Source organism: Tropicibacter sp. Alg240-R139 (assembly GCF_900537075.1).
GTDB lineage: Bacteria > Pseudomonadota > Alphaproteobacteria > Rhodobacterales > Rhodobacteraceae > Falsiruegeria.
Window position 1 is genome coordinate 226,677 of record NZ_UNRA01000005.1, and the last position, 54,490, is coordinate 281,166.

Below are 54,490 nucleotides of genomic sequence, written 5' to 3' on the forward strand. Positions count from 1 at the left end.
AACATCTCCATCGTTAAGACGGACCCGATGGAATGCGCAACGATAAAGATGTTGTCGACACCGGTCGACTTGAGCTTTTGAATAACGCTTTCCAACCCATCGCGTGCGAACAGAACACTGTCATAGTCATAGGCATACCCAAAGGGTTTGCCGCGGCTGGGCCAGGAATAGATGACCATGGCGCCTGGTAGTTGAATGTCATGGGACAATTGTGCCGCGCGAAAGGCGGTTTCAGTCTGGGTCGAATTATACCCATGCACAAAGATGGTGACATCGCGTGAGGGCACGCCTTCTTGCCGGATTTTCTGGTTCAGGCGTTTGGAAAAAGCATCCAGGTTGTTGAATTCCTCTCTCGCGGCCAGGGTGAATTGTTTGTTTGGGTTTGGGTTAGCATAGGCAAAATCCAATGATCCCGGAGTGCGCGACAGAGGGATGGAAACGGTCAGTTCCAGCAAGCTAAGAGTTTCAGAGCGGCGATGGGCAAAGCTGCCATCAGCTTCTCTAGTACGCGAGGTTGCGGCGAACACAGTCTTGGGTGTGCCCACGTCCAACGCGCTGGGCACAACCGGGGAATAGCTGCGATCGGTGCAGGTTGCGAGAAACAGCCCGAAAAACAAAAACAAAAAAATCCGCACGCCGGATGCTCCTTAAACGAACGGTACAACGCTAACGGTTTTTTGACTGGCGTCTAGAGAACGTAGCGGCTGACATCCGTGGATTGCGCCAGTGCGCCCACGTTTTCCTGAACAAACCCCGCGTCCACCGTCACCGCGTCGCCCGAGCGGTCGGGGGCAGTGAACGACAGCTCTTCGAACACGCGTTCCATAATGGTGTACAGCCGCCGTGCACCGATGTTTTCAACAGACTGATTTACGTCAGCAGCAATCTTGGCCAGTGCCGCGATGCCATCGTCGGTGAAGGTGACCGTGACTTCTTCGGTTCCCATCAAGGCGGTGTACTGGCGGGTCAGTGCGTTGTCCGTCTCGGTCAGGATGCGCACGAAATCTTCTTCGGTCAGGGCACGCAGTTCCACGCGGATCGGCAAGCGACCCTGAAGTTCCGGCAACAGGTCCGAGGGCTTGGCGATGTGGAACGCACCAGATGCGATGAACAGGATGTGGTCAGTTTTGACGGGACCATGCTTGGTCGACACGGTGGTGCCTTCGATCAGGGGCAGCAGATCGCGTTGTACACCTTCGCGGCTGACGTCGCCGCCGCGCGCTTCCGTGCGGGCGCAGACTTTGTCGATTTCGTCCAGAAAGACGATGCCGTTCTGTTCAACCGATTCCAAAGCGATACGGGTCACGGTTTCATCATCCAACAGCTTGTCGGCCTCTTCGCCGATCAGCACCTCATAGCTTTCGGAAACCGTCATCTTCTTTCGGGTCGTGCGACCGCCAAGGGCTTTACCGAACATGTCGCCCAGGTTCATCATGCCCATGTTGCCACCAGGCTGACCCGGAATTTCAAACATCGACATCGGATTCGAGGAATCAGACAGTTCCAGCTCGATCTCGGTGTCGTCTAGCTCACCTGATTTCAGCTTCTTGCGGAACATTTCGCGCGTGCCTTCGCGCGCGTCAGTGCCGGCGATGGCCTCGATCACGCGATCTTCTGCGGCCTTGTAGGCGCGCGCTTTGACGTCTTCACGCATGTACTCACGGGTCTGTGCGATCGCAGAATCTACCAGATCACGAACGATTTGCTCGACATCCCGACCGACATAGCCGACTTCGGTGAACTTTGTCGCCTCGATCTTGATGAAAGGTGCACGGGCCAGTTTGGCCAGACGGCGGCTGATCTCGGTCTTGCCGACGCCGGTGGGGCCAATCATCAGAATGTTCTTGGGATAAACCTCGTCGCGCAGATCATCGGACAGCTGTTTGCGCCGCCAACGGTTGCGCAGGGCCACGGCGACCGCCCGTTTGGCGTCCTTCTGGCCGATGATGAAACGGTCCAGTTCAGAAACAATCTCGCGCGGGGTCAGGTCGGTCATGGTCACTCTATCCATTAGGTCATCGGGGAACCTAAGCATGGGCGCGGAAAACACAAGCCGATCATGCGCCGTTCACGCCAAAACACGCGCGAAACACGTGTGATCAGGGGCGCGTGAGTTCCTCTTACAAACGCCGCCCGATTGCTCAAATGTCAGCCCAAGGCAATGACGCCTATGAATTCCAAAAGAGGTCCCCACTCATGATGAACCGTCGTTCTTTGTTCCTGGCCGCAGCCGCATCCGGTATGGCACTGACAATCGCAAGCACCGGTGCCGCACTGGCTGGTGGTGCCAAGGGCACGTTTACCGGTCTCAGCAATCACGTGACATCGGGTGCGGTCAAAGTGGTCAAGGATGGCGATCGCTACATCGTCGAACTGGGTGATGACTTTTCGCTGGATGGTGGCCCCGACCCGCGCGTCGCGTTCGGCAAAGATGGCAAGTACGACCCGGACACCAAGCTGGGCGCGCTGCTGAACCTGACGGGCAAACAACAATACGCTGTGCCGCCCACAATGGACGTGTCCAAGTTTAACGAAGTCTACATCTGGTGCGAGGTTGCAGGCGTGCCGCTGGGTGTCGCCAAGATCAATTAAGTTAGAAAACAAACTACCGCAGAGGCCGATTTTTCGGCCTCTGTCATGCTGTTAGGTGACAATGCGCCTGTCTGTTACACTCGCCCGAGCAAATTGGATTCAGGGTGGATTTCATGACGAAGATTGCCAAGATAACTTTGTTGTTTGTGGTTTTTGTCGACCTGATTGGGCAAGGGCTGGTCTTTCCAATCATCAACTCGTTGATAATGGAAAAAAATTCTGGATTCTTGCCGCAAAACACCCCCATTGGGCAGCGCCACGTGTACTATGGGCTGGTGATCGGATGCTTCTTTTTATCCTGGTTTCTGGGCGTTGTGTATGTGTCCAAGGTTTCGGACTCCATTGGGCGTAAGAATGCATTGCTGGTCTGTCTGGGTGGGGCGTTGGCCGGATACGCCATCACAATCATCGCACTGTATCTCAACAGTCTTGTTTTGCTGATCCTGGGTCGGTCGATCACCGGGTTCACAGCGGGTAACCAGCCGATTGCCCAGGCGGCGATGATTGATGGCAGCACCGACGCAGCAGATCGTGATCGTAATATGGGCTACATCATCACAGGAGTCAGCTTTGGTCTTGTTGGTGGCCCAATCATTGGTGCGGTTCTGTCTGACTCTGCCTTGCTAGGCAGTGCTGCAACGCTACGAACCCCGTTTTATGGGGCGTTTGTTCTGGTCATGATCGCCATTTTTCTTGTGTCCTTTTATTTCAAGGACACCCGCACCGAACGCACGCCCTTCGTGTTTCGCCCTCGCGACATCACTGACAGTTTGATCGCCGTTCGCGCGTATCCGATGGTTTTGAAAATCCTGCCCGTCTATGCGCTATTCATGATTGCCAACGTTACATTCTATGTATTTGTCGACAACTTCCTGACCAGTGCCTGGGGCTACGGAGTGATTGGCGGCAGTATGGCGATGGTGGTTATTGGGGTCGCACTGGCGTTTTCCAGCACGTTCCTCGTGAAACCGGCACAAGAGCGGTTCAGCAAACACTCCATCATCCGAGCTTCGCTTGTGTTGATGGTGATTTGCGGAATTGCTTTCGCCTTTAGCCCCAATGGAGTCTTAAGTTACGTCCCGGTGTTCTTTTTCTATTTTTTCTTCGGTGTCTCGTACCCGACCATATTGGGTGTGTTCTCTTCCAGCGTAAGCGAGGCAGATCAGGGGTGGGTCATGGGCGTTACCACGGCGGTGTTTTGCCTTGCGGGTGGAGTGATGTCCCTGATCGGCGGCGGATTGATGAGCGTGGACATTCGCCTACCCTACTACATCGTTGTCCTCTCAGCCCTTTTGGGGCTGATCGGAATGTATCGAAGCTGGAAAGGAAAAGAGATCGCGGCCCTGCTGGCCTAGATCTTTTCGATCGTCAGTCTACCGTTGGTGTAGACGCAGATGTCTGCCGCGATCGCCATGGCATCACGGGCCACCGCTTCGGCGTCCTTGTCGCTGTCCATCATCGCGCGCGCGGCTGCGAGTGCGAAATTGCCGCCCGACCCGATGGCCGCGACGTTGTGTTCAGGTTCCAGAACGTCCCCGGCCCCAGTGATCACGAACATGTCTTTGCCGTCAGTCACGATCAGCATCGCTTCGAGTTTTTGCAGGTATTTGTCGGTGCGCCAGTCCTTGGCCAGTTCAACGCTTGCGCGCGCTAGCTGTCCGGGGGTTGCTTCCAGTTTGGTTTCCAAGCGCTCCAACAAGGTGAATGCATCCGCAGTGGAACCGGCGAAACCGCAGACCACATCAAACCCGCCCGGAGATAGACGGCGCACCTTGCGTGCCGTGCCTTTGATGACGGTCTGACCCAGGCTCACCTGCCCGTCACCCGCGATCACGACCTCATCGCCTTTTTTCACGCCGATGATGGTTGTTCCGTGCCAACCGGGGAATTGATCGTCTGCCATGGGTGCCTCCAGCATCTGAGTTGCGATCTATATGGGCTGCGCGGGCAGCAGAGGCAACGGGGCATCGTGCCTACTGCAATTCCCGTTCCGCTTAAAAATGCAGTTTTCACCCCGATTTTGTGCCGTTTCGCTATGCATTGGACGCAAATCGGGGCTGTTGACTCAACAATTGTAGGACTCAGCTGACGGTACTACATGAGGCTTACAACCGACACAGGGTCGGCTGGTTTCAAAAAAAGGAAGTGCATCATGGCAACCGTCGCTAACACAAATGTGCCTTTCGGAGCAGTCGCAACTCTCCGTGTGGTCAACGCATTCGTATCCGTCAAAGAGTCCGTCACCGAATGGAACGAGGCCCGCATCACTCGCAAAGCACTGTCCAACCTGTCGGACGACATGCTGAGCGATATTGGCCTGAACCGCTCCGAGATCGCCAACTTCTGATCTCGCGTCGCGTTTGACGGAAAAAGCCGCCCCATCCCTCGGGGGCGGCTTTTTCATTTCTAGAGTTTGCTCTGAACCGACCCTGTTGCATGGATCATGACTAAGGCGAATTTTCCCCTCCATCGTCACTCCAGACGATGCTTTCATACGCCGCACGACCGATAGCCTATTTTCATTGGCCAATCTGGGCATCGACCGGTGCCCATGTCGCAGAAAACGTTGGGAAAACTATGAGGTTCCGATCCGTGCCGCACTGCCGTCGAGGGTGTAAAACAGACACCACTTTTGAAACCTGAAAACTTCAGGGAAGAGACCAAAGCCTTCTTAAAACATCGAAAGCCAGAGTTTACAGGAAGACAATCACTACTGAGAGAGTTGGGCCGTTTGCCTGGTTTTCATCAACTAGCCTCTTTCGATATACCGCGCATAAGGATGTCGGCTACCTGTTCAGAATTCATTTTGTGAAGGCGATCAGAAATAGATGCTTGATCGAAGGCGGCGTTGAGCACGAACCGATTGGCATAAAACCCTTCGGCCGCATGTACGGCTGTAAAATAGAACGACATCGGGTCGACTTTTCTAAAAAGACCCGATTGATAACCCTCTTTCAGTATCTGTTCCTGTGCTCGGGCTAAGGGGGCAATGAGTTCGGTTGAGATTTTGATAACGCGTTCTTCGGTTGCGTCACGTGTGAGAGCCTGCGTCAGCCGATTGAGATAGGGAATCTCGTGGTACATATTCAAAAGGCCGATCAGATGCCCGCGCATCTTTTCTCTCGGGTCTAGGCCCGGTCTCTCTAAGAAATTGAAAAATAAATCTTTTCCGGCACTCAAATCTCTTTCCAACACGGCATAGAGCAGCCCCTCTTTGCTGCCGAAATAGTACTTGATCAAAGCGGCGTTCATTCCGGCCTCTCGCGAGACCTCACTGAAAGTGAAGTCGATGGAATCCTTGTCACACATCAGCCGGGACACGGCTGCAATCAGCTCGTTTTTGGCAGTCTTGCCTTTGTTTCCAACCGGTCTGGAGCCTGTTTCGGTATTCGTCATTTCGCTTTCTCGTTGAATTTCCGGCTCTGCCACAGTCGGGTGGGAATCCTTGGCAATCAGTCATAAGCGAACGACTTATCGGGGTTCAACCCTTTAACTAACGAATTAAGTAAGGTGTCTGACGGAGCTCCCTCAATTGCCTCAGTCCACGTTCCGGCCCTGGCAATTGAGCCTTTTACTTACTCCAGGTCAGGACATTCCCGGCGCGGAGTGCGTTGATCTGAGGTTGGGAATACCCGAGCGTTGTCAGAATGGAGTCGGTTGTGGAACCTTGACCAACCGGAGCGGTTGGTGATCGGGAACCCGAGCGCGAAAACCGGGGGGCCGGCCGTGCTTGCATGACACCGTCGATCTCGGATAACACGCCGCGTGCGGCATTTTGCGGGTGATCCATGACTTCATCAAATGTGAGAACCGGTGCGACGCACGCGTCGGTTCCATCAAAGATTTCCTGCCGCTCGTCCCGCGTCTCCGAGGCAAAAATGCCCTCGTAAACCTTGTGCTTGGCCGGCCAGGTTTCTGCATCGTTCTGGCTCGCAAGTTCAGAGGTATCGAGACCCATCCCTTTGATGAGCTGGGCAAAGAATTGCGGTTCCAATGGGCCAACCGAGACGTATTTGTCGTCTTTCGTTCGATAGGCCCGATAAGACGGTGCTCCACCGTCAAGCAAATTTGAAGATCGCCTGTTTTGCCACGTTCCATTCGCAAGAAACCCATGGAACATGCTCATCATGGCGGAAACACCATCGACCATGCTGACATCGACGACCTGCCCTTTTCCAGAGGTTAGACGTTCGATGTAAGCTGACAAAAGGCCAAAAACCATAAACATCGTGCCACCGCCATAGTCTGCCACGAGGTTCAAAGGGGGCACGGCAGGTTGATTGGCTTGGCCCATTGCGCCTAGGGCACCGGTCAGGGACAAATAATTGATGTCGTGGCCTGCGGTATGCGCCAAGGGCCCGGTTTGTCCCCAGCCTGTCATCCTGCAATAGATTACATGCTCGTCCAGATCTTTGGGGCCAAGCGAAAGTTTTTCCGTTACGCCGGGCCGAAATCTTTCAATCACAATGCTTGCGTCATTGATAAGATTTCGAGTGATTTTCACGCCTTCGGGTGATTTCAGGTTAACAGCGATGGATTGTTTGCCGCGGCGGTTCAGTTCTGTCTTGTCGGCAGGATATGAAGCACGAACAACGACGATTACCTGTGCCCCGAGGTCCGCCAGTAACTGGCCTGCCAGCGGCCCGGGACCAATTCCGGCCATTTAAATTTTCGTCAGTCCTGCAAGTGGGCCTAACATGTCCTAATCCTCAGCTGTTCGTCCATCGAGGCGCCCGTTTTTCAACAAACGCGGCGACGCCTTCCTTGGCGTCATTTGTTTCGAGCAGCTTGTGAAAAAGAGGCAAATTTGCGGGAAAAGCTGCAACCAACCCCCCTTCTTCCTCCAGACGGTTCAGGATGCGCAAACTTGCGCTGACGGCCTGAGGCGAAGCCAAAGTGATTTCGGTTGCCAGGTCGCGGGCGGCATCCATAGCGGTCTGACCTTCGGCCGCGATCGAGTTGATAACGCCAAGTTCCAAAGCGCGCGCGACATCGAAGTGTAGTCTGGTCAGAATAAGTTCCATCGCGGCCTTTCGCCCAATCTGGCCGGCCAATCGCATGACACCGCCACCTGCGGCAAACAACCCAACCCGAACTTCGGGAAGTGCGAACTTTGCGTGGGGCGCGGCGACGTTCAGATCGCAGGCCAGGGCAATTTCAAGGCCGCCTCCCATGGCAATACCGTTTACTGCAGCGATAATGGGTTTGGCCCTATCAAACCGATTGCAAAGCGCTCCGAAACCATTTGGTCCGGGGAGAATATCACCGCCTTCATTGGTAGCTTTCAAGTCGTTTCCGGAACAAAAGGTCTTGTCGCCAGCGCCTGTAATGATGGCCACCCAGAGCGAAGGGTCATTTTCGTAAGCATCGAACACCGTTTCCAGTTCGCGGTGGGCAGGGCCGAAAAGAGCGTTGTACGAACCCGGACGGTTAATCGTCACCTCAAATATTGGTCCATTTCTGTCGACTAGAATGTGGTCAAAGGCGTGTGCGAACACGTCAATCTGAGCATCCGCTTTTGGGGCCTGAGGTGCATTCATTGGATTGCCCTTGTCGATGATGTTTAGGTCAAAACGTTCGCTTAATAGGCACTTGGCGTATCGGTGCAGTGCTTTGGTGACGTCGAATTCAAATTCACATGACGTGAAGAGTTGTGGTGGTGGGCTCTGGTGAATTTGACCGTGCCTGCCACCAACGTTGTCTTAGCGAGGTGCCATGCGGATCGCGCCATCCAAACGCACGTCTTCACCGTTGAAATACCCGTTGCGGCACATCTCAAGAGCCAAAGAAGCGTATTCCGGCGGCGCACCCAAACGAGCGGGGTGGGGCACCTGCGCACCAAGCGCTTGGCGCACGTTTTCGGGAGCGCTGGCCAACAACGGTGTGTCGAAAATGCCCGGAAGGATCGTGTTTAACCGGATCAATTCCGACGAAAGGTCGCGGGCGATCGGTAAGGTCATACCCACAACTGCGGCTTTGGTTGCGGAATATGCGACTTGACCAACCTGCCCGTCTTCAGCGGCCACGGAGGCGGTATTAACGATAACACCACGTTCGCCTTCCACGGGGTTAAGCATCAGCATTCCGGCGGCGGATTTCACCGTGCAGAGGAATGTCCCAATTTGGTTGACGTTGACGATGCGGATGTATTCGCTAAACGGAAACTCTCGGACTTCACTGGTTTTGCGGTCCCGACCCACGGTCTTCATCGCGTTGCCGATGCCCGCACAATTGAACAGAATGCGCTCTTGTCCATTAGCTTTACGGGCCTTGGCGAAACCGGCCACTACGCTGGCTTCATCTGACACGTTCACTTTGCAAAATACGCCACCAAGTTCGGCAGCTAATGCTTCACCAAGGTCTTCGTTAAGGTCAAACAGGGCGACTTTGACTCCTTGATCTGCCAATGCTCGGGCTGTCGCTGCCCCGAGACCGGATGCACCCCCGGTGATGACTGCCGAAACGGAACTGTTCAATTGCATGGTTTTACCTTGTCCTTTGGATTTTCGTCTGCGAACCGGAAAAGCTCGCATCTTCAACTAGATGCCCCTGACCGAAAGCAACGGGAGTAACCGCGCCTGTCTCGCCAGCACAGCGGGAGGATTACATGTGTCAGGCTCGGCTCTCGATCAGGGTGCAACACTAGATGCGTTCAATGATGATGGCCGGTGCCATTCCTCCGGCGGCGCACATGGTGATGAGACCATAGCGACCTCCAGAACGCTCCAGTTCGTCCAGTGCGGTCCCGATAAGAATTGAACCAGTTGCCCCAATCGGGTGGCTAAGGGCAATCGAACCGCCGTTGATGTTAACTTTTGCTCGGTCGAGCTGGAGGTGGCGGACGAAGCGTTCGGCGACAACCGCAAACGCTTTGTTGATCTCATAGACGTCGATATCGCCTGGCGTCAGGTTTGCTTTGTCCAGAACCTTGCGCGCCGCAGCGACAGGGGCATTCAGTATCAACGTCGGGCAGTCTCCAACATTAGCGGTTGCCACGACACGACCGCGAGGTTTCAAACCGGACTTTTTCACATAGGCTTCAGACGCCATCAGAACGGCGGCGGACCCGTCAACGATGCCAGAGGAATTGCCGGCATGGTGAATATGGTCGATTTTACCTTCTAGAGCAGGATACTTACGATAAATTAGGTCACCCCAGGTGGGTTGATCCTCGGCAAAGGGAAAAGACGCCACTTTGGAAAACACGGTATCAAGGGTCCCAAGCTTTTCTAGTGTAGTTCCTGGGCGCAGATATTCGTCCCGACCTAAAGCCACCGAACCGTCGTCGGGGTTCAGGACGGGAATAACCGACTTTTCAAACCGACCATCGGCTTGCGCAGCTGCTGCGCGGGCTTGGCTGGTTGCAGCGAGTTCGTCGGCGGCCCGGCGGTCAATGCCCTCGAGGGTGGCGATGGCGTCTGCGCAAACCCCTTGCTGACTTTGTGGGCGCAAGGCTCGCAGCTGTTTATTGCCCGCATCGAGCATGCTGGGTGTTCAAATGTCGAAAAGCGTGGCAGTGGAGCTCATTACTTCGGTGCCGCCGCCGCCGACCAGGTCTTCGAGGCCCGACATAACCTGCGCCGCAGCTATCGAAACAGAGGTGATGCCCGAGCCGCAGAACCGGTCAAGCGTGATGCCCGAGGCCTTCACATCGTATCCTGCTGCTAGCGCCGACATCCGGCCTATGTCCGCACCCTGCTTGCCTTCTTGTCTACTTGTTCCCCAGATGACGTCATCAATGTCCGAAGTGTTCAGGTCGTTCCGCTCGGCAATTGCCTTCAGAACGGTGGCCCCAAGGTGATGCGGGTGCAAGTGGGCCAAAGACCCCTTGCCCGCACGGCCAATGCCACGAGGCATCCGGCACGCATCGATAATGAAAGCTTCTGACATTTGTCGATCTTTTTTCTTTTGTTTACGGTTGCAAAGCGCCGTAGCGCCGCGCGATGTTGTTACGACCAGTAGCTGTCCCGAAGTTTCTTTTTCAGAAGTTTCCCGGTTTCGGTGCGGGGCAAGGCTTTGGAATAATTGAAAACCTTGGGTACTTTCACGCCGCTTAACGTCTCACGCGCGAACTTGATCAGCTCATTTGTCAGCGTGTCGCCGGCCTTTGCGTGGTCTCGAAGTTGCACAACGGCTGTCACGTGTTCGCCAAAGTCGGTGTGCGGTGTACCTATGACAGCCACGTCGAAGACTTCTGGATGCCGTGAAAGCCGATCCTCGATTTCTTGCGGATAAATATTCACGCCGCCCGAGATGATCATGAAGCTCTTGCGGTCGGTCAGGTAGAGGAAGCCATCTTCATCCATTCGACCAACATCGCCTAGTGTCGCCCAGCCGCCGTCGATCCGGGACTCCTCTGTCTTGACTGGGTCGTTGTGGTAGGAAAACTCACGGAGGCCTCGAAAATAAATCAGACCTTCTTGTCCTGCTTTAGCAGGATTTCCGTCTTCGTCGCACACCTGCATCTCGCAGCCAACGGGACGTCCGACAGAACCGGGGCGCGTCAGCCAATCGTTACTGTCGATATACGTGAACCCGTTTCCTTCCGACCCTGCGTAGTATTCCTTCAGGATTGGGCCCCACCATTCGATCACCTGTTTCTTGACGTGCACTGGGCAAGGGGCCGCAGCATGAACGACAACTTCGAGCGAACTGTGATCGTATTGCTGCCGAACGGAATCCGGGAGATCCAGGATTCTGTTGAAATGTGTGGGGACAAACTGTACGTGGCTGACCTTTTTGTCCTGGATCAGCCGGAGTTTGTTTTCCGCATCGAATTTTTCTATCACGACCACGGAACCACCCCAGTATTGCAAAGCTGCGCATCAGCGCAGCGGCGCTGCATGATAAAGCGGGGCAGGGCAAAGATAGGTCGAATCCGGGCCAATCCCGTAAAGTCCGCCGAAAATATCGTACAGCGGATCCGGATCTTCTGCTTGGCTGCTCGGCTCGATCGTCACAGACACGCCTTTGGGCTTTCCGGTGGTGCCTGACGAATAGAGCATGTCAGTTCCGAATGCCTCATCCGCGATGGGTTCGTCGCTCTGTTCAGCGAAGCTTGATTCCCAATCAAGCCAACCCGAAGGCATGTTCCCAATTCCAAGGAAGACAGTACCATCGGGCATTTCGTCAACGAGACTTGAGGTAATAGACGGATCAATTGCTTCGCACGACAGGACAAGCTTTGCGCCACAGTCATTGGCGATGTAAGATAATTCGCTGAGCGTCAGTTTGTTGGGCGCTGCAACATAGGCCAGCCCGGCCCGCTGAGCGCCCCACAGGAACGGAAACACTTCGAGACGATTATCTAGTGGGAACAAGACCTTGTCGCCAATGGCGATACCATTATTTCGCGCCTGGTGCGCAAATTGTTGGACTTCGACTCCAGTTCAGCAAACGTTATGAATTCACCAGACCCTGCCATTGTCGCGGCGGGTTTGCCCGGGGTCCGCTTCGCGATGACTCTCGGGTAAAATTCCTGTGTCATAGTTTTCCTCCAATACTAGCCGGGATGGACAGTGTTCCGTCTCTTTGATGCGCCCTGCTGATCCCCACTTTCCGGGTCTGTTCGTCGTCGTTTCTTTGCGCCCACTTCGCGCTGGTGGTTACTGCGATCACCAGTCACAGGTCTGTTGACGCAGAGGAACCATAGATGAATTAATTAAGTGGAAAATTAAATTTCACAGCCCTGTCAAACCTAGAGAGGTTTAGCCTTGCGCTGTTTTTGAATTCGCTGCGGTTGGTACAGGAAAATGGAGCACCGCGGCAGTGCTACGGTGATGTAATTAATTGGCCAATTAATTACAGGAGCCTAGTCTGTGCTAACGATTGATGCCGATTGAGGCTTGAGGGTGCTGGAAGGACCTTCGAGGCCGATTGCCGGGAAAACTGCCAAAAAGCTTCTAGGAAAAGGGACGCCATGAGAAACTTCACCGAAGAACAAATTATGTTCAGAGACAGCTATCGAAAATTTCTTGAAACCGAAGTGAAACCCCATATGCATCAATGGCGTGAAGACGGAATCGTACCACGAGAGGTGTTCCGTAAGGCCGGCGAGCAAGGAATGCTCATGATCTGGCCCGACGAGAAATATGGTGGGCTGGGAGAACCTGATTTCCGTTACGAGCAGATCATCATCGAAGAAACGGCAAAAGCGGATTGTGTCGAGCGGTACAACACCCTCCACAGCCGTCTCGTCGGCCCCTATATCTACAACCACGGCACCGAAGAACAGCGCGAAAGGTTTCTGCCAAAATGCGTGACCGGCGAGCATATTCTGGCTGTGGCGATGACCGAACCCGGAGCGGGAAGCGACCTGTCCAGATTGAAATCGCGCGTAAAGGACATGGGGGATCACTTTGTTCTGAACGGCTCAAAAACGTTCATCTCGAATGGTATCAATGCTGATCTGTTCGTCACTGCCGCCAAGCTAGAAGGCGCGGACAGCAAACACGCCATGGTACTTTTGGTTCTCGAACGCGATATGGAAGGCGTGTCGCGCGGCAGAAACCTTAAGAAAATGGGTTTACGCGCCCAAGACACCGCCGAGCTGTTCTTTGACAATGTCAAAGTGCCCAAAGAGAACGTTTTGGGGGAGCCCGGAAAAGGCTTCTTCATGCTGATGGAGGGGCTCGCGGAAGAACGGCTGATTGGCGCTTGCGGACACCTTGCTGTTGGGCGTCATGCCTTTGATATCACGCGGGACTACGTAATGGAGCGACAGGTCTTTGGCAAAGCTCTATCGGAACAACAGAACACCCAGTTCAAGATGGCCGAAATGGACGCCAAGCTGGATATGTTGCAAGTGTATGTCGATCACTTGGTGTCGGAGCACAATCAAGGGCGCCTGACAACCAACATGTCAGCAAAGGCAAAAATGCTTGGTAGCGAGATAGAATGGGAAATGTCGGATTTAGGTGTGCAGTTGCACGGCGGGCACGGGTATATGGAAGAGTACGAAATCTCGACCATTTTCACCAACGCCCGCATCAGCCGTATTTATGCCGGCAGTTCCGAGATCATGCGATACATCATCGGGCGCGACATCTTTTCCCAAAAATACAAGAGCTTCCTCGAATAGGCGGGCTGGAACTGGTTTTTGACACAAGAGGTTCACCGCGAATAGGAACGCAACTTACGCGACAATCGACTGTGTCGCAGGACCCGATCTTCCAAAGTAATCTCAGCGTTTCCTGTGACGTGAGCGGTGGTCGATGCCTCGCAAATTCAGGGACTGAAGAGCGCCCAGAAGCGGCAAGCTGCTAGTAAGCAACTCACAGACAAAGATGCCACTGCGAGCCTGTTTCTGGGGTTTGGTGGTGTGCTGGCCAAAAGTTGACAGACTACCTGATTGACTTAATCGGTCGGGCGGTTGCGGTCAGTATTCCTGCGCCGAACAACGCGATTCATAGCGGGAATGCACACCGAATTTACTGCATTGACGTCCTCGCTAAAGATGGCAGGCTGAGATGGCAAATCGAGACGGGGCAAAACGAGAGATCGCGGCCTGAAGTCCAGACCGGCAGATGAAAACAGGTCATCATTGATCGCGTGCAAGCGCGTCATTTCGACCGCCGGACTGCGGAAGCAAAAATCGCTTCGAGAACGATAAACCGCACGACAGGTCTCGGCCGCGCGGAGTGTGAACGCGTCGTTTAAAGTGATGGCAAAGAGCGAAAACTCGCCTCAGTCAAGATCCACGCAACTGGGTCCTCTGAACCCACTTCCCGACCATGTCGGGGAGCCACGCCTCGATCGCCGCCGTGGCGACGACGTGACGCGTCCCAGCCTCGGCGTCTGTGACATCCAAGCCCCCCTTGACTGCGCGCACTTCGGTCCGGCCGCGCGGTAGATCCGACGCCACCAGATCACAATCGACGGCGTCCGGGTCTTGTACACCGATCGTTACCTGAACGCGCATTTCGGTGTGATCAACACCCAGCTTTGAAAACAGCGTGATTGATGAATGATGCAGCGCGTCCTGTACAGCTCGGCGGGCGGCCTTGGTATAGTCCTGACCGTAAAGATCATTGCCCGTTCCCATTTCCAGGATGATACGTTTTTCGGTCAATGCACGGGCTCCATGTCAAAAGACACAACAATCGCTGCGTTGGCGATGACCGTGCGACCGTCGACGTGGGGTTTTTCGATGTCCAACCCCCCCTCGGTCACTGTGATGCTGGGCTGGCCATACGGAAAGATATTCAGCAGGGAATCAACATCAACCTGATCTGGCTTTTGCACGCCGATCTCAGCGTCGATGATCATTGCCTCTTTGGGGAAATCGAAAAGTTCGGCCATATTCACCGAGTTGTGCCACAGCGCGTCTTTTAGCGCCCTGAGCGCTGCTTCGGTATAGTCCTCGCGCCTAAGCGATGTGCCCATGCCGAATTCCACCAGAACCCGTGTCTTGGCCATGTTGCCTCCTGTTCATGTGTTAGTGGCAGTTTGCCGTTTTGTGGTCTGTGTGGAAGGTCCAAATTGACCGTATCGGACAGGCCAGGTGGTTTTTGCAAGGCTCCGCCTCGCGCTCCGTGATATTTCCGGCAAGAAGCAGGGAATGCAAAATGAAAAGGCGCCCCGCGATTGGGAGCGCCTTGATCCAGTAGACCCAAATAATAGAACTAAATCGAGTCGTTGATCCAGCTTTCCAGAGCCGCCTTAGGAGCAGCGCCGGCACGGTTCGACACAACCTGACCGTCCTTGAAGATGAACAGCGCGGGAATTCCACGCACGCCCATTGCGGCGGCAGAGTTCGGGTTGCTGTCTACATCGACCTTGGCGACTTTGATCTTGCCGTCGTATTGCGCGGCCAACTCTTCCAGAGCGGGGCCGATCTGTTTGCACGGACCACACCATTCGGCCCAAAAATCGACCACTACGGGGATGTCCGAGTTTTTGACTTCGGCGTCGAAGGTTGCGTCGGTGACGGCTACGGTGGACATATTCTGTCTCCTGAATGGAATTCGCTTGGGATCAGAACGTAAGTGTGCTCATAGGGGGCGTCAAGATATCTGGGTGTTTCGCAATGCCTCTGTCACAATATCGTGTGGCAGAGGCATCAAGGTCGCGTTGCGCGTCCACAAGATCGCAGTGCGGATTTCGTGGTCTGGATATATCTGTGACAACGCTTGTGCATAAGCACCCAACTGACGCAGCAACCCGCTGGGGCAGGCTTCGGCAATATCCGGAACAGCGGCATTTGTTTTGAAATCAATGGCCTGAATGTAGGTCTTGTTGATGATCAATCGGTCGATGATCCCGTGTATCCGCGCTTTGTCCAGCTGGGCCGTGATTGGAGCTTCGGCTAGAGTGTCGGGCGCGAACACATGTGACAGATGATCTGCGCTCAGAACGCGCTGGGCTTCGGTGAACACATCTTCGAACTCTGAACTCAGCACATCAGGGAGCAATTGTGCGCCGACTTGCCGCCAGGCGCCGGAATCGATTCCCGGTAAATGTTCAAGCAGGAAGTGGATTCGGCTGCCGCGCAGCTTGGCCGCCTCCTCGTCCAGTCCCATGTCTCCGGCCAGCGCCTTGGCTCCGCCAAGGTCGGACGGGCTGAGTGTCGCGGGCGCCGGAGTGGGCGCAGGCGCGCGCGTCCTGAACAGATCGGGCAGGGTGACCTGTTCGCGTTTTGTCGCCGTTTCCTCGTCCAGCGGCAGGCCTGACCAGTCGCCGTGCTGCAATCGCTGAATCGTGGTGTCAGGGATCGCTTCGGCGCCTGAACCCTGCATCGCGTCGTCGACCATTTGGTACCAGCTGTCGCCGGATTTACCCAATTCGCCCGCAGCGGCCACGATCAACCACTTCTCGGCGCGCGTAAGCGCCACATAGAGAAGCCGCAGGCGTTCGTTCATCTGCCGCGACTGTGCCTCGGCACGAGCCTGCGCGATTGCAGCAGGCGATACGTCGCGCGACACTTTCCACAGCGGCATGTCGCCCGCCATCATGATTTCATCATCTGTCGGCGCACGCCGCGCGCCGGTGTCAGGTAGAATCACGATGGGCGATTCCAGCCCCTTGGAGCCATGCACCGTCATCACCCGGATCATGTCACCCAGGCCACCCATCTGGCGTTTGATTTCCAGATCGTCGGTCTGCATCCAGACCAGAAACCCAGTCAGGCTGGGGATGTCTGTCCGCTCATAGGCCAGCGCCTGGCTGAGCAGCGCGTTGATCCCATCCTCGGCCTCGGCCCCGAGACGACCCAGCAGTTTCTGCCGCCCGCCATGCCGGGTCAGGATGCGTTCAATCAGATCATAGGGGCGCAGGAAATCCGTCATGCCGCGCAGATCGTTTAGCACAGCCATGGTTTCGGGAAACTCTTCGGCGCGGCTGCGCAACGCGGGCCAGAGGTATTTATCTGTGCGCCGATGAGCCAGATCAAAGAGCTGTTGTTCGCTCCACCCAAAGAGAGGCGATTTCAGCACTGTCGCCAATGACAGATCATCCTCGGGCGTGGCTAGAAAGCTGAGCAGGGCGGCCAGATCTTTGACCGCAAGTTCTGCGCCCACTTTCAAACGGTCGGCTCCGGCAATGGGCAAACCTTCAACTTTGCAGGCACGAATGATCTCGGCAAACAGGTCGGATCTGCGTTGAACCAGGATCATGAAATCCCCCGGTCGAATCCTCCTGCGGGCAAATTCCCCCGGTTTAGAGCCGTCTTTGGGAATGGTCTCACGCTCATCAATCATGCGCTTGATGGCGCGGGCGACCTGTTCAGCCAGGATCACAGTGTGGTGTTGCGCGCTGGGCCGATCGACGGGATCGGTCCAGGGGCGGTCATCCTCGTCATCGACCTTTTCGATCACGGGCCATAGATCAACGCGGCCGGGTAGGGTGGATTTGAACGCCTTGTGCTTGGCATCGGCATGAAACCCGGCCTCGGCCTTGCCGTCAAATACCTGGTCGACCAATCCCAGCACCGCAGCTGAAGACCGGAAAGAGTACTCCAGCGTCAAACCTGCCAAGTTAGAGCCGCTTTTCAACAACCGGTGGCCGAATTCTTGCTGCATCCGATCAAAGGCTTCGGGGTCGGCGCCCTGAAAGGAATAGATCGACTGCTTTTTGTCACCCACCACAAAAATTGTGCGCTCAACGTCCGAGCGCGCGCCCTCACCACTGGTGAATTCTTGCGCTAGTTTTTCGATGACGTCCCATTGGGCGGGGCTGGTGTCCTGTGCTTCGTCCACCAGAATGTGGTCGATGCCGCCATCAAGACGATACAACACCCAGGCGGCGACGGACGCGTCGTTCAAAAGCTGGCGTGCCTTCAGGATCAGATCGTCAAAGTCGAGCCAGCCGCGCAATTGTTTGCGACGCTCGTATTCAGGTAGAAACACACTGGCAAATCTATGCAGCGCCAGAGACTTGCGGGCGGCGATCAAGGCAAGCCGCTGTTCGCGCGCATCTTCGACTCGGCGCATCAACGCCTCAAGCTGTGGCATGTGCCCGGCCAGCGCGCTTTCGCGCAGGGCCTTGGTTGGGAAGCTATTTATCTTTGCGCTAAATGGTTCCTTGGCCGACGCGCCAGTTAGCAGGACGCTTTCCAGAATGGGCAAGGTCGACAGGTTTCGATCTGTAAACCCAGCCAGCTTGGCTGCGGCCTTGGCGTTGTTGCCCCCGCTTTCGGCCAACAAAGGGCGGATTGTCGCGATCAGCTCCAATTCACCGCCTAGATACACGCGGTCCAGCAACGTCTGTTCGTCAAAATCTGCGGGCAGCTCGAAACAGGTCATCAGTTCGGCCCAATCAACGGTCCCGGCAAAGGCGTCCCGTTTCCCGGTGATCGCCTGGGTCAGACTGTCGAACCCGGTGTCGGTGACGAACCGTGCAATGTCATCGACCAGATGCGCCTGGTCACCTTCAGCCAGCGCTTCAACAACTTCTTCGCGTAGTAAGGCGGCGGCGCGGTCTTCCATTTCGGAAAACTGCGGGCTCACCCTGGCCTCGAGCGGGAATCGCCGCAAAAGCGAGGCACAAAACGAGTGGATCGTCTGGATCTTGAGCCCACCGGGCGTTTCGATCGCTCGGGCAAAAAGGGTGCGAGCGTGAGACAAGCGGGTGGGGTCAATCGAGCCATCGATACCCAGATCGTTTAACTGCGTAAACAGTTGGTCATTAGGTAGCATCGCCCATTCGCCCAAACGCTGGAACAGACGGTTCTGCATCTCGGAAGCGGCGGCTTTGGTATAAGTCAGACACAGGATGTGCTGCGGCTGCACGTCGCTCAGCAGCAATCGCGCCACCCGATCCGTCAGAACGCGGGTCTTGCCCGAACCTGCGTTGGCCGACAGCCAAGTCGACGCATCAGGTCGCGCCGCCGTGACCTGTTTTTCAGTGGCCTCGTTGCGCATGCTCATGTCAGATCCTCGGGCGTGGCCGCGGTTGTGCGGTCCCATTCGCCGAAGCGGGCTAGATGGTCATAATCGCCAACATCCGCGTCTCGATGCAGCATCCGGCGGGCAGTGTATCCCTGTTCGGGGTCAAAATAGGCCTCGATCAACTCGCGCAGCTCGGCCCAAACTTTTGCCGGAGGCTCTTTTTCCAGCGGCGCAGGCACCTCTTTGAACGTGCCGCCGACACCGATGAACACGGCATCTGCGACTTGCATCGGGTCCATCCCTTCCAGCCCACCCTCTTCGGCCATTGCGGCCTCGATCAGCAACTGTTTGTCGAACTTGGATTGCTGTGCCGGGGTTGGCGGTGCTCCGGTTTTGTAGTCATAGATATAAAGATCGCCGCGCTCGTTTTGATCGATCCGGTCAGCGCGACCCACCAGCTCGAAATCAAGCGGATCAAGGTGTAACTTTAGCCGGGCCTCGAACGCAATTGGGTTGGCCTGTGCACGTCTCTGGTGCTCGCTGACCAGAAACGCATCTGCAACACGTTCGATCCGCGCCATCCAGAGCTTTCGCGCAGTTGGCCAGGCCACAAGCTCGTCCAATAGTGCGCGGGCTTTGGCCACAAAGGCTTCGCGCGTCAAAGAATTGGGGTTTTCCATCGTGTCCGCGATAAACTTCTCAAGCACCTCATGCACCACGATCCCACGCAGCAAGGCGTCTGGGGCTTGCACCAGTGGGTTGAGCCGTTTCAGGCGCAGCACATGTTTGGCGTAGATCGCGTAAGGGTCGCGGATCAGGCGTTTGATTTCTGTCACTGACATGCGGCGGGGGCGGGCGGCGACCGGGGGGCGCGGTGATGGGCGGGCGGCTGCTGGAGTGGTGGGGGCTCTTTCCAAAACATCACTCCGATCCAGCCAAAGCTGACCGCGCGCTTTCATCTCCTTCAGCATTTCAGGCCCACCTTGATCCGGCAAACCTCTGAGCAGGTTTGTCAGGCGGTTCACCCACCGAGAAGCAACGGTTTCGGCATCATCCGAGCGGGTGGCGCGCGTCAACCAGACCTCTTGGGCGCAGACCGCTTGTTGGAAGTCGTGGGCGGACAAGCCGATCCGGCGTTCAGGCAACAACAGTCCGGCAGTATCGCGCATCTGACGATTGAGCCATGGATCGGGTTTGGTGACTTCGGGCCAGCTGCCTTCGTTCAGCCCGCCCAGGATCAGCAAATCGGCACCATGAACGCGCGCCTCAAGTGTGCCCCAGATCATGATGTGATCATGTGGGGCATCGCGGTCGCGGACTTCTTCGTCGGCGAGAATGGCACCGATCAGATCGGTGAAATCCCGTGCCGTCATGCGCCCACCGTGCAGGGCCTCGTCTTCAAGCTTGGTAAAGACCTCAAGCGCCTTTTGACCGTTGTTCTTGTCCCACAGATTGCTGTCGTTGTCTTGCGCGCTGCCGATCGAGATCCTTTCGGCCAAGTTACGTAACCGCTCGACCCATTGGATTAACGACAGATCGGCGCTGACTTGCTGGTCGACAAAACACTCGCCCAACCAGGTCAACCAACTGGATGGAACTTCGGCTTGGGTGTCCAGTCTGCGCGCGGCAAAGGCATGAAACCCCTCGAAATCGGGAAAAGGCGGACCATAGCGGCGCAGATCCAATTCCAGATCGCGGGTCTGTCGCAGATGCTCACCACGCGCACCGCCCATATGGCAAAGCGGGTGTTTTAGCAGGGTCAACAGTGCCTCACCATCCAACCGATGCACGAAAAGACCTGCGACATGGCGCAGGAAGCGACCCGGCGGGGACAGTTGCAGCGGCAGACCCGCGCTGTCGTCTGGGATGATCGACCAGCGATCCAGCGCGGCGCTGACCTGGCGGGTCAGCATACGGTCGGGGGTTATCAGGGCGGCTGTCTGCCGGTCTTCGGCCGCTTGCCGCAGGCGCAATGCAATCGCCAAAGCCTCGGACCGGGGCGAGGGTGCCTCGACCAATGTGATGCCTTTTGTGGCCTCTGGCAGGTCGGTTAACTCCGCGCCTTCAGTCATCCAGGCGTCCGTGACAGGGGCTGGACGCAGCGCCAAAGACACCAGCTGGTTGCGCGCGGGCGAGGGTGCTTCGGTTCCGGTCCAGTGTTGAACGTCGGCGGGCTCCAACTCTAGTGCATGCGTCAGCTTGCGGAACCGGTACTGCGGGTGATCTTCGGACAGTAGGGCGTCGTCCACGCCAGACCAGATCGACGCTGGTTGGTCAAAGTCGTATCCGGGCAGGATCAGCGCACCTTGGGGTAGGCGAGCAATCGCCTCCATCAGCATCAAGGTGGTCCCGCGCGAACCAGTGGACCCTGCCAGGATGATCGGGTGTTGTGGCGGCGCGATCTCCCACCGATGGATCAGATTTTCCACGACCTTGCGCTGGCGGGCTTGTACGTCCAGTTCATCGGCGCCGATAAACCGGTCGGCGATGGCGATGAACTGCTGCGTGCGGGCCCAGTGGCCGGACAGGTCGCTGACGTCCAGGTCCCGGATGGCCTGCGGTGACACACCTTCGCTCTGCATCTCGTCGATCAGATCAGCCAGACTGTCCGACAGATCATAGAGGGAGGACCGTGCGGCCAGATCCGGTTGCTGATCCAGCAGGTGCGACACCAATTGTGTCAATTGTAGCCGACGCCGCAGTGGTGGGATGGCGGGGGGCAAGCGCGAAAGATCCTGTGTCTCGCCCAGATCCGTGATAAGCGAAATTTGCGGCAACAGACAGGGCGGCCCGGCGTCGAACAGGTCGCGGACGCGGCGCTTCATGCGGCGGGTGTTGACCACCAGTTGTACTCGCGCTAGCGCCTCGGGCGGATAATCCTTGGCGCGAGCATGCAGCCCCTGCACCAGAGCGGCCGGGAAATCGACACCCGGAGGTTCGGCAAAAACCCGTGGTTCCGCGCTGGTCTCAAACATCATTGATCAGACCTTCGGCCAGAGCGATCCCGTCGGGGTGGCCCACATCGCACCAGCGTCCCGGATAGCTGAGCCCGTGCAGGCGGCGCTGATCGTGCATTCGGTCCCACAGCATGTTCAGGGAAAAGGCGCTCTGATCAATGGTCTCCAGCAAGTCCGTTTTCAGGATCTGGATACCGCCATAGGTAAGCGAGCCGCCGCGTGACAGCTTGCCTTGCGCATTAAGGGTGAAATCACCACCCCCGGAATGACCCAGGGCTTGGGGCGCAGGCACACACATCAACAGCGCGTCCATGGTATCGGCGTTCCAGGCCTGCAACAGCTGGCTGACCGGATTGGGCCCGGACCAGATGGCGTCGGTGTTCATTGTGATCACTGGATCATCACCCAACAAGGGCAGCGCAGCCTTCAACCCGCCCCCAGTTTCCAAAATATCGGGCAGCTCCCACGACAGTTTCACACCCTTAGGGGTCAAATGATCTGCCAGCATCTCAGGCAGGTAATGCAGATTGGCCACCAGAGTTTCGATGCCCGCGTTGCGCGCCAGATCAATCGTGTGATCCACTAAGGGGCGCCCGGCCACCGGTATCATCGGCTTGGGGCGATCCTTGGTCAGGTGCTTCATCCGTGTTCCAAATCCCGCGGCAAACAGCATGGCGGTATGGGGCGCTTGGGTCATCGGTTCTTCAACTTTTGCATGTTGGCCGGTGTGGGGGCGGGCAAGGATTTCAGGATCAGATCCGAAACCGATGCGAGCGCCGGGTGATTGAGACCGCGCACTAGATGATTCCACGTTGGCGGCATCAGATCGACGTAACCGGGCTTGTCACGCTCTACTGCCAGGCGCGCAAAGACACCCAGGATCCGCATGTTGCGTTGGACGCCAAGGACCGCATAAGCCTGACGGAAAGCATGTTCGTCGATGCCTGTCGCTTGCAGATAGCGGTTTATCATTGTCATTTCGATTCCCGCAGGCACAGTGCGGCGGATGTCTTGCAACAAGGACATCAGGTCATAGGCGGGATGGCCTAACATGGCGTCCTGAAAGTCGAGCAGCCCAACGCGGGCCAGTCCTGAACGGTCGGGCAACCACAGCAGATTTTCGGCGTGATAATCACGTAATACAACCACTTTCGGCCCACTTGCCGTGTCCATCAGGATGTCCTGAAACAGCTTTGTGAACCGCGCCTCTATGTCTGATTGATCCTCGCCGGTGATCCCCGCAGCATAGTGTGAAAAAGCCATCGAAGCGCGTTGCGTCATCATGCGCGGTCCGTAACTGTCCAGTTCCATCACCGGCGACTGGTGCAGGTGAATCAGAACATCTGTTGCAGCCTCGTAAAGGGCGCGCTCTAGCTCGGGTTGATCCGCAGCGACGCGGGCAAAGAGATCATCACCCAAATCTTCGAGCAGGAGGAACCCGAAATCCTCATCTTCGGCCAAAATCTCGGGCGCGCTTAGACCCAGATCGCGCAGATAGTTGGCCGCCTGAACAAAGGGGCGGACGTCTTCGCCCTTTTGCGGGTCGGCATCCATCAGAACGGCGGTCTGGTGGGTCGCGGGGTCGGTCAAGCGGTGGTAAATCCGGTTTGACGCATCTCCGGCCAACGGGGCAGGTGTGACGCCTGCCCATTTTGTTCTTGCGATGATGGCTTTGCTGACGACAGCTCGATTGGTCATTTCAGAAGGTCCAGGCGTGTGTCCCACTTGGGATCGTTCCAGTTTAGGGTGAGAGAGCGCTGCGCGTCATTCCGAGGATCGGCGACAAAATGCATAGACAATGCATCCGACGGCGCCAGCTCTCCCAGTTTGTCCGGCCACTCCACCAGGCAGATGGAGGTTTCAAATGCCTCAATCAGACCCAATTCCTCGACCTCGTCGATCGAAGACAGGCGGTAGAGGTCAGAATGCCAGATTTCGCACATTGGAGTGTCGTAAATCTGGACCAATGTGAATGTAGGCGAGGGGACATCTTCGGGTTGGCTGAGCAGTGATTGGATCAGGCTGCGGGCAAAAAAGGTTTTGCCGCTTCCGATTTCCCCGGACAGCAAAATGCAGTCGCCCGAGCGCAGTAGCGGCGCGAGTCGTTGGGCCAGTTCGGCGGTTCTTTCTGGTGTGCTCAGGTTGATCGAAAGGGGCAGGCGGGTCATGCCGCCACAATGGCGCTGACGACCGGTGGCTGCAAGGTGGATCAGCCCTGTGTTGCGATCATTTGAGCAGTCTGGGAAACAACTGAACGCATGGTGAACTGGATCATAGTGCCGCCATTCTGGACTGGGCTAACGGTACAGATTAATGTCTGCCCGGATCGCAATTGAACAAGTTCACGCCATTGCGAACGGTTTTCGCGGCTGTCAACAAAATCACGGATCTCTCCCCAGACGGGCGTCGCAGTACATTTGTCCTGCCAGACGCGGGTGGTATCCATGATAGACACGGTAGCAAAACTTGCCTCGGGGTCGACCTGCCACAGCAGGTGATACGCGGTGTTGGAAAAGGCCAGAGCCCCGTCTGACGCAAAGACAGCGATAGCCTCCTCAAGCTGATCCAGGATTGATTGCCCCAGCTCCAACTCGGACCGGAACCGACGTGTCAGCGTGATCTCGGCGGTGATGTCTTCAAACAAAAACGCCACGGCGCCGTCGGGGTGCGGTCGACCACTGACGGAATAGACCGAGCCCGACGGCAGCGTCCACGTTTCCTGATACCGCCCGTCCGCCGCGGCCTCGACAAGGTCGTTCATCTGTTGTCGCCACCCGCCATAATTCTTGGGCTCGGGCATCATGTTCTGATTTCTAAGCCTGTCGAAAAAGTTCATGACGCTGGGTCGTCCGCTCAAGAAGTCAGCGGGCAATGCAGTCAGGTCGATCAGTGCCGGGTTGAACAGCGCCAACTGGCGATTGCGGTCAAAGATGGCAAGACCGATGGACAGCTGGGCAAAGGTCTTGGCTAGCGTTTGCACAAAATTACGCTGCGCTAACTCGGCATCAACAACGGCATTGATGTCGGTGGCATAACACAGCTTGTTGTTGCCTTGTTCGACTACGGACAGATCAAACCAAAGCTTTTGGTCGCTGTTCTCGGATGAGATTGAGACTCGTCGCCGATTGCTGTTTGGGCCAGCCGGGTCCGTTAGATCAAAAAGTGGATTAAGATTGCCGGTGTCCTGCCCCCGCACCTTACGTGCCAGACGGGCATAAGCCGCGTTATGCCAGCAGACCATCCCGTCGGGATCCACGCACCAGACGGGGTAAGGCGCGCTTTCCGTTGCGGCGCGAACAGGGTCGATCTGCAACTGTTTTGGTTCAGGTGCCTCCACTTCGCGCAGGTGCACCCGCGTGACGCCGTCGATCCACTCGCAGAAAACATCCTGTCGCGCGCCGGCGTCGACCGGAGAGACCACAACCCTGCCTGCCTGTTTGATCTGTTCAGGCGTCTCGGGAAAATTTGGGAAGCGGCCGACCAGGTGAGCTTTCAAACCAGCCCAATCTGCTATCATCGCCTCTTCGCGTTTGCCTGCGTCAGATAATCCGACCAGCTCGGTTCCTTCGAATAGATAGACCTGATCACTGCTAAGCTCAGGTGAATCACCGGCGTTTATTCGAACAGGTTTTGCTCTGCGTGGCGTTAGCCACAAAAGCACTATCGCAGCTGAGGTCAGGCACACCGCCCCCATAACAACCCATTCCGAGATCATAGCTTGCGTCCCTCGTTTCACTTTGGTCGGAGACTAAAACCATGCGTCACAAAGGTTAACGTGGATTTAACCCCTTATGCAGATCAGACCTTGAATTGCTCATTGAACCCAATGGGCACGGCGTTCTTGCCGCGCTGGGCGTCAATCTGTGCGCGCGGCCAGCTGACTTGAACAACGGCGCCGCGATGTTCGGGGTGATCGGTTAGTGTCTGATAGGGGTCTGAGCCGTTGGCAAAGCTAAGCGACGCGCCGCTGCGTTCCAGCAGGGTTTTGGCGATGAACAAGCCCAGGCCCATTCCCTCATATTCGGGGCGCGACTTTTTCTCTGCATCCGATCGGCGACGGCGCATGAAAGGGTCGCCGATGCGGCCGATCATATGGGGTGAATACCCACGGCCGTCATCGGCAATGCGCACAACGATCTCGTCCTCGGTCCATTCGGATTCAACCCAGACGTTCGCACGTGAAAAATCTACTGCGTTCTGAATCAGATTACGCATGCCGTGAATAACCTCGGGTTTGCGCAGGATAGCGGGTTGCTGGAAGTCACCACCTTCACCAGGGCCCTCTTCGAAATGTACGGTCTTGCCGCGGTCCATATGTGGCTCTGCCGCCTCGTGGATCACGGTGCTGAGCGGGGCCTGCCGCAAGTGCAGGTCATCTTTGCCCGCGCGACCCATATCCCTCAAGATGTCGCGGCAGCGGTTCGCCTGCTCGCGGATCAGGGCAGCGTCCTCGCGCAGGTCTGGGCGGTCATCCAGCTCTTCTATCAGTTCCGCGCTGGTGAGCTTGATTGTGGCCAGCGGCGTGCCCAGCTCATGTGCGGCGGCAGCAACCACGCCGCCCAGATCAGTCAGCTTCTGTTCGCGCGCCAGTGCCATATGAGTGGCGGATAACGCTTCGGACATCGACACGACCTCATCGCTGATCCTGTAGGAGTAGGCGCCAAGGAACACGATTGCGATGATGATTGCGATCCAATTGCCGAACACAAAAATGTCAGGCACCCGCATGACAAACCCCATGTCCGTCCTGAGCGGTAGGTGAAACTGCGCCAGCAATGTAACCAACACAATCGCGGTGCCGCCGATGATCAACGTAGATCGTAGACCCATAACATTGGCCGATATCGTAACGGGCCCCAAAAGGAGTAGGGCAAAGGGATTATGCAGCCCGCCGGTCAGATACAGCAAGAACGCGAGTTGCAGCAGATCAAACAGCACCATCAGGAAATTTTCAAACTCTGACAGGCGCTTGTTTTCGGGAAAGACAAAGATCGCGGCAAGGTTTCCAACGACCGAGACACCGATGGCCAGATAGCACAGGCCAAGCTCAAGCCGCAGATCGTACATCTGCTGGGCGACGGTGATTGCAGCAATCTGCCCGACGATGGCAACCCATCGCAGAACGATCAACGTCCGCAGGCGGATCCAGCTGCTGCGCTGTTGTCCGCGCCAAAGGCCCATGTTGGATTCCGTCATTGGTCGATTATGTCCTGTTGCAACGGCTGGATATCTTGATAGGTGTCCGCGCCGAAACGATCAATATCCCTAGTGTCACAAGGTTTGCCACCATGACCCGAATGTATGCCATTCTTGCCGCTGTTGTACTTGCCATCATCCTCGGCGGTGTCTGGCTGCTGACTTTGGGGGGACGGTCTGGCGATCAGTTTGCGCAGTGTCGTTCGACCCAGATCGCAGGTGGGGCAGGGGCGATTGGTGGGCCGTTCGAACTTTTGAATGCCAAGGGAGAGACGGTGACTGACAAGGACGTCATTACGGAACCGACGCTGGTTTACTTTGGCTATACCTTCTGTCCTGACGTCTGCCCGCTAGATGTATCGCGCAACGCCGAAGCCGTGGATGTGCTGGCCGAACGCAGTCAGAGCGTGACGCCCGTCTTTGTTTCGATTGACCCCGACCGGGACACGCCCGAGGTTGTGGGTGACTATGCCTTTAACCTGCATGAAAAGATGATTGGCCTCACAGGCTCGGCTGAGCAGGTCAAGGCGGCGAGCAAGGCCTACAAAACCTACTACAAGGCCCAGGACAAGAGCGACGAATACTATCTCGTCGATCATTCTACCTTTACCTATCTGGTGCTGCCCGAGGTTGGGTTTGTGGAATTCTTCAAGCGCGATGAGACGCCTGAAGGTATGGCTGACAAGGTTGGCTGTTTCCTGGACGCCCTCTAATCAAGCATGTGTGTTTGACCTTTCCCAAGGTGACGGTCATATTCAGCCTAGGCAAGACATAACAAGACCAACGGAAAGTTCAGAGCATGGCAGATATCCAGCAGCTTGAAATCGGACCGGATAAGTCCCTGTTGTTGGTGGACGATGACGAACCGTTTCTGCGCCGCCTTGCCAAAGCTATGGAAAAGCGTGGATTCGAGATTGAAACCGCTTCGTCTGTAGCGGCTGGCAGTGCAATCGCAACTGCGCGCCCGCCAGCCTATGCGGTGGTTGACCTGAGGCTTGAGGACGGCAATGGCCTGGATGTCGTCGAAGTTCTACGCGAAAAACGCCCCGACAGTCGGGTTGTGGTTCTGACCGGATACGGCGCGATTGCTACTGCAGTTGCTGCGGTAAAGATTGGCGCGACGGACTACCTGTCCAAGCCTGCGGATGCCACCGACATCACCAACGCGTTGCTAGCGCAACCGGATGAGTTGCCACCGCCGCCGGAAAACCCGATGAGCGCGGACCGCGTGCGTTGGGAGCATATTCAGCGCGTTTATGAGCTGTGTGATCGTAACGTTAGTGAAACGGCCCGTCGTCTAAATATGCACCGCCGCACTTTGCAGCGTATTCTGGCCAAACGCAGTCCACGGTAAAAGGTTACCTATGTCGGAAGAAGAGCTGGATTTAAATAACCCCAATGTCCAGCCGCTGCCCGAAGGGGGCTGGTCCGAACGGATAGTGACCCTGTCGGATGCTGTAGTTGTCCCCCCGGACGAAAGCGCTTTTGTTCAGCCCGCGGGTATTCTGAGCAGCGATGGCGCTTATTGTCCCGAAGGTGCGCTCTGGCGCAAGTTCCGGCCGCTGACCACGGAACCAGCGATGCCAAAGAAGAAACCGACCAAACTATCGGGGCGGTGGCTGTGGGGTGGAGTACTATGGGCTCACTTTGGTCACTTTCTGGTGGAAAGCACGGCCCGCTTGTGGGCGCTGGATCACATCGATGGGCCAATTGATGGCATCCTGTTCATGCCAAAGCGGCCCAAGGTTGGCGATGCGGTGCGCGGATTTCATCGCGCTTTCATCGATTTGATGGCACCTGGCATGCCGATCCGGGTGACAACTGACCCAACCATGGTTGATGAGCTGATTGTTCCGGGGCAGGGGTTCGGGCTGGGTAAGATCACCGAGGGAACTCAGAAATTCCGCGATGCGATTCACAACCGGTTTGCAAGTGAAATAGAACCTGACGGGGCGAGCAAGATTTACATATCACGCTCGGCACTTGGGGTCGGCAAGGGCGGTCTGTTGGGTGAAGAGCGACTGGAAGATTTGCTGATCAAGCAGGGATACGACATTTTCCACCCGGAAAAATATGACCTGAAAACCCAGCTAGCGCGCTATAAAGCGGCCAAGCATGTGGTCGCGGCAGATGGCTCGGCGCTGCATCTTTTTGCAATGGTGGGCCAACCGGATCAAAAAGTCGCCATGATCCTGCGCCGCAAGGCGGGCGCCAACAACTTACTCGCCGCCAATGTGGAACATTTCACGGGGTCAGAACCGATTATCATCGATGCACTGCACACGGAATGGGTGCGTTCCACCAAGGGTAAGTCAAACCGGCAGTCGTTTGGCGAGCTGAACCACAAGATTATTGGCCGCACCCTGGCAGATGAAGGATTCGTTGACCCCGGTGTTGATTGGGAACCCCTGACTGACAAGCAGCGCAAGAAACTGTTTTTGGACAAGGGATTGGGGGATACCGGCGAATTTGTTGAATCGCCCGAATATGCTCAACGCCGAATTCGTCGTGTGCGTCAGGAGCGCCGCGCCCGCAGGGCGGCGCGAGAGGCGGTTCAATCCAGTTGAGACATCAGTTCGCCATGTCGTGCCGAAAAGTCGGCGCGTACCTCGGTTGGGGGACGCAAAGCGATACTTAGTCCTTCGATCACTGTGCGATCCGGGCGACCAAAGAACTTGCTTGCTTCGGTCTCAGAGAAGCCAGCGATTTGGGTGGCTTCCATCCAGGCACTGATGCGGTCTGCCTTTTTGATTTGACGTTTGACCGTCGAGGGGATCACTGCGGGTAAACCAAATCGGATGTGAATGGCAGCAGTCAGCCTGTCGTCTAGTTCACCATACCCTGTCCCAATGGCGGCTTTCACAGGTGAAATCATGTCGCCGATCACATATTCGGGGGCGTCATGCAGCAGTGCTGCCAGTCTCCATTTGGGTGGTGTTTTGGGGGCAATGCGACCAAACAGATCTTCGACCAGAAGCGAATGTTCGGCCACGGAATATGCAAAATCCCCAATGGTTTGCCCGTTCCAGCGTGCGACAAACGCCAACCCGTGCGCGATGTCCTCGATCTCGATGTCGAACGGGGTTGGGTCGAGCAAATCCAGTCTGCGCCCCGATAACATTCGCTGCCATGCTCTTGGTTGTGTTGCCATGCTGCCACACCCCTGTTTCCGCGCCATGTTTTCGCCACATTTCGGGCGCAGCCTGATCTTATCTGATCACATGCTGCCAACATTAAGTTGAAATCCCGTGCTTTGTAATGGGACGGCATGATCACGATATCAAGTGCTGAGGGGGGTGCGTTTCTTTCCTCCCGGCGCGCCCCTCTCAGACTGAAACCTTTACTGAAAGGAGCTTGTTATGTTCAAGCGTCTGTTAGGATATGCCCTTGCCTTTGGCATGGCCGCCACGGCCCCGCCTGCTGTTGCCGCCTCTTGCGGGATGCGCGACGCCTTAGTCGAGCAACTGACCAAAAAGTATTCGGAAACACTTACAGTCGGTGGCTTGCAAAAGGTGAACGGCGCGCAATCCGTGATGGAGATCTGGTCATCCAGCGAAACAGGTACCTTTACCGTGCTGTTGACCCATGCCAACGGAACCAGCTGCATCATCGCGGCGGGAACCGATTTCTTCGAGGCCGTGCCCAAAGTCACGGTTGAGGGGACAAGCAGTTGAGCTGAAAACAGCCATTTTGCAGGTAACCCAAGCCAGAACGAGTCTATTTGGCTCCACCCATTCCGGCGTGAAGGGTCATGTGCGTTGCCACTTTGATTGATGAATGTTAGTGGCAGGCAAATTGATCTAACCGGAATGGAGCACATGATGGCCGGGGACTATATCGTCAAAGACATTTCATTGGCCGAGTTCGGTCGCAAAGAACTGGATATCGCCGAAACCGAAATGCCGGGCCTGATGTCCCTGCGTTCGGAATATGGTGCGAGCAAGCCGCTAGCTGGAGCGCGCATTGTTGGCTCGCTGCATATGACCATCCAGACCGCTGTTCTGATCGAAACACTGGTGGCCCTGGGTGCGGATGTGCGTTGGGCGTCGTGCAACATTTTCTCGACACAAGACCATGCTGCCGCAGCAATCGCCGCAGCTGATGTTCCAGTTTTCGCCATCAAAGGCCAGACGCTGGAAGAGCACTGGGATTACCTGGACAAATCTTTCCTCTTTGAAGATGGCCCGAACATGATCCTGGACGATGGCGGCGACGCGACTCTGTACATTTTGCTGGGTGCGCGTGCCGAATCCGGCGAAGACGTCATTGCTGTTCCAACCTCGGAAGAGGAAGTGGCGATCAAAGCTCAGATCAAGAAGCGCATGGCAGCAAGCCCCGGTTGGTTCACCAAGATGCGTGACCAGATCCAAGGCGTGTCCGAGGAAACAACCACCGGCGTGAACCGCCTGTATCAGCTGGTGAAGGAAGGCCAACTGCCGTTCCCCGCGATCAACGTGAACGACAGCGTGACCAAGTCGAAGTTCGACAACAAATACGGCTGTAAGGAATCGCTGGTCGACGGCATCCGCCGCGCCACCGACACCATGTTGGCCGGTAAGGTTGCCGTGGTCTGTGGTTATGGCGATGTCGGCAAAGGTTCGGCCGCATCGCTGGCAGGTGCCGGTGCTCGTGTGAAAGTGACCGAGGTCGACCCGATCTGCGCCCTGCAAGCCGCTATGGACGGGTTCGAAGTCACCCTGCTGGAAGACGAAGTTGCCACCGCTGACGTGTTCATCACCACCACCGGAAACAAGGACGTGATCCGCATCGAGCATATGCGCGAGATGAAGGACATGGCCATCGTTGGCAACATCGGCCATTTCGACAACGAAATTCAGGTCGCCGCGCTGAAGAATCACAAGTGGACCAACATCAAGGAACAGGTGGACATGATCGAGATGCCTTCGGGCAACCGACTGATCCTGCTGTCTGAGGGCCGTCTTCTGAACCTGGGCAACGCCACTGGCCACCCTTCGTTTGTGATGTCGGCCTCGTTCACCAACCAGGTGCTGGCTCAGATCGAGCTGTTCACCAAGGGTGACGAGTACAACAACGACGTCTACATCCTGCCCAAGCATCTGGATGAAAAGGTCGCGCGTCTGCACCTGGACCGGATCGGCGTGAAGCTGACCAAGATGGACAACGAGCAGGCGGCGTATATCGGTGTGAGCCCGGAAGGCCCCTACAAGCCCGAGCACTACCGCTACTAAGTACCAGGAAAGTTAGAAAATGCCGTCAGAGAAGTCTGGCGGCATTTTTCGTTTCACGGGGTGCTCCCGCGCGAACCGAAACTGCCTGCGGCACCACCAATCCCCTTGGGCCTAGCGCCGAGCCCCTACGGGTCACGGCGTGGTCACGCAGATAAGCTGGGCATGTGGTCGCCGCGACCAGATGGCGTCAGGTCGAGTAGGTTCCACAATGGCCAGAGCGCATCTATGTGCCGGGGATGCCAGTCGCTGGGGGCATAGAACATTTCAGACCCCCAAAAATGGCGGATTTCGTCGCCGTTCCTGACAAAGACATTCAGCATCGGCAGCTGGTCGCCGTCCGGGCTTTGGGCCAGGTAGTCGGTTTGGTAACTGGTGCCGTCGGCCGACAGCAGGGGTAGGGTCTGCCACGCCATCTGATCGCATAGGGAAGACAAGCGCTTGGGCGAACTCTCGGCGATCACTGCCACGGCCATGCGTTTGGCGATGTGGCTTATCTGTCCAGTCATCCCGTCCAGAAACGCCGAACACATTGGACACGGTCCCGTTGCTTTGGGCCCATACATAAGCGAATAGATCGCCAGTGTATCGTGGTCGCCAAAAAGCGTAGAGATGGGCTGCCGTGTGCCATCCAAACACCGGAAGGCGTAATCGGTGGGGATCACTCCGCCCATGGGCAATGCTCGGCGTTTGGCTGCGACCTTTTCGATTTGGCTGCGAAGATCAATCTCGGCCTGCAAGAGCGCCTCGCGTGCGGCGCGATAATCCCGGCTTTCGTTTGGGAATTGAAGGGTCATGGAATCTCTCCTTTGTTTAACGCAATTGTTAAATACTGAGATTGAAAATGCAAGCACCCGACGGTTTTCGCCAATTAGGGGGAAGAAACCAGCCAAAATTTCCCTTTGTCACGCAAAAAACACCGTCTAGGCTCGTCTTCGGTGATCACATCACCGTTTGGCACTCACACTCTTAGGAGAACACACATGGGCAAACGCGACGATCTGATCGCTCAATACGCCGACGATCTGAAAAACAAATGCGGCATGAATGCCGACATGGACCTGCTGACCAAAGTCACAATTGGTTGTGGTCCGGCGATATATGATGCGGATGCGTCGACAGTTGCGGCCACTCAGGAAAGCGAACTGGATACGGTCAAGAACAACTTTCTGATTAAGAAGCTGGGCCTGGCGGATGGTCCAGAGCTGATGGAAGCGATCAACAAAGTGATCGAGGTATACGGCAAGTCCGAGCGAAACAAATATCGCGCGGTTGTTTATTATATGCTGACCAAGCATTTCGGCAAGGAATCCGTCTACGGTTGACCCTGTTGAAATATCAGATTGGAGCGTCCGCAAATTGCGGGCGTTTCGCATTTTAGACGTATCTTCAAGGCTTTGCGTTTGTACGATGTTACGGAATGGTCCATAAAGGGCATATCCAGACCAGGACGGTCAGGACCTCGAATTTCATACGCGTGTGGTGACTTGGGAGCACGCGGGGTGGGGGAGGGTTCTGCATCGTCAGAGCCCTCCCTTTTTTAAAGCAAGGTCAAAATGAGACCCATGAGCGCACAGGAAAGTGTGGCGTAACCGCCGTCGATCAGTGTCAGAATAGGCGAGCGGATAGCATATAAGTTGTTGATGCCAATCCAAGGTGCAATGAACAATAGCCCGATCCCGGCCCCGGTGGTTGCGCCTTGGGGCATCGATGTCACGCCTGTGAGCTGGAACACATAGTTCAGGGCAGCCGAAACGATCAACAACAAAACAAAACTTGATGCAAAGACCTTGAGCGACATGCTGCTCTGCGGATCACCTTCAGCATTTAGGGGCAGGCGGGCCGCCACTTTCCAGCGGTCGGCGAACGCCATGTACCACAGTGACCCAAGGATAAAGGCCGCTAGGGCGGCGGCAAAAATGCTGAGTGGGTCCAAGGCGCTCTCCCGTATTGTTCTTGCGGCAACACTGACTGATCAATCCGGGTTTGTATTCCCCAAGCCGCAGATCACCTGCCACTCGCTTTCCGTGACGGGTTGCACAGACAAGCGCGAGTTCCTGACCAGTATCATTTCATCTAGCCGCCCATCGGCTTTGATCTGATCCAGCGACACCGGAATTTGAAAACCACGAATGGCCTTGATGTCCACGCACTCCCAGCGGTCGTCATCGGTGGTGGAATCGGGGTGTGTTTCGGCGCAGATCTCGACGATACCGACAACGGATTTTTCTTTTTGCGAGTGGTAGAAGAAACCGCGATCGCCCAGCTTCATCTCGCGCATGAAATTTCGCGCCTGATAGTTACGCACGCCATCCCATTCTTCACCCGCGTCAGCCTTGGCGACTTGGTCGTCCCAGCTCCAGGTTGAGGGTTCGGATTTGAACAGCCAGAACGCCATCAGATCACCTTTTTCCACGGGATCAGTTCGACTGATTCAAACAGGCCTGCTTTGGCGTAGGGGTCATTGTCGACCCAATCCTGCGCGGCGGCCATGTCTTTGACGTCCAAAATCACCAGCGAACCGATCATATCGTCGCCATCCAACAGTGGTCCGGCCTGGGACACAAGGCCGGTGGATTTTAGATAGTCCACATGCGCCGGACGATTGTCGAGCCGTGTTTGCAGGGCATCGGTTTTGTCTTTGGCAATTAGGGCAATCAGCATGTCATTCCTCTTTCAATGGTCTGGCAAGCAGTTGAGCGGTGGCTTGGGCAATCGTCAAGCTGTGATCAAGCAAGCCGACAACTGTGTGGGTGATAGGCATGTCCAGGTTCATATTGCGCGCCTTGGCATCGACGGCGCGGGCGGTTGCGGCACCTTCTACGGTAACCGAGGGGTCAAAACCCTCGCCCCGGCCAATTGATAGACCAAGGCGAAAGTTACGCGACAACTTGGACGAACAAGTGAGTGTCAGGTCACCAAAACCGGACAGCCCGGCAAGTGTCTCAGGCTTGGCACCACAGGCCAGTGCCATCCTCTGCATCTCGGCATATCCCCGAGTCATTAGTGCGGCGCGGGCGCTGTCGCCCATACCGGCACCGATCACCGCACCGCAGGCGATGGCCATCACATTCTTCAATGCACCACCCAATTCGGCGCCTGTGGTGTCGGTGGTTCGATAGAGCCGCAGGTTGGCGGTGGTCAATTGTTCCTGCAGATCGGTGCACAGATCAGGGTCGGCGCAGGCTAGCGTCAGAGCTGTGGGTAAACCGGCGGCGATGTCTTGGGCAAAGCTGGGACCGGTGAGAAGGGTGGCCTTGGCTGACGGTACGGTTTCGTGGATTACCTGAACGGGGCCAAGACCGGTGCTCAGCTCGATCCCCTTGCAGCAGGCGACCAGAACATGCCCATCAAACAATGCGCTGTGCTCTGCCAGAACTGAGCGCAACTTTTGCATTGGAACAGCCAAAAGCAGCGTATCGGCTTGGGTGGCCTGCTCAAGGTTCGAGGTGACTTGGATCGCTTTGGGCAAGGAATAACCTGGCAGGCGTACAGTGTTTTCCTGAGAATTCGCCATATCGCGGGCTTGATCTGGATTGCGCGACCACAGGGTGACGGGTTGCGTTCCGGACAGTGAAATAGCGAGCGCGGTGCCAAATGCACCCGATCCAAGGACGGCGACGCTCATGCTTTTGCTCCCTTCTTGCCGCTGCCCAGCATCGCGGGTGCTGATTGATCTAGTGGCCAGCGGGGGCGGGCCATTAGATCCAAGCCGTCGGTCTTGCCCAGCTTGAACCGCTCTAGCCCCGCATATGCGATCATAGCGGCGTTGTCGGTGCAAAGGGCCAGAGGTGGAGCGAGGAAGTTTGCACCAACTTCAGCGCAAACGCCCTGCAGCGCGGTGCGGATCGCGGTGTTCGCGGCGACGCCGCCTGCAACGGCGATAGTTGGTTGGCTTGGCGTATGCTCCAGATAAAGACGCAGCGCGCGGCGCGTTTTTTCGGCCAGTGTGTCGACCACTGCCTGTTGGAACCCGGCGCATAGGTCTGTACGATCCGTGCGGGTCAGGCCACCCCGTTCCCCAACCACCTGATCTCGCATCCGCATCAATGCAGTTTTGAGACCCGAGAAAGAAAGGTCGCAATCTGGGCGATCCAGCAGCGGTCGCGGAAAGCGGAAGCGCTTGGGGTCGCCGCCTTTCGCCTCGGCTTCGACCGAAGGGCCGCCGGGTTGTGGCAAGCCCAACAGGCGAGCGGTCTTGTCGAACGCCTCGCCCGGCGCGTCATCGATTGTACCGCCCAGTCGAGTGAACTCTTCTGGGCCATGTGTGATCAAGTACTGGCAGTGTCCGCCCGATACGAGCAGCATCAGATAGGGAAAGGCCACGCCATCCGTCAGACGCGGAGTCAGAGCGTGACCTGCCAGGTGATTCACCCCAATCAGCGGTTTGCCCGTGGCCGCGCTCAGCCCTTTGGCGCACATGACGCCAGACATCACACCGCCGATCAGGCCCGGTCCGGCGGTTACGGCTACAGCGTCGATGTCATCCAATGTTAGCGCAGCCTGTTCCAGCGCCTGCATCACGCAAACGTCCAGCTTTTCAGCATGAGCGCGGGCCGCGATCTCGGGCACGACACCGCCAAAGGCGCTGTGCAACTCGGTCTGACCGTGTACGACCGAAGACAGGATTTCCGCCGCTAGATCATCCGTTTGCCGTACAACCGCCGCTGCCGTATCGTCGCAGCTGCTTTCCAGCCCCAAGATGGTAAGTGTTTGCCCCATCGGCCCCAACCGTTGCATCATAACCTGATCGCGGGGTATCACCCCGAAGCCGCGCAAACAATCCCGAGGCAGGAGGCGCTGAAGCCAGTGTATCTTTTGATGACACGCCCTCGGGCTGCGTCCGAACGATTTGTGGCGCAGCTGTCGACTGACACCCAACACCGATTGGAGCCAATCCTTACCCCGCTTTTGGACATACGGGCAATGTCTGGGGGGGTGGACATCGGCGACGCCAGGGGCCTGATTTTCACATCGTCCAATGGGGTCGCCGCTGCTGCGCGGGTTTTGGGTGCGCGTGATTTGCCGTGTTACTGCGTCGGTCAGGCTACAAAGGCGGCAGCGGCACGCCAAGGTTGGGTGGCAACTATGGCGGGCGAAAGCGCCGAGGCATTGATTGCCGGTCTGTTAAAGTTACGCCCCCAGGGACCGCTCTTACACCTGCGGGGCGAAAGCAGCGTGGGCAACGTAGCGCAAGCATTGACGCAGTTGGGGCTGACGTCACGTGAACAGGTTGTTTATCGTCAGGATCTATTGCCGTTCACGGATCAAGCACTGGCTGCATTTGAAGGATCCAAGCCAATAATCGCTCCGCTTTTCTCGCCTCGGACCGCGCGACAATTTGCCGACCTTGCCCCGAACGCAAGTGCGCTGTGGCTGGCTGCGATGAGTGATGCTGTCTCAAACCCCCTTATTTCTTTAGGTGCAAGGGCTCTCACGGTCGCAAAACGCCCCGATACCGATGCTATGGCGACAGCAGTTGAAAAGCTTGTGAAGCAAGCGTTGCGGGTTGAGGGCGGACCAGACGCGCATTAGTGTTCAAACGCGTCTCGTGGTTAAACAAATTGAGAATCAAAGGGGAATGATGGTGGCCGACAAGAAAGTTTCAGATCTGGAAACAGGCGCCAACCCCAAGACGGATGAGCCGGGAACACAGACACAGGAAACGTCTGATCAAGACGTCACAACGGTAACGGATCAAGTATCAAAGGGCGCAACGGATGCGGATTTATCCGATGAAGCGACCGATGTTGTTGAAGATGAGGTTGATGCTGAAAAGGTAGAAGAGTCAGCCTCTCCCGAGACCGAGACCGAGACCGAGACCGAGACCGAGACCGAGACCGAGAATCACGAAGCAGAAGCTGCGCCGCTCGCTGAACCTGAGCGTGTCATCGAGCGCACTATCGAAAAGCGCGGCGGATTTGGACCTGCTCTGATCGGCGGGGTTCTGGCCGCAGTCCTGGGTTTCGCCGCGGCCAAGACGCAAGTCATCGACCCGCTGTTGCCCCCCAGTCTCCGGGCGGTCGACAACAGCGAAGTGATCGAGACACTGACGGCGCAAATCGAAACCCAGGCCAAATCGTTGACTGACCTCAAGGCATCTGTTGCTGCGATCCAGCTGCCGGATGTGTCGGGGATTAGCCAGCAGGTCGAGCAGCTTTCAGGGACCGTCGCACCGCTTGGCGATGAGATGGCGGCTCTCAAAGGTCAAATGGACAGTCTCAGCCAGTTGGACCATCGCCTGACCGCCGTAGAAAAGCGCCCGATCTCCGAAGGAGCATCGTCCGAGGCGGTTGCGGCCTACGAGCGGGAATTGACGAAACTGCAAGAAACCATCGTGACGCAGCGCACCGAAGTTGAAGGGTTGATTGATCAGGCCCGCACGATGGAGGCCGAGGCCCGCGGCTTGGAAGAACAGGCCGCCGCTGATGCCAAGCTGTCCGCCAACCGTGCGGCCGCAGCCCGACTGCGCAGCCAGTTGGACACAGGCGCGTCCTTTGATGGTCTGGTCGCAGAGCTTACCGCAGGTGGCGTTGCTGTTCCCGATACGCTGACCGCCCCCGCAGCCGAGGGTGTCGTAACCGTTGCCACCTTGCGCGAAGGGTTCCCGCCCGCCGCGCGCGAAGCATTGGCTGCAGCCCGCAAGACAGATGCAGGCGGACAAGAAGGCATCGGCGCCTTCTTTCAGCGTCAGCTGGGCGCCCGTTCAGTCGAGCCGCGTGAGGGTGCCGACCCGGATGCCGTGTTGTCACGGGCCGAGGCCGCTCTGGTCGCTGGCGATTTGACCAAGACACTGGATGAAATCGCTGCCTTGCCCAAACCGGCCCAAGCTGCATTGGCTGATTGGGTCAGTGTAGCTCGAACCCGTCAGGCCGCCATTGCAGCTGCAGATGCGCTTGCGCAAAGCCTTAACTCGAACTGAAGGATCTGCCATGCTTTGGTCCCTGCTCAAGATACTTGTTTTTGTTGCGATCATTGCCTTGTTGGCATTGGGCGCGGGCTTCCTAATGGAAACCACTGGGGGCGTGCAGGTCACGGTCGCTGGAACCGAATACACCCTTGGTCCGCTGCAATCTGTGATTGGCTTTATGGTTCTGGTTGGCGCGGTTTGGCTGTTCTTCAAACTGCTTACATTGCTGATCGCGACACTAAAATTTCTGAACGGCGACGAAACGGCACTGTCGCGGTTCTTCGACCGAGGACGTGAAAAACGTGGCTATCAGGCGTTGGCCGATGGCCTGATGGCGTTGGCTTCGGGCGAAGGTCGGCTGGCCATGTCCAAGGCGGGCAAGGCTGAAAAGCTGTTGAACAAGCCTGAGCTGACTAACCTGCTGGTGGCCCAGGCGGCCGAGATGACTGGCGACACAAAAAAAGCGGCTGAGACCTACAAGATGCTAATCAGCGACTCCGCGACCCGCTTTGTGGGTGTGCGCGGAGTGCTGAAACAAAAGCTGTCCGAGGGTGACGATGAAACTGCGCTGAAGCTGGCGGAAAAGGCTCTGGCCATTAAGCCCCGGCATGAGGAAACCCAGGACATTCTGTTGGGTTTGCAAACCAAGTCTCAGGATTGGACTGGTGCGCGATCGACCCTGACCGCCAAGCTGAAATCCGGCAGCCTGCCGCGCGAAGTGTTCAAACGTCGAGACGCCATCCTGGCGTTGTCCGAGGCCAAGGATATCCTGTCCGACTCAAACTCCGTCGAAGCGCAAGAACGCGCGATCGAGGCCAACAAGCTTTCGCCCGATCTGGTGCCCGCCGCGGCCATGGCCGCGCGTGCACATATCGCAAAGGGTAAGCCGAAGAATGCAGGGCGTCTGTTGAAGAAAGCCTGGGACGCACAGCCACATCCGGATTTGGCCCACGCCTTTGCCGAATTGGCGCCGGACGAGACCGCCCAAGATCGAGTCTTACGCTTTGCGGTTCTTGCCAAAGTTCACCCGCAGCACACCGAAACTCGGCTGGTGATGGCTGAACTACACATCGTTGCCGAAGATTTCCCAGAAGCGCGCCGCGCCTTGGGTGATCTGATCGAACAAGATGCTGACGCCCGCGCCTATACTCTGATGGCGGCCATCGAACGGGGAGAGGGCGCCTCGGACGCGGTGGTCCAGGGTTGGCTTGCCAAAGCCTTGTCTGCGCCGCGTGGACCGCAATGGGTTTGTGATAACTGTCATGACATCCACGCAGAATGGACTCCGGTCTGTTCCAATTGTGGAAGTTTTGACACCCTAACCTGGAAAGCCAGTCCCGGTGCCGACGTTTCGAGCGCGACAGGGGCACATATGCTGCCTTTGATTGTTGGTGCAGTTGAGGACAAATTGCGACAGGCCGACAACGAAGCGGTTGAAGCGGATCAAGACGACGTATTCGAAGCGGTAGTGCAAGACGCAAAAAGTGAGGGACAACCGCGCTCGACCTAGCAACTGTATTTCTCAGAAATATTGTGGGGCAATGGTCGATCCGGGGTGCCTCACGTCTTTAGGTTTTGAGCCTGCCGGACGTGATCTCGATTGCTGCCTGGCAGGGCATCGCACGGCAATGTCCCGAGAGGGGCGGTTGTGTTGCTTGCGTCTACGTTTGCCTTTACTCACAGCTTTGACGCGGGACCTTCGACAGCGAATGCATGGACGAATGCCGTTGTCTTGCCGTGGAGCAGCGGGGAAATGTGTTCACGATGTGCCAGTTGCACGTTGTTTGGGTGGAAAAGCCCGCTTGTGTCACCGCTCTACTTTTCAACGATGACTCATGCTGAACCTATAAGGGCAATGGGTCCTGACCCTCACTTTCAACTTGGACCAACAGATACGGTTGCTAGAACTTTACCAGGGTTAAAAGTGTTGAATGGATCAAGTAGCTGTTTCAACTCCCCCATCGCTGCAACGGTATCCGGCGGCACTGATTCGACCAGGAAAGGACGCTTTTCCAGACCAATTCCATGTTCGGCGGAAATTGTGCTTGCCGAGAATTCGCTTAGCGTGTCGTAAATCAGCCTGTCATAAATCTCACGTTGCGCGAACTCGCTCTCGCTGATCGCGAACATTATATGCAGGTTACCGTCACCGACATGACCGAACACATAGGGTACGAGACCAGGAATTTGGATCGCACAACGTTCCCCCAGACGCTTGGCAAAACTGGACAGATCAGCCAGCTGCAAGCCGACATCATATGAAAGGCTGGTGTCAGATACGCGGTCAATCGAGTCGCTGTCCTCGCGCGAGCGCCAAATCGTGCGTCGCTCAGCTTCGGATTGGGCGATGACCGCGTCTACAACTGTGCCGGTTTCGATTTTGGGCTCAATGAATGCGGCAAGCCGTGCCTCGATATCAGAGCGAGACGTTCCACAAACCTCAACAATTGCATAAACACCATGCCCCCAGGGAAGCGGCAGGCGATCAAAGCCGGGTTGCGATGTTGTAAGCTGGTAATACTCTGGCCACATCGCTTCGAAGGACATCAGGTCTGCGCCGAAACTGCTGCGCGCATGATCGAAAAGGCCCGGCAAATCATCCGAGCTTTGGCATGCTACCAGCGCACAACAGGTCCCGGCTGGCACCGGCCATAGTTTGACCACGATTTTTGTTACCAGACCAAGCGTACCCTCGCTGCCGATAAATATCTGTTTTAGATCATACCCGGCGTTGTTTTTGATCAACACGTTGGTCAGGTCCAGAATACGCCCATCTGCCAGCACGACCTCAAGTCCCAGCACGTTCTGGCGCATCATACCGTATCTGAGCACCTGGATGCCTCCGGCATTTGTGCTAACCATACCCCCGTTTGTGCAGGACCCGCGCGACGGAATATCCACACCGATCATTAGGCCCATTGGTTCCAGCGCCGCCTGAAGTTGTTCAAGCGTTACGCCGGGCTCAACCACGGCAACCCCCTGAAGTGCGTCAATGTGCAAGATCTGGGACATCCGTTCGAAGGAAACAATCGCCTCGCCTGGGTGGGATGCTGTCCCATTGACAAGACCGGTCAGCCCGCCATGAGGCACCAGGCCCAGTCTATGGGCGCGAGCGTTTTTGCAGATCCGGGATAATTCGGCGCTGTTGGCTGGGCGCACCAATACAGAGGCGCCTAGAGCATCGGTGCAATAACCCGGATCGCGCGCTGATAACCGATCAGCCGTCAACACATGGTCTGCCCCGACAATGGCCGCAAACAAGTCTTTTAGGTTGGTCACTTTGGCGACCCCAAAACAAACAGCTTTTCCATATTGTACGAGACCTTAGGAGATTAGGGTCAGGACCCATTGATTTCCACCGGCTGCATGATTCACCGCTGCAAAAATGAGCGGTGAATATGTCTGATCTTTTCTGGTTGAGCGACGCCCAGATGGCGCGTCTTGAACCCTTTTTTCCAAAGTCCCACGGCAAGCCACGCGTTCACTGCCCGGCAGGGCATCACGCAGTGATGTCCCGAGAGGGTTGACCGTCGTGTATTAAGTGGAATTATTTTCACCAATCGCAATGGCTTACGATGGCGTGACGCACCTGCCGCCTATGGCCCTCACAAGACGCTGTACAACCGTTGGAAGCGGTGGAGCGATAAAAGGGCATCTTCGCCCGGATGATGRCCGGTTTGGCCGCCGGGCACGGTGAGCAGAAGACGATCATGATTGACGCGACCTATTTGAAGGCACATCGAACGGCGACCAGTCTGGGCGTCAAAAAAGGGGGGCGTGGGCGTCTGATCGGACGAACCAAAGGCGGCATGAACACCAAGCTGCACGCCATCTGCGACAGCCAAGGCCGACCGCTCAACCTGTTCGTCACTGCCGGTCAGGTCAGCGATTATATCGGGGCACGCGCGTTACTGAGCAGCTTACCAGATGTCGACTGGCTGCTCGGCGACCGTGGATATGACGCCGATTGGTTCAGAGAAGCGTTGAAAGACAAAGGGATACGTGCCTGCATCCCGGGTCGAAAACAACGGAAGAAGCCGATCAAGTACGACAAGCGTCGCTACAAACGGCGCAACCGGATCGAGATCATGTTCGGCAGGCTCAAGAACTGGCGGCGTGTGGCAACCCGATACGACCGCTGTCCCAAGGTCTTCCTCTAAGCCATCGCACTAGCTGCCCTCGTCATCTACTGGCTGTGAAATTCAATGAGTCCAGACCCTAAGCGAAGACCTAATTGCACGCTTGTCGATGGTACGAGCGCTGACGGTTTTGGCGGTGCCATCACGTTTTACATTTGGCGGAGAATTCATCCGCGCCGAGAATGCAGACACGGAATTCGAGCCCGAGTTCCTGATCAAAGGCACAGTACGGCGGGCGGGTGACAAGGTTCGGGTAACGGTTCAGCTGTTGGACAAAAGCAACGGTACTATTGTCTTATCAAGGCGCTATGACCGCCGCGTGCACGACATCTTCGAAATTCAAGACGAACTCGTCGGTGAAATTATCTTGGAAACCCAGGTCGCGCTTACCGATGGCGAAGTTGCGCACTTGGCCGTTCGGCAGACACGCAGTGTGCAGGCTTGGGAGTATTTTCATCAAGGCCTGCTGGAACACATCAAATACAGGCCTGAGTCTTTTCAGGCAGCCCGTCGCATGTATCGCAAGGCGCTGGACATTGATCCCGACTATTTTGATGCGATGGTCGCCGATGCCTGGGCGCTTTGGATGGATGCGCGCTCGTCAATTGATGCCAGTCAGGTTGACGCTCTGCGCGAATGCAGGGGTCTGGTTGATGGGCTGATCTCGCGATGGCCAAATCGTGCTGAAGCCATTCACCTGGATGCGGTGCTATTGATGATGGAGGGCGAGCATGAAGCAGCTGAAAAGCGAGCCGATCAAGGGCGTAGCGCAGGCCGAAGCTATTTGTGGGGATACGCAATTGTGCATATCTACGGCGGAAGCATAAAAAAGGCGACGGAGCTTTTTGCGGAGCTTATCAACTCGTCGCTCGTGCTCAACAATGATGCGCTGTATTGCTATGCTCAATGCCTGACCCTGATGGGTGAATACGAACAAGCGATCATATTGGCCGAGGAATATCGGTTGCGGGTGCCCGCGACGGTTTACGGCTATACTTTGTTGGCTACGGCTCAGGGCATGTCTGACCAATCCGAACGGGCTGCTGAAACAGTTGCGGCCATGCGCCAGATCCATCCGAGATTCACGCTAGCAATGTTTCGTCAGCACGAACCGTATCGCGACGCCGAACTCCTGAAACGCATTATTGACCTGCTGCGAAAAGCAGGCATTCCCGATTGACCTTACTAAAATTCTTGTTGCTGAGCCGGATGTATTCCCAACAAAGAGTAGTATTCATTTTCCTGTGCGTCGGCAGCGTTTTTGGTTTCACAGGTCGCCTGAACTAAGAGAGGGTCTGGCTCATCTGGTTGTTTTGATTGTGCGGCGCGTTGGCTGTGATGCAAGCGGCGCGCTTCGAGCGTCTTTCGTTTGATCCTTTCTTGGCGTTGCACAATGGCTTTGTCCTGTCCGAAGCAGACGTCTGATGGCGTGACGTTGTTCAGGCTCTCGTGATATCGCTGGTGAATGTAGTGATCGACAAAGGCTTCGATCTGGGCCTCGAGATCTCCTGGAAAGAAGCGGTTTTCCAACAAGATGCGGTCCCAGATGTGTTTTGGTTTGGGGGGTGGTCGTGCAGCCCAGCTTCGCCAGGCTGCTGATACCGGTCATACCAGCGGTAGAATGTGGTGCGAAGGATGCCCCTTTTGGCCAATGTCTGCCGCGCCGAAAGATTTGATGCTTCGACCAACCTGATGATTTCCATCTTTTCTGACGCGGTATACTTCATTCTTGGTCGCCCCCATCCCCTGCCCGGCCCGGTATTGCAAAGCAATGCCCCGAGAGGGGCGATCATGCTTTGTTTGAGAAGACGCAAGTCCAGCGTTTGCTTGGCCACGACCTCCTTCAGATCGCGGACCTCGCCTCAGGGACGACATCCAAATCCAAACGGCGACTCGATCTGAAGTATCCAGCGACTCCAATAAGCGACCCGATTCCCAAGTCCTTGAAGTTTTAGCGGTGCGATTCAAACTGGTTGTTGTGCCTCTCAGGCAGGTCATAACCAAATGTAGGTGCCGGTCGTCGAGACACGAATGGTTACGCAAACGGTAGCGATCACAAAGCAAGAGAGGTCGCACCGATTTTCGAGCATCTGTATTTTGCTAACCCTATGATATTGTTATATTTTAGATCTTTTTCGTGATTTTCGTGATTTTTGTGATTTTTTGGGTTGCGGGTATTTGTAGTTAGGACTAGAACCCCCTTCACCGGCGGCGCTGAGGCGCTACGGGGCGGACGGAACGGACTGGACGGAAGGTTCAGGAGGGGAAGTTTGGGAAGAATTCGAGGCAGGTTTGACGCGGTTTGCGCCAGTTAAGATTGGCGCTACGTGTTGGTTTTTGTCTCTGGGACTTAGGTTCCGACGCTGTTTGACAATTGAATACACTGAAGAGATATGTGGGCGGTTTGGTTCATTTCGATGGATCAACGTCTGTATATCAACGCTCTTAGGTGATGATTGCCTGTGCTCAAGTAGCGCAAGTGGTAGCACCGATTATGGAGTGTCAGCTTCACTGTTTGTACGGCTTTCGCTACTTTGTAGCTGAAGCACACAAACAGAGAAAACTTATATTGGTTTCAGTAATGCCAATATGAGTGATGTGCAGAGGTTCGAACGTCAAGGATAAGCTGGAAACAGCTTTTCAACTTGAGAGTTTGATCCTGGCTCAGAACGAACGCTGGCGGCAGGCCTAACACATGCAAGTCGAGCGCACCCTTCGGGGTGAGCGGCGGACGGGTTAGTAACGCGTGGGAATATACCCAAAGGTAGGGAATAGCCTCTGGAAACGGAGAGTAATACCCTATGTGCCCTTCGGGGGAAAGATTTATCGCCTTTGGATTAGCCCGCGTTAGATTAGATAGTTGGTGGGGTAATGGCCTACCAAGTCTACGATCTATAGCTGGTTTTAGAGGATGATCAGCAACACTGGGACTGAGACACGGCCCAGACTCCTACGGGAGGCAGCAGTGGGGAATCTTGGACAATGGGCGCAAGCCTGATCCAGCCATGCCGCGTGAGTGATGAAGGCCTTAGGGTCGTAAAGCTCTTTCGCCAGGGATGATAATGACAGTACCTGGTAAAGAAACCCCGGCTAACTCCGTGCCAGCAGCCGCGGTAATACGGAGGGGGTTAGCGTTGTTCGGAATTACTGGGCGTAAAGCGCGCGTAGGCGGATCAGAAAGTAAGGGGTGAAATCCCAGGGCTCAACCCTGGAACTGCCTCTTAAACTCCTGGTCTTGAGTTCGAGAGAGGTGAGTGGAATTCCGAGTGTAGAGGTGAAATTCGTAGATATTCGGAGGAACACCAGTGGCGAAGGCGGCTCACTGGCTCGATACTGACGCTGAGGTGCGAAAGTGTGGGGAGCAAACAGGATTAGATACCCTGGTAGTCCACACCGTAAACGATGAATGCCAGTCGTCAGCAAGCATGCTTGTTGGTGACACACCTAACGGATTAAGCATTCCGCCTGGGGAGTACGGTCGCAAGATTAAAACTCAAAGGAATTGACGGGGGCCCGCACAAGCGGTGGAGCATGTGGTTTAATTCGAAGCAACGCGCAGAACCTTACCAACCCTTGACATCCTAGGACAACTCCAGAGATGGAGCCTTCCTTCGGGACCTAGTGACAGGTGCTGCATGGCTGTCGTCAGCTCGTGTCGTGAGATGTTCGGTTAAGTCCGGCAACGAGCGCAACCCACATCTTTAGTTGCCAGCAGTTCGGCTGGGCACTCTAGAGAAACTGCCCGTGATAAGCGGGAGGAAGGTGTGGATGACGTCAAGTCCTCATGGCCCTTACGGGTTGGGCTACACACGTGCTACAATGGCATCAACAATGGGTTAATCCCTAAAAGATGTCTCAGTTCGGATTGGGGTCTGCAACTCGACCCCATGAAGTCGGAATCGCTAGTAATCGCGTAACAGCATGACGCGGTGAATACGTTCCCGGGCCTTGTACACACCGCCCGTCACACCATGGGAGTTGGGTTTACCCGAAGGCCGTGCGCCAACCTTTCGAGGGGGCAGCGGACCACGGTGAGCTCAGCGACTGGGGTGAAGTCGTAACAAGGTAGCCGTAGGGGAACCTGCGGCTGGATCACCTCCTTTCTAAGGATGTTCCTAGTCAGCATGAACTTGTTCATACTCGTGGAACACTTAGCAACGGTCAGTATACAAAACTGACCAAACATCAGGACCAGGCCGTCCTCATATCTCTTCAGTCACCGAGCCCTGAATGCAGGGTTCTTCAAGGGGCCTTAGCTCAGCTGGGAGAGCGCCTGATTTGCATTCAGGAGGTCAGGAGTTCGATCCTCCTAGGCTCCACCAGATAAACGGCCCTGTGTAACCACGAGGGGCTGGACGCCGATTTTGCTCTGCAAAATCAGCTGGGTCGGTAGCTCAGGTGGTTAGAGCGCACGCCTGATAAGCGTGAGGTCGGAGGTTCAAGTCCTCCTCGACCCACCATCACACCTTTGGTGTGTAAGCAAGCTGCCTTACGATTTGATCGTTAAGCACCATATTTGGTTCTTAACCGTCCAATCGGACGTCGCTTCTTCGGAAGCATTGACATCGTTTAGAGAGAAATCAATCAACACTGTTTGATCGCGCCGAGTGTGGCGTGGATCTCAGTTGGTTCCGAGGTTCGCCTTGGAAGGTTTGACTGAAGATGTTTCCTCGTCTTCTTTCGAATATCCCTGCTGAAACGAACAGAGTTGTCCAAGTCAAGTACACTAACCCGAGTGTTCCGCACGGAACACTCACAAGTCCGCTTCACCGACATGAAGCGGGCGGGAAAGTATGCTTTTGGTTCAGAGAGATAAGCCGTGGTTACTTACCAGCTACTGCGGTCGAAAGACGTCAGTTTTTCTCTTTCTGGATCAAATCAAGCGCGAGAAGGGCGTTTGGTGAATGCCTTGGCAGTAAGAGGCGATGAAAGACGTGATACTCTGCGATAAGCCATGGGGAGCTGAGAATAAGCTTTGATCCATGGATCTCTGAATGGGGGAACCCACCTGAAAGTTTGTTATTGTTACTTCGGTAGCCAATAACATTCTTAACCAGGTATTTATGACCTGAATACATAGGGTTATAAAAGCAAACCCGGGGAACTGAAACATCTAAGTACCCGGAGGAAAGGAAATCAATTGATACTCCCCTAGTAGCGGCGAGCGAACGGGGACCAGCCGAGCCGGATGAGTGACTAGAACATGTTGGGAAGCATGGCCATAGCGGGTGATAGCCCCGTATAGGAAGCTTTGACGGACGTATTAAGTAGGGCGGAACACGTGAAATTCTGTCTGAAGATCGGAGGACCACCTTCGAAGGCTAAGTACTCCTTACTGACCGATAGTGAACCAGTACCGTGAGGGAAAGGTGAAAAGCACCCCGACGAGGGGAGTGAAACAGTACCTGAAACCGAACGCCTACAATCAGTTGGAGGCCCCTTGAGGGCTGACAGCGTACCTTTTGTATAATGGGTCATCGACTTGGTCTCACGTGCAAGCTTAAGCCGTTAGGTGTAGGCGCAGCGAAAGCGAGTCTTAATAGGGCGTCGAGTTCGTGGGATCAGACCCGAAACCGAGTGATCTAGGCATGACCAGGCTGAAGGTAAGGTAACACTTACTGGAGGGCCGAACCCACACCTGTTGAAAAAGGTCGGGATGAGTTGTGCCTAGGGGTGAAAGGCCAATCAAACTCGGAGATAGCTGGTTCTCTGCGAAATCTATTTAGGTAGAGCGTCATCCGAATACCCCGGGGGGTAGAGCACTGGATGGGTAATGGGGCCCCACAGGCTTACTGATCCTAACCAAACTCCGAATACCCGGGAGTACTAGATGGCAGACACACTGCGGATGCTAACGTCCGTAGTGGAGAGGGAAACAACCCTGACCTACAGCTAAGGCCCCCAATTCATGGCTAAGTGGGAAAGCAGGTGGGATGTCCAAAACAACCAGGAGGTTGGCTTAGAAGCAGCCATCCTTTAAAGATAGCGTAACAGCTCACTGGTCTAATTAAGACGTCCTGCGGCGAAGATGTAACGGGGCTCAAGCCATGAGCCGAAGCTTAGGATGCCGTAAGGCATGGTAGCAGAGCGTAGTGTGACATAGTACCAATCCTCTTCTGCCGCTGAAGTATTTGAGCATCGCGCTCAAGTAGCGAAGCGGTAGCGCAGGATAGGGTGCTTTCGATGAAGCCGGCCTGTGAGGGATCCGGTGGAGAGATCACTAGTGAGAATGATGACATGAGTAGCGACAAAGAGTGTGAGAGACACTCTCGCCGAAAGTCCAAGGGTTCCTGCTTAAAGCTAATCTGAGCAGGGTAAGCCGACCCCTAAGGCGAGGCCGAAAGGCGTAGTCGATGGGAACCAGGTTAATATTCCTGGGCCAGGAAGAGGTGACGGATCTCGGAGGTAGTTCATCCTTATCGGATTGAATGGGCTGCTGAGAGGTCCCTGGAAATAGCCCTTCCATGAGATCGTACCCTAAACCGACACAGGTGGACTGGTAGAGAATACCAAGGCGCTTGAGAGAACGATGTTGAAGGAACTCGGCAAAATACCTCCGTAAGTTCGCGAGAAGGAGGCCCGGTTCCTAGGCAACTAGGGGCTGGGGGCACAAACCAGGGGGTGGCGACTGTTTATTAAAAACACAGGGCTCTGCGAAGTCGCAAGACGACGTATAGGGTCTGACGCCTGCCCGGTGCCTGAAGGTTAAAAGGAGGGGTGAGAGCTCTGAATTGAAGCCCAGGTAAACGGCGGCCGTAACTATAACGGTCCTAAGGTAGCGAAATTCCTTGTCGGGTAAGTTCCGACCTGCACGAATGGCGTAACGACTTCCCCGCTGTCTCCAACATCGACTCAGCGAAATTGAATTGCCTGTCAAGATGCAGGCTTCCCGCGGTTAGACGGAAAGACCCCGTGCACCTTTACTACAGCTTCGCACTGGCATCAGGATTGTGATGTGCAGAATAGGTGGTAGGCTTTGAAGCAGGAACGCTAGTTCTTGTGGAGCCTCCTTTGAGATACCACCCTTCGCACTCTTGATGTCTAACCGCGGTCCGTTATCCGGATCCGGGACCCTGCGTGGCGGGTAGTTTGACTGGGGCGGTCGCCTCCTAAAGCGTAACGGAGGCGCGCGAAGGTTGGCTCAGAGCGGTCGGAAATCGCTCGTTGAGTGCAATGGCAGAAGCCAGCCTGACTGCGAGACTGACAAGTCGAGCAGAGTCGAAAGACGGCCATAGTGATCCGGTGGTCCCGAGTGGAAGGGCCATCGCTCAACGGATAAAAGGTACGCCGGGGATAACAGGCTGATACTGCCCAAGAGTCCATATCGACGGCAGTGTTTGGCACCTCGATGTCGGCTCATCTCATCCTGGGGCTGGAGCAGGTCCCAAGGGTACGGCTGTTCGCCGTTTAAAGAGGTACGTGAGCTGGGTTTAGAACGTCGTGAGACAGTTCGGTCCCTATCTGCCGTGGGTGTAGGATACTTGAGAGGAGTTGCCCCTAGTACGAGAGGACCGGGGTGAACGAACCACTGGTGGACCTGTTGTTGCGCCAGCAGCAGTGCAGGGTAGCTATGTTCGGACAGGATAACCGCTGAAGGCATCTAAGCGGGAAGCCCCCCTCAAAACAAGGTATCCCTGAGGACCGTGGTAGACCACCACGTCGATAGGCCGGAGATGTAAGCATGGTAACATGCTCAGTTGACCGGTACTAATGGTCCGATAGGCTTGATTTGATCCAGTAATAGAAAAACTGGAACCAAAACAAAGCATACAACCCCAAACACAAAACATGGACAACCCGAGACGCACAAACTTAGCGGCTCTGTGTTGATTGATCTCCGAACGCATTTGGCCAATGTCCTCGTGACATAACTCAGGTGCGGCAACGGGCATTTGCTTTGCAAATATCCTGCCTGCCGCGAACCAAGAAAATCCAAATGCCTTCGGAACTTGGATTTTTCTTGGTTTGGTGGTCATAGCGCAAGTGAAACACCCGGTCCCATCCCGAACCCGGAAGTTAAGCACTGCTGCGGCAATGGTACTGCGTCTCAAGGCGTGGGAGAGTAGCTCACCGCCAAACCTAGTAAAATCCAAACAAACTCTCATAAACGAGACAATACCCCAATAATTCCCAAGTTTACGTTGGATCACGCTTGAGGCGTGTGTCGATTGCGGAAATCCTCTGCTCAGGAGGACATCTGATGTGGGAAAACTGGGGAAAAAATCAACAAAGCAGTGCAGCTATCGCTTTCCCCAAGTCCTTGGACGACTTGCGTCAGATCATTTCGACACAAGAAACGCCAAGAGTTGTGGGGGCAGGTCACTCCTTTACACCTTTGGTGGGTGAGGCTTCTCGAATTGTTTCTTTGAAAGATCTACCTGACACTCCCCTACAGAAGGCTCCAAACGACTTGGTTTGGATGAACGCCAACAAGAGGTTGAAACAACTTTCACCGGCTTTGGGCGATCAGGGCATGGCGTTCCGGAACCTGGGGGACATCAACGAACAAACGCTGGCTGGGGCGGTGTCCACCGCAACCCATGGAACGGGCGAGACCTTACCATGTCTGTCCGCCGAGGTCCAAAATGCGAAAATGATGCTGGCCTCGGGTGAAATCATTGACACGCAAGGGGATCCAACGGGAGAGCTGGTCGAAGCCGCACGCGTATCACTCGGTGTCTTGGGAATATTGCTTGAGGCTCAGGTTTCTTTGGTTCCCAAATACTATCTGCGGCGTAGGGTCGAGATGAACCATTTGAGCGACACACTCGCACATATGCATGACCTTTGGGCGAATCATCGAAACTTTGAATTCTTCTACATCCCCTGGTCGCAACGCACGCTTTGCATTCGGCATGACCTTGCGGATGGTCCAAAGGGGCAACCGCCCAAGGATCTGGACAATCTTGCAGTATACGGGTTGAGGTTTGCGCGGCTTCTCGGCCGATTGCATCCGTCCCTAAGGCGGCAAGCATTGGCCCTTCTTTCAACTGTGCAATCAGATGAAGACTATGCTGAGGAAAGTTGGCGTGTGTTATGCAGCCAACGAAATGTCCGATTTGTGGAAATGGAGTACCACATTCCACCGGAGGCCGCACATGACGTTCTGACCGAAGTCATCCAGCGAACAGAGTTGAAACATCCTGACATCTTTTTTCCAATCGAAGTTAGAAAAACCAGCGGTGACAATGGCTGGCTTTCGCCATTTCAAAATGGCCGCCGTGTGTCGATTGCTATCCACACTGCTGTCACCGATTCATTTGCTTCATATTTCGAAGACATCGAGCCGATCTTTCTCGCGGCTGGCGGACGGCCACATTGGGGAAAACTGCATTCGTTGGAATTTTCGGATATGGAAAAGCTGTATCCTGACTTTAACAGATTCTGTTCTCTGAGAGAGCAACTGGATCCTCGCAGAAAGTTTTTGAATCCGTATTTGCGGCGCTTATTGGTTGGGGGTATCTCATAAGATGCCTGGACCAGATCTTTCCGTGTTGTCCGCAGCGTTGCGAGACCACGGATTGGACAAATCCGCCGTGGTCGTCGATCTTGACGCGTTGGACCACAATATCGAAACGGTCAAAAGAAACGCAGATCCAGGCTTGGCCTGGCGGTTGGTCGCAAAATCGCTCCCCTCACTGCAACTGTTGAACTATGTACAAGTCGGATTGAATGCTCCAAACCTAATGGTCTTTTCCGAGCAGATGCTGTGTCACCTCCTTCGACAGCAGAACTCTGATCTGCTGGTGGGGCGACCTATGCCCAGCAGTGCAGCCCGTCGGATACTATGTCAGCACCCAAAGGCCGCCACACATGTGCAATGGTTGGTAGATAGCACCGATCGGCTTGCGCAGTTCGCCCAGCTTTCCCAGGAGCTGAGGATCACTCTACGCGTGAACCTAGAGATTGACGTCGGACTTCATCGCGGCGGATTCAGCCAAGCGGACATACCCGAGCTGGATCGGGTGCTTCGCGGTGAATGCGGGCTCAAGTTGTCTGGCTTGATGGGTTACGAACCCCATCTATCCAAACTCCCGAGGCTTTTGGTGAGTGCTTCGGAGAAGCGATTTGACAGGTCGTACGGTGCCTTCAGAAAATGGGCGGACGGCCAAGGGCAAAATCTTTGCTACAACACCGGCGGCAGTTCGACCTTCCACAGGTACGGCCATAGTGGCTTGGTTAACGATCTAAGCTTTGGTTCGGTGCTGGTTCTACCGTCAGACTTCGACACGGCATCGACGATTGGGTTTGTCCCAGCCGTATTTGTCGCAACGCCAGTTCTCAAGGTTCTTCCCAAGAATCACTGGCCGGGGCTTGAGGCCTTTGCGGCACTACGCCGTAACTCAGTAGATATTGCTGTACAGGGCGGGTATTTCATGGGGCAACCTGTGCATCCAAAAGGATACGCTTACTCTGGTATCTTCGGCCGATCGACTAACCAGGAAATTTGGACTGGCAGGGCAGGTTCGGGGGTGGCACCGGGTGATATTGCCCTGATCCGCCCGACTCAAAGCGAATTTGTCATGAACCTCTTTGGCCCCATTTTGGCCTATCGTCGGGGACAAACGTTTCGGGAATGGACCGTCTTACCCCATTGACCGGCGACTCGCTGCGACTCCTTGCTTTGTAAGCGGGGAGTCGGTTCTTATCCTAGTGCTGGTGATGGCCTGACCTACAAAATCTAGATTCGCTTCGGGTTCACATCGGATCTTTGATCGAAGAGAAATCGGGGGAAGCGTGAATTTCGAACGTGCGAGAATTTGATAAGTAATAGAAAATACATCATAAAACAAAAAACACCAGGGAAGTTTGAAGTTTTTACGAAATGGGGGTTGCGGGTATTTGTAGTTAGGACTAGAACCCCCTTCACCGGCGGCGCTGAGGCGCTACGGGGCGGACGGAACGGACTGGACGGAAGGTTCAGGAGGGGAAGTTTGGGAAGAATTCGAGGCAGGTTTGACGCGGTTTGCGCCAGTTAAGATTGGCGCTACGTGTTGGTTTTTGTCTCTGGGACTTAGGTTCCGACGCTGTTTGACAATTGAATACACTGAAGAGATATGTGGGCGGTTTGGTTCATTTCGATGGATCAACGTCTGTATATCAACGCTCTTAGGTGATGATTGCCTGTGCTCAAGTAGCGCAAGTGGTAGCACCGATTATGGAG

The 54,490-nt window shown here is 55.7% G+C and carries 42 protein-coding genes, 2 tRNA genes, 3 rRNA genes and 4 pseudogenes (1 of these 51 running past the window's edge); 22 read left to right on the forward strand and 29 right to left on the reverse strand.

Going from position 1 to position 54,490, the window contains the following annotated elements; translation table 11 throughout:
- Window positions 1-635 carry the 5' portion of an alpha/beta hydrolase gene (locus G6R15_RS18775; protein WP_240336808.1) on the reverse strand. It extends 487 nt beyond the left edge of the window, so 635 of the gene's 1,122 nt are visible here — the first part of the coding sequence; its start codon is at window positions 633-635; the stop codon falls past the left edge of the window.
- Between the two features lie 53 nt (window positions 636-688).
- Window positions 689-1,996 (reverse strand): ATP-dependent protease ATPase subunit HslU, encoded by a 1,308-nt coding sequence (hslU, locus tag G6R15_RS18780; protein ID WP_164661509.1) that lies wholly within the window; start codon window positions 1,994-1,996, stop codon window positions 689-691.
- A 203-nt stretch (window positions 1,997-2,199) separates the two neighbouring features.
- On the opposite strand from hslU, the gene G6R15_RS18785 reads away from it, so the two are divergent.
- Together G6R15_RS18785 and G6R15_RS18790 are read left to right on the forward strand one after the other, a co-directional pair.
- Complete coding sequence (locus tag G6R15_RS18785; protein ID WP_240336809.1) at window positions 2,200-2,592, forward strand: DM13 domain-containing protein; 393 nt, start codon at window positions 2,200-2,202, stop codon at window positions 2,590-2,592.
- Between the two features lie 113 nt (window positions 2,593-2,705).
- Window positions 2,706-3,947, forward strand: a complete 1,242-nt coding sequence (locus G6R15_RS18790) for an MFS transporter (RefSeq protein WP_164661511.1) — start codon at window positions 2,706-2,708, stop codon at window positions 3,945-3,947.
- Here the strand turns inward: G6R15_RS18790 and hslV are convergent.
- Window positions 3,944-4,495, reverse strand: coding sequence for an ATP-dependent protease subunit HslV (hslV, locus tag G6R15_RS18795; protein ID WP_164661512.1), 552 nt, complete (start codon window positions 4,493-4,495; stop codon window positions 3,944-3,946). The genes G6R15_RS18790 and hslV overlap by 4 nt on opposite strands.
- Window positions 4,496-4,744: 249 nt before the next feature.
- Between hslV and G6R15_RS18800 the strand changes: the two genes are divergently transcribed.
- The gene (locus tag G6R15_RS18800) at window positions 4,745-4,939 is read left to right on the forward strand and encodes a DUF1127 domain-containing protein (protein WP_164661513.1); all 195 of its coding nucleotides are present in this window, start codon (window positions 4,745-4,747) and stop codon (window positions 4,937-4,939) included.
- 398 nt (window positions 4,940-5,337) lie between these two features.
- Here the strand turns inward: G6R15_RS18800 and G6R15_RS18805 are convergent, their stop codons facing one another.
- The 7 genes and pseudogenes from G6R15_RS18805 to G6R15_RS22955 all read right to left on the reverse strand — a co-directional run.
- On the reverse strand, window positions 5,338-5,988 hold the full coding sequence (locus G6R15_RS18805) for a TetR family transcriptional regulator (RefSeq protein ID WP_164661514.1): 651 nt from the start codon (window positions 5,986-5,988) through the stop codon (window positions 5,338-5,340).
- A 175-nt stretch (window positions 5,989-6,163) separates the two neighbouring features.
- A complete protein-coding gene (locus tag G6R15_RS18810; protein ID WP_240336810.1) occupies window positions 6,164-7,255 on the reverse strand; it encodes a CaiB/BaiF CoA-transferase family protein in 1,092 nt (363 codons plus the stop codon).
- A 46-nt stretch (window positions 7,256-7,301) separates the two neighbouring features.
- The gene (locus G6R15_RS18815; RefSeq protein ID WP_164661515.1) at window positions 7,302-8,132 is read right to left on the reverse strand and encodes an enoyl-CoA hydratase-related protein; all 831 of its coding nucleotides are present in this window, start codon (window positions 8,130-8,132) and stop codon (window positions 7,302-7,304) included.
- A gap of 162 nt (window positions 8,133-8,294) precedes the next feature.
- Window positions 8,295-9,074 carry an SDR family NAD(P)-dependent oxidoreductase gene (locus tag G6R15_RS18820; protein WP_164661516.1) on the reverse strand — a complete coding sequence of 260 codons (780 nt, stop codon included), beginning with the start codon at window positions 9,072-9,074 and terminating at the stop codon, window positions 8,295-8,297.
- Window positions 9,075-9,234: 160 nt separating this feature from the next.
- Window positions 9,235-10,482, reverse strand: a pseudogene (locus G6R15_RS18825) (acetyl-CoA C-acetyltransferase).
- Window positions 10,483-10,541: 59 nt separating this feature from the next.
- Window positions 10,542-10,898 carry a hypothetical protein gene (locus tag G6R15_RS22950; protein WP_373456018.1) on the reverse strand — a complete coding sequence of 119 codons (357 nt, stop codon included), beginning with the start codon at window positions 10,896-10,898 and terminating at the stop codon, window positions 10,542-10,544.
- A 102-nt stretch (window positions 10,899-11,000) separates the two neighbouring features.
- Window positions 11,001-11,960, reverse strand: a pseudogene (locus G6R15_RS22955) (AMP-binding protein); the annotation flags it as partial.
- 551 nt (window positions 11,961-12,511) lie between these two features.
- On the opposite strand from G6R15_RS22955, the gene G6R15_RS18835 reads away from it, so the two are divergent.
- Window positions 12,512-13,672, forward strand: coding sequence for an acyl-CoA dehydrogenase family protein (locus G6R15_RS18835; protein ID WP_164661517.1), 1,161 nt, complete (start codon window positions 12,512-12,514; stop codon window positions 13,670-13,672).
- Window positions 13,673-14,281: 609 nt separating this feature from the next.
- On the opposite strand, the gene G6R15_RS18840 is transcribed toward G6R15_RS18835, so the two are convergent.
- From G6R15_RS18840 to regB, 10 genes are all read right to left on the reverse strand, one after another.
- On the reverse strand, window positions 14,282-14,662 hold the full coding sequence (locus G6R15_RS18840) for a Lin0512 family protein (RefSeq protein ID WP_164661518.1): 381 nt from the start codon (window positions 14,660-14,662) through the stop codon (window positions 14,282-14,284).
- Entirely contained in the window at window positions 14,659-15,009 is a 351-nt protein-coding gene (locus tag G6R15_RS18845) for a Lin0512 family protein (protein ID WP_164661519.1), read from the reverse strand. The genes G6R15_RS18840 and G6R15_RS18845 overlap by 4 nt, the downstream gene beginning before the upstream one ends.
- A gap of 206 nt (window positions 15,010-15,215) precedes the next feature.
- A complete protein-coding gene (gene trxA, locus G6R15_RS18850; protein WP_164661520.1) occupies window positions 15,216-15,536 on the reverse strand; it encodes a thioredoxin in 321 nt (106 codons plus the stop codon).
- A 60-nt stretch (window positions 15,537-15,596) separates the two neighbouring features.
- Window positions 15,597-18,956, reverse strand: coding sequence for a double-strand break repair helicase AddA (addA, locus tag G6R15_RS18855; protein ID WP_164661521.1), 3,360 nt, complete (start codon window positions 18,954-18,956; stop codon window positions 15,597-15,599).
- On the reverse strand, window positions 18,953-21,892 hold the full coding sequence (addB, locus tag G6R15_RS18860; RefSeq protein WP_164661522.1) for a double-strand break repair protein AddB: 2,940 nt from the start codon (window positions 21,890-21,892) through the stop codon (window positions 18,953-18,955). Before addB ends, addA begins: the two co-directional genes overlap by 4 nt.
- Window positions 21,885-22,571, reverse strand: a complete 687-nt coding sequence (locus tag G6R15_RS18865; protein WP_164661523.1) for a nucleotidyltransferase family protein — start codon at window positions 22,569-22,571, stop codon at window positions 21,885-21,887. The genes addB and G6R15_RS18865 overlap by 8 nt, the downstream gene beginning before the upstream one ends.
- Window positions 22,568-23,572, reverse strand: a complete 1,005-nt coding sequence (locus G6R15_RS18870) for an aminoglycoside phosphotransferase family protein (RefSeq protein ID WP_164661524.1) — start codon at window positions 23,570-23,572, stop codon at window positions 22,568-22,570. Before G6R15_RS18870 ends, G6R15_RS18865 begins: the two co-directional genes overlap by 4 nt.
- Window positions 23,569-24,042 (reverse strand): tRNA (adenosine(37)-N6)-threonylcarbamoyltransferase complex ATPase subunit type 1 TsaE, encoded by a 474-nt coding sequence (tsaE, locus tag G6R15_RS18875; protein WP_164661525.1) that lies wholly within the window; start codon window positions 24,040-24,042, stop codon window positions 23,569-23,571. The genes G6R15_RS18870 and tsaE overlap by 4 nt, the downstream gene beginning before the upstream one ends.
- A gap of 41 nt (window positions 24,043-24,083) precedes the next feature.
- Entirely contained in the window at window positions 24,084-25,589 is a 1,506-nt protein-coding gene (locus G6R15_RS18880) for a PAS-domain containing protein (protein WP_240336811.1), read from the reverse strand.
- 83 nt (window positions 25,590-25,672) lie between these two features.
- Window positions 25,673-27,070: a sensor histidine kinase RegB gene (regB, locus tag G6R15_RS18885; protein ID WP_164661526.1), complete on the reverse strand. Its 1,398-nt coding sequence runs from the start codon at window positions 27,068-27,070 to the stop codon at window positions 25,673-25,675.
- A gap of 92 nt (window positions 27,071-27,162) precedes the next feature.
- Here regB and G6R15_RS18890 point away from each other — a divergent pair, with 92 nt between their 5' ends.
- The 3 genes from G6R15_RS18890 (at window position 27,163) to G6R15_RS18900 (ending at window position 29,637) form a co-directional block, all read left to right on the forward strand.
- On the forward strand, window positions 27,163-27,783 hold the full coding sequence (locus tag G6R15_RS18890) for an SCO family protein (protein ID WP_164661527.1): 621 nt from the start codon (window positions 27,163-27,165) through the stop codon (window positions 27,781-27,783).
- A gap of 86 nt (window positions 27,784-27,869) precedes the next feature.
- The gene (locus G6R15_RS18895; RefSeq protein WP_164661528.1) at window positions 27,870-28,424 is read left to right on the forward strand and encodes an ActR/PrrA/RegA family redox response regulator transcription factor; all 555 of its coding nucleotides are present in this window, start codon (window positions 27,870-27,872) and stop codon (window positions 28,422-28,424) included.
- 10 nt (window positions 28,425-28,434) lie between these two features.
- A complete protein-coding gene (locus G6R15_RS18900; RefSeq protein WP_164661529.1) occupies window positions 28,435-29,637 on the forward strand; it encodes a DUF563 domain-containing protein in 1,203 nt (400 codons plus the stop codon).
- Here the strand turns inward: G6R15_RS18900 and G6R15_RS18905 are convergent.
- A complete protein-coding gene (locus tag G6R15_RS18905; RefSeq protein WP_164661530.1) occupies window positions 29,625-30,221 on the reverse strand; it encodes an HD domain-containing protein in 597 nt (198 codons plus the stop codon). The two genes, G6R15_RS18900 and G6R15_RS18905, sit on opposite strands and share 13 nt — an antisense overlap.
- Window positions 30,222-30,429: 208 nt before the next feature.
- Between G6R15_RS18905 and G6R15_RS18910 the strand changes: the two genes are divergently transcribed.
- Together G6R15_RS18910 and ahcY are read left to right on the forward strand one after the other, a co-directional pair.
- Window positions 30,430-30,744: a hypothetical protein gene (locus tag G6R15_RS18910; RefSeq protein WP_164661531.1), complete on the forward strand. Its 315-nt coding sequence runs from the start codon at window positions 30,430-30,432 to the stop codon at window positions 30,742-30,744.
- 147 nt (window positions 30,745-30,891) lie between these two features.
- On the forward strand, window positions 30,892-32,280 hold the full coding sequence (gene ahcY, locus G6R15_RS18915; RefSeq protein WP_164661557.1) for an adenosylhomocysteinase: 1,389 nt from the start codon (window positions 30,892-30,894) through the stop codon (window positions 32,278-32,280).
- Between the two features lie 143 nt (window positions 32,281-32,423).
- Here ahcY and G6R15_RS18920 read toward each other — a convergent pair whose 3' ends face one another.
- Window positions 32,424-33,074, reverse strand: coding sequence for a DUF899 family protein (locus G6R15_RS18920; RefSeq protein ID WP_164661532.1), 651 nt, complete (start codon window positions 33,072-33,074; stop codon window positions 32,424-32,426).
- A gap of 186 nt (window positions 33,075-33,260) precedes the next feature.
- On the opposite strand from G6R15_RS18920, the gene G6R15_RS18925 reads away from it, so the two are divergent.
- The gene (locus G6R15_RS18925; protein WP_164661533.1) at window positions 33,261-33,602 is read left to right on the forward strand and encodes a DUF2853 family protein; all 342 of its coding nucleotides are present in this window, start codon (window positions 33,261-33,263) and stop codon (window positions 33,600-33,602) included.
- 215 nt (window positions 33,603-33,817) lie between these two features.
- Here the strand turns inward: G6R15_RS18925 and G6R15_RS18930 are convergent, their stop codons facing one another.
- From G6R15_RS18930 to tsaD, 5 genes are read right to left on the reverse strand one after another with little or no spacing between them, the layout of a single operon-like run.
- The gene (locus tag G6R15_RS18930) at window positions 33,818-34,213 is read right to left on the reverse strand and encodes a DUF1761 domain-containing protein (RefSeq protein WP_164661534.1); all 396 of its coding nucleotides are present in this window, start codon (window positions 34,211-34,213) and stop codon (window positions 33,818-33,820) included.
- Window positions 34,214-34,252: 39 nt separating this feature from the next.
- Complete coding sequence (locus G6R15_RS18935; RefSeq protein WP_164661558.1) at window positions 34,253-34,675, reverse strand: EVE domain-containing protein; 423 nt, start codon at window positions 34,673-34,675, stop codon at window positions 34,253-34,255.
- Complete coding sequence (locus tag G6R15_RS18940; protein WP_164661535.1) at window positions 34,675-34,941, reverse strand: YciI family protein; 267 nt, start codon at window positions 34,939-34,941, stop codon at window positions 34,675-34,677. Before G6R15_RS18940 ends, G6R15_RS18935 begins: the two co-directional genes overlap by 1 nt.
- A 1-nt stretch (window position 34,942) precedes the next feature.
- Window positions 34,943-35,905: an NAD(P)H-dependent glycerol-3-phosphate dehydrogenase gene (locus G6R15_RS18945; RefSeq protein WP_164661536.1), complete on the reverse strand. Its 963-nt coding sequence runs from the start codon at window positions 35,903-35,905 to the stop codon at window positions 34,943-34,945.
- Window positions 35,902-36,999 (reverse strand): tRNA (adenosine(37)-N6)-threonylcarbamoyltransferase complex transferase subunit TsaD, encoded by a 1,098-nt coding sequence (tsaD, locus tag G6R15_RS18950; protein WP_164661559.1) that lies wholly within the window; start codon window positions 36,997-36,999, stop codon window positions 35,902-35,904. The genes G6R15_RS18945 and tsaD overlap by 4 nt, the downstream gene beginning before the upstream one ends.
- Window positions 37,000-37,011: 12 nt before the next feature.
- Between tsaD and G6R15_RS18955 the strand changes: the two genes are divergently transcribed.
- From G6R15_RS18955 to G6R15_RS18965, 3 genes are read left to right on the forward strand one after another with little or no spacing between them, the layout of a single operon-like run.
- Window positions 37,012-37,812, forward strand: coding sequence for a uroporphyrinogen-III synthase (locus tag G6R15_RS18955; RefSeq protein WP_240336812.1), 801 nt, complete (start codon window positions 37,012-37,014; stop codon window positions 37,810-37,812).
- A 52-nt stretch (window positions 37,813-37,864) separates the two neighbouring features.
- Window positions 37,865-39,199, forward strand: coding sequence for a COG4223 family protein (locus G6R15_RS18960; protein ID WP_164661537.1), 1,335 nt, complete (start codon window positions 37,865-37,867; stop codon window positions 39,197-39,199).
- A 10-nt stretch (window positions 39,200-39,209) separates the two neighbouring features.
- Window positions 39,210-40,697: a heme biosynthesis protein HemY gene (locus G6R15_RS18965; RefSeq protein WP_164661538.1), complete on the forward strand. Its 1,488-nt coding sequence runs from the start codon at window positions 39,210-39,212 to the stop codon at window positions 40,695-40,697.
- 365 nt (window positions 40,698-41,062) lie between these two features.
- Here G6R15_RS18965 and G6R15_RS18970 read toward each other — a convergent pair whose 3' ends face one another.
- On the reverse strand, window positions 41,063-42,466 hold the full coding sequence (locus G6R15_RS18970) for an FAD-binding oxidoreductase (RefSeq protein WP_164661539.1): 1,404 nt from the start codon (window positions 42,464-42,466) through the stop codon (window positions 41,063-41,065).
- Between the two features lie 119 nt (window positions 42,467-42,585).
- On the opposite strand from G6R15_RS18970, the pseudogene G6R15_RS18975 reads away from it, so the two are divergent.
- Window positions 42,586-43,347, forward strand: a pseudogene (locus G6R15_RS18975) (IS5 family transposase).
- A 298-nt stretch (window positions 43,348-43,645) separates the two neighbouring features.
- The gene (locus G6R15_RS18980; RefSeq protein WP_164661540.1) at window positions 43,646-44,506 is read left to right on the forward strand and encodes a lipopolysaccharide assembly protein LapB; all 861 of its coding nucleotides are present in this window, start codon (window positions 43,646-43,648) and stop codon (window positions 44,504-44,506) included.
- 140 nt (window positions 44,507-44,646) lie between these two features.
- Here G6R15_RS18980 and G6R15_RS18990 read toward each other — a convergent pair.
- Window positions 44,647-45,185, reverse strand: a pseudogene (locus tag G6R15_RS18990) (helix-turn-helix domain-containing protein); the annotation flags it as partial.
- A 782-nt stretch (window positions 45,186-45,967) separates the two neighbouring features.
- Between G6R15_RS18990 and G6R15_RS18995 the strand changes: the two are divergent.
- From G6R15_RS18995 to G6R15_RS19025, 7 genes are all read left to right on the forward strand, one after another.
- Window positions 45,968-47,429, forward strand: a 16S ribosomal RNA gene (locus G6R15_RS18995).
- A 143-nt stretch (window positions 47,430-47,572) separates the two neighbouring features.
- Window positions 47,573-47,648, forward strand: a tRNA-Ala gene (locus G6R15_RS19000).
- Window positions 47,649-47,709: 61 nt separating this feature from the next.
- Window positions 47,710-47,786 (forward strand) — tRNA-Ile (locus G6R15_RS19005).
- 416 nt (window positions 47,787-48,202) lie between these two features.
- Window positions 48,203-51,058 (forward strand): 23S ribosomal RNA (locus tag G6R15_RS19010).
- Between the two features lie 232 nt (window positions 51,059-51,290).
- Window positions 51,291-51,405: ribosomal RNA gene (gene rrf, locus G6R15_RS19015) — 5S ribosomal RNA — on the forward strand.
- The 16S, 23S and 5S rRNA genes sit together here with 2 tRNA genes alongside, the layout of an rRNA operon.
- Before the next feature lie 121 nt (window positions 51,406-51,526).
- Window positions 51,527-52,795: a D-arabinono-1,4-lactone oxidase gene (locus G6R15_RS19020; protein ID WP_164661543.1), complete on the forward strand. Its 1,269-nt coding sequence runs from the start codon at window positions 51,527-51,529 to the stop codon at window positions 52,793-52,795.
- A 1-nt stretch (window position 52,796) separates the two neighbouring features.
- Window positions 52,797-53,924, forward strand: a complete 1,128-nt coding sequence (locus tag G6R15_RS19025; RefSeq protein WP_164661544.1) for an alanine racemase — start codon at window positions 52,797-52,799, stop codon at window positions 53,922-53,924.
- Window positions 53,925-54,490: the final 566 nt, after the last annotated feature.

Excerpts from the sequence above, each read along its gene's own strand:
- hslU (WP_164661509.1), bottom strand. The coding sequence starts at position 1,996 with ATGACCGACCTGACCCCGCGCGAGATTGTTTCTGAACTGGACCGTTTC.
- G6R15_RS18785 (WP_240336809.1), top strand. The coding sequence starts at position 2,200 with ATGAACCGTCGTTCTTTGTTCCTGGCCGCAGCCGCATCCGGTATGGCA.
- G6R15_RS18790 (WP_164661511.1), top strand. The coding sequence starts at position 2,706 with ATGACGAAGATTGCCAAGATAACTTTGTTGTTTGTGGTTTTTGTCGAC.
- hslV (WP_164661512.1), bottom strand. The coding sequence starts at position 4,495 with ATGGCAGACGATCAATTCCCCGGTTGGCACGGAACAACCATCATCGGC.
- G6R15_RS18800 (WP_164661513.1), top strand. The coding sequence starts at position 4,745 with ATGGCAACCGTCGCTAACACAAATGTGCCTTTCGGAGCAGTCGCAACT.
- G6R15_RS18805 (WP_164661514.1), bottom strand. The coding sequence starts at position 5,988 with ATGACGAATACCGAAACAGGCTCCAGACCGGTTGGAAACAAAGGCAAG.
- G6R15_RS18810 (WP_240336810.1), bottom strand. The coding sequence starts at position 7,255 with ATGGCCGGAATTGGTCCCGGGCCGCTGGCAGGCCAGTTACTGGCGGAC.
- G6R15_RS18815 (WP_164661515.1), bottom strand. The coding sequence starts at position 8,132 with ATGAATGCACCTCAGGCCCCAAAAGCGGATGCTCAGATTGACGTGTTC.
- G6R15_RS18820 (WP_164661516.1), bottom strand. The coding sequence starts at position 9,074 with ATGCAATTGAACAGTTCCGTTTCGGCAGTCATCACCGGGGGTGCATCC.
- G6R15_RS22950 (WP_373456018.1), bottom strand. The coding sequence starts at position 10,898 with ATGGATGAAGATGGCTTCCTCTACCTGACCGACCGCAAGAGCTTCATG.
- G6R15_RS18835 (WP_164661517.1), top strand. The coding sequence starts at position 12,512 with ATGAGAAACTTCACCGAAGAACAAATTATGTTCAGAGACAGCTATCGA.
- G6R15_RS18845 (WP_164661519.1), bottom strand. The coding sequence starts at position 15,009 with ATGGCCAAGACACGGGTTCTGGTGGAATTCGGCATGGGCACATCGCTT.
- trxA (WP_164661520.1), bottom strand. The coding sequence starts at position 15,536 with ATGTCCACCGTAGCCGTCACCGACGCAACCTTCGACGCCGAAGTCAAA.
- addA (WP_164661521.1), bottom strand. The coding sequence starts at position 18,956 with ATGAGCATGCGCAACGAGGCCACTGAAAAACAGGTCACGGCGGCGCGA.
- addB (WP_164661522.1), bottom strand. The coding sequence starts at position 21,892 with ATGTTTGAGACCAGCGCGGAACCACGGGTTTTTGCCGAACCTCCGGGT.
- G6R15_RS18865 (WP_164661523.1), bottom strand. The coding sequence starts at position 22,571 with ATGACCCAAGCGCCCCATACCGCCATGCTGTTTGCCGCGGGATTTGGA.
- G6R15_RS18870 (WP_164661524.1), bottom strand. The coding sequence starts at position 23,572 with ATGACCAATCGAGCTGTCGTCAGCAAAGCCATCATCGCAAGAACAAAA.
- tsaE (WP_164661525.1), bottom strand. The coding sequence starts at position 24,042 with ATGACCCGCCTGCCCCTTTCGATCAACCTGAGCACACCAGAAAGAACC.
- G6R15_RS18880 (WP_240336811.1), bottom strand. The coding sequence starts at position 25,589 with ATGATCTCGGAATGGGTTGTTATGGGGGCGGTGTGCCTGACCTCAGCT.
- regB (WP_164661526.1), bottom strand. The coding sequence starts at position 27,070 with ATGACGGAATCCAACATGGGCCTTTGGCGCGGACAACAGCGCAGCAGC.
- G6R15_RS18890 (WP_164661527.1), top strand. The coding sequence starts at position 27,163 with ATGACCCGAATGTATGCCATTCTTGCCGCTGTTGTACTTGCCATCATC.
- G6R15_RS18895 (WP_164661528.1), top strand. The coding sequence starts at position 27,870 with ATGGCAGATATCCAGCAGCTTGAAATCGGACCGGATAAGTCCCTGTTG.
- G6R15_RS18900 (WP_164661529.1), top strand. The coding sequence starts at position 28,435 with ATGTCGGAAGAAGAGCTGGATTTAAATAACCCCAATGTCCAGCCGCTG.
- G6R15_RS18905 (WP_164661530.1), bottom strand. The coding sequence starts at position 30,221 with ATGGCAACACAACCAAGAGCATGGCAGCGAATGTTATCGGGGCGCAGA.
- G6R15_RS18910 (WP_164661531.1), top strand. The coding sequence starts at position 30,430 with ATGTTCAAGCGTCTGTTAGGATATGCCCTTGCCTTTGGCATGGCCGCC.
- ahcY (WP_164661557.1), top strand. The coding sequence starts at position 30,892 with ATGGCCGGGGACTATATCGTCAAAGACATTTCATTGGCCGAGTTCGGT.
- G6R15_RS18920 (WP_164661532.1), bottom strand. The coding sequence starts at position 33,074 with ATGACCCTTCAATTCCCAAACGAAAGCCGGGATTATCGCGCCGCACGC.
- G6R15_RS18925 (WP_164661533.1), top strand. The coding sequence starts at position 33,261 with ATGGGCAAACGCGACGATCTGATCGCTCAATACGCCGACGATCTGAAA.
- G6R15_RS18935 (WP_164661558.1), bottom strand. The coding sequence starts at position 34,675 with ATGGCGTTCTGGCTGTTCAAATCCGAACCCTCAACCTGGAGCTGGGAC.
- G6R15_RS18940 (WP_164661535.1), bottom strand. The coding sequence starts at position 34,941 with ATGCTGATTGCCCTAATTGCCAAAGACAAAACCGATGCCCTGCAAACA.
- G6R15_RS18945 (WP_164661536.1), bottom strand. The coding sequence starts at position 35,905 with ATGAGCGTCGCCGTCCTTGGATCGGGTGCATTTGGCACCGCGCTCGCT.
- tsaD (WP_164661559.1), bottom strand. The coding sequence starts at position 36,999 with ATGGGGCAAACACTTACCATCTTGGGGCTGGAAAGCAGCTGCGACGAT.
- G6R15_RS18965 (WP_164661538.1), top strand. The coding sequence starts at position 39,210 with ATGCTTTGGTCCCTGCTCAAGATACTTGTTTTTGTTGCGATCATTGCC.
- G6R15_RS19020 (WP_164661543.1), top strand. The coding sequence starts at position 51,527 with ATGTGGGAAAACTGGGGAAAAAATCAACAAAGCAGTGCAGCTATCGCT.
- G6R15_RS19025 (WP_164661544.1), top strand. The coding sequence starts at position 52,797 with ATGCCTGGACCAGATCTTTCCGTGTTGTCCGCAGCGTTGCGAGACCAC.